The sequence below is a fragment of the Prauserella rugosa genome (assembly GCF_000719975.1).
GTDB classification, from domain to species: Bacteria; Actinomycetota; Actinomycetes; order Mycobacteriales; family Pseudonocardiaceae; genus Prauserella; species Prauserella rugosa.
The window spans coordinates 229880-286750 of record NZ_JOIJ01000003.1 but is presented as its reverse complement, the minus strand read 5'-3'; the positions used below and the strand labels follow the sequence as shown (position 1 = coordinate 286750).

General features: G+C 70.8%; 51 protein-coding genes, 2 tRNA genes and 1 riboswitch (2 of these 54 only partly in view). Of the genes, 22 read left to right on the top strand and 31 right to left on the bottom strand.

What is annotated here, in order from left to right; genetic code table 11:
• The 3 genes in view from IF64_RS0106330 to IF64_RS27445 are tightly spaced (each overlapping or abutting the next) and all read left to right on the top strand, a layout consistent with a single transcriptional unit that may run on beyond the window.
• Positions 1–787: the 3' portion of a histidinol-phosphate transaminase gene (locus IF64_RS0106330; protein WP_030531068.1), read on the top strand. 323 nt of this gene lie to the left of the window's left edge; 787 of the gene's 1110 nt are visible here — the last part of the coding sequence; its start codon lies off the left edge, out of view; its stop codon occupies positions 785–787.
• On the top strand, positions 784–1383 hold the full coding sequence (gene hisB / locus IF64_RS0106325) for an imidazoleglycerol-phosphate dehydratase HisB (RefSeq protein WP_030531067.1): 600 nt from the start codon (positions 784–786) through the stop codon (positions 1381–1383). Before IF64_RS0106330 ends, hisB begins: the two co-directional genes overlap by 4 nt.
• On the top strand, positions 1384–1542 hold the full coding sequence (locus IF64_RS27445; RefSeq protein WP_048808035.1) for a hypothetical protein: 159 nt from the start codon (positions 1384–1386) through the stop codon (positions 1540–1542). It abuts the gene before it with no gap.
• Here IF64_RS27445 and IF64_RS0106315 read toward each other — a convergent pair.
• The 5 genes from IF64_RS0106315 to IF64_RS0106295 form a co-directional block, all read right to left on the bottom strand.
• Positions 1535–1879: a winged helix-turn-helix domain-containing protein gene (locus IF64_RS0106315; protein ID WP_048808036.1), complete on the bottom strand. Its 345-nt coding sequence runs from the start codon at positions 1877–1879 to the stop codon at positions 1535–1537. The two genes, IF64_RS27445 and IF64_RS0106315, sit on opposite strands and share 8 nt — an antisense overlap.
• Positions 1876–2343: a hypothetical protein gene (locus tag IF64_RS0106310; protein ID WP_030531065.1), complete on the bottom strand. Its 468-nt coding sequence runs from the start codon at positions 2341–2343 to the stop codon at positions 1876–1878. Before IF64_RS0106310 ends, IF64_RS0106315 begins: the two co-directional genes overlap by 4 nt.
• Before the next feature lie 129 nt (positions 2344–2472).
• Positions 2473–3276, bottom strand: a complete 804-nt coding sequence (locus IF64_RS0106305) for an ABC transporter ATP-binding protein (RefSeq protein WP_030531064.1) — start codon at positions 3274–3276, stop codon at positions 2473–2475.
• Positions 3273–4340 (bottom strand): FecCD family ABC transporter permease, encoded by a 1068-nt coding sequence (locus tag IF64_RS0106300; RefSeq protein WP_051757516.1) that lies wholly within the window; start codon positions 4338–4340, stop codon positions 3273–3275. The genes IF64_RS0106305 and IF64_RS0106300 overlap by 4 nt, the downstream gene beginning before the upstream one ends.
• Positions 4340–5260 carry an ABC transporter substrate-binding protein gene (locus IF64_RS0106295; protein ID WP_030531062.1) on the bottom strand — a complete coding sequence of 307 codons (921 nt, stop codon included), beginning with the start codon at positions 5258–5260 and terminating at the stop codon, positions 4340–4342. The genes IF64_RS0106300 and IF64_RS0106295 overlap by 1 nt, the downstream gene beginning before the upstream one ends.
• A gap of 107 nt (positions 5261–5367) precedes the next feature.
• Positions 5368–5511: riboswitch (adenosylcobalamin (AdoCbl) riboswitch) on the bottom strand.
• A 270-nt stretch (positions 5512–5781) separates the two neighbouring features.
• Between IF64_RS0106295 and gltB the strand changes: the two genes are divergently transcribed.
• From gltB to IF64_RS0106280, 3 genes are all read left to right on the top strand, one after another.
• On the top strand, positions 5782–10353 hold the full coding sequence (gene gltB / locus IF64_RS0106290) for a glutamate synthase large subunit (protein ID WP_030531061.1): 4572 nt from the start codon (positions 5782–5784) through the stop codon (positions 10351–10353).
• A gap of 77 nt (positions 10354–10430) precedes the next feature.
• A complete protein-coding gene (locus IF64_RS0106285; protein WP_030531060.1) occupies positions 10431–11939 on the top strand; it encodes a glutamate synthase subunit beta in 1509 nt (502 codons plus the stop codon).
• 170 nt (positions 11940–12109) lie between these two features.
• On the top strand, positions 12110–13069 hold the full coding sequence (locus tag IF64_RS0106280; protein ID WP_030531059.1) for a trypsin-like serine peptidase: 960 nt from the start codon (positions 12110–12112) through the stop codon (positions 13067–13069).
• A 7-nt stretch (positions 13070–13076) separates the two neighbouring features.
• On the opposite strand, the gene IF64_RS0106275 is transcribed toward IF64_RS0106280, so the two are convergent.
• From IF64_RS0106275 to IF64_RS0106260, 4 genes are read right to left on the bottom strand one after another with little or no spacing between them, the layout of a single operon-like run.
• On the bottom strand, positions 13077–14129 hold the full coding sequence (locus IF64_RS0106275; protein ID WP_030531058.1) for a hypothetical protein: 1053 nt from the start codon (positions 14127–14129) through the stop codon (positions 13077–13079).
• 1 nt (position 14130) lies between these two features.
• Positions 14131–14775, bottom strand: a complete 645-nt coding sequence (locus IF64_RS27025) for a hypothetical protein (RefSeq protein WP_157575501.1) — start codon at positions 14773–14775, stop codon at positions 14131–14133.
• Positions 14776–14777: 2 nt separating this feature from the next.
• Positions 14778–16070, bottom strand: coding sequence for a hypothetical protein (locus IF64_RS0106265; RefSeq protein WP_030531056.1), 1293 nt, complete (start codon positions 16068–16070; stop codon positions 14778–14780).
• Positions 16067–16396, bottom strand: a complete 330-nt coding sequence (locus IF64_RS0106260) for a WXG100 family type VII secretion target (protein ID WP_030531055.1) — start codon at positions 16394–16396, stop codon at positions 16067–16069. The genes IF64_RS0106265 and IF64_RS0106260 overlap by 4 nt, the downstream gene beginning before the upstream one ends.
• Before the next feature lie 114 nt (positions 16397–16510).
• On the opposite strand from IF64_RS0106260, the gene IF64_RS0106255 reads away from it, so the two are divergent.
• Positions 16511–17914 carry a class II 3-deoxy-7-phosphoheptulonate synthase gene (locus IF64_RS0106255; RefSeq protein WP_030531054.1) on the top strand — a complete coding sequence of 468 codons (1404 nt, stop codon included), beginning with the start codon at positions 16511–16513 and terminating at the stop codon, positions 17912–17914.
• Between the two features lie 49 nt (positions 17915–17963).
• Here IF64_RS0106255 and IF64_RS0106250 read toward each other — a convergent pair whose 3' ends face one another.
• Together IF64_RS0106250 and IF64_RS0106245 are read right to left on the bottom strand one after the other, a co-directional pair.
• Positions 17964–19298 (bottom strand): wax ester/triacylglycerol synthase family O-acyltransferase, encoded by a 1335-nt coding sequence (locus IF64_RS0106250; RefSeq protein ID WP_030531053.1) that lies wholly within the window; start codon positions 19296–19298, stop codon positions 17964–17966.
• Positions 19299–19614: 316 nt separating this feature from the next.
• Complete coding sequence (locus tag IF64_RS0106245; RefSeq protein ID WP_030531052.1) at positions 19615–21627, bottom strand: Stk1 family PASTA domain-containing Ser/Thr kinase; 2013 nt, start codon at positions 21625–21627, stop codon at positions 19615–19617.
• 106 nt (positions 21628–21733) lie between these two features.
• On the opposite strand from IF64_RS0106245, the gene IF64_RS27630 reads away from it, so the two are divergent.
• Positions 21734–22102, top strand: a complete 369-nt coding sequence (locus IF64_RS27630) for an Rv2175c family DNA-binding protein (protein WP_030531051.1) — start codon at positions 21734–21736, stop codon at positions 22100–22102.
• Positions 22103–22163: 61 nt separating this feature from the next.
• On the opposite strand, the gene IF64_RS0106235 is transcribed toward IF64_RS27630, so the two are convergent.
• The gene (locus tag IF64_RS0106235; protein WP_246134745.1) at positions 22164–23360 is read right to left on the bottom strand and encodes an MFS transporter; all 1197 of its coding nucleotides are present in this window, start codon (positions 23358–23360) and stop codon (positions 22164–22166) included.
• 83 nt (positions 23361–23443) lie between these two features.
• Between IF64_RS0106235 and IF64_RS0106230 the strand changes: the two genes are divergently transcribed.
• Complete coding sequence (locus IF64_RS0106230; RefSeq protein ID WP_246134744.1) at positions 23444–23977, top strand: CGNR zinc finger domain-containing protein; 534 nt, start codon at positions 23444–23446, stop codon at positions 23975–23977.
• Between the two features lie 73 nt (positions 23978–24050).
• On the opposite strand, the gene IF64_RS0106225 is transcribed toward IF64_RS0106230, so the two are convergent.
• The 4 genes from IF64_RS0106225 to IF64_RS0106210 are packed head-to-tail and all read right to left on the bottom strand — an operon-like array spanning position 24051 to position 28288.
• Complete coding sequence (locus IF64_RS0106225) at positions 24051–24830, bottom strand: LLM class F420-dependent oxidoreductase (RefSeq protein ID WP_030531048.1); 780 nt, start codon at positions 24828–24830, stop codon at positions 24051–24053.
• Positions 24827–25687: a phytoene/squalene synthase family protein gene (locus IF64_RS0106220; RefSeq protein ID WP_051757514.1), complete on the bottom strand. Its 861-nt coding sequence runs from the start codon at positions 25685–25687 to the stop codon at positions 24827–24829. Before IF64_RS0106220 ends, IF64_RS0106225 begins: the two co-directional genes overlap by 4 nt.
• Positions 25684–27189, bottom strand: a complete 1506-nt coding sequence (gene crtI / locus IF64_RS0106215; protein WP_030531047.1) for a phytoene desaturase family protein — start codon at positions 27187–27189, stop codon at positions 25684–25686. The genes IF64_RS0106220 and crtI overlap by 4 nt, the downstream gene beginning before the upstream one ends.
• A 13-nt stretch (positions 27190–27202) precedes the next feature.
• Positions 27203–28288 (bottom strand): polyprenyl synthetase family protein, encoded by a 1086-nt coding sequence (locus IF64_RS0106210; protein ID WP_030531046.1) that lies wholly within the window; start codon positions 28286–28288, stop codon positions 27203–27205.
• A gap of 160 nt (positions 28289–28448) precedes the next feature.
• On the opposite strand from IF64_RS0106210, the gene IF64_RS0106205 reads away from it, so the two are divergent.
• A complete protein-coding gene (locus IF64_RS0106205; RefSeq protein ID WP_030531045.1) occupies positions 28449–30134 on the top strand; it encodes a DUF885 domain-containing protein in 1686 nt (561 codons plus the stop codon).
• Positions 30135–30658: 524 nt separating this feature from the next.
• The gene (locus IF64_RS0106200) at positions 30659–31561 is read left to right on the top strand and encodes a DMT family transporter (RefSeq protein WP_030531044.1); all 903 of its coding nucleotides are present in this window, start codon (positions 30659–30661) and stop codon (positions 31559–31561) included.
• A gap of 16 nt (positions 31562–31577) precedes the next feature.
• On the opposite strand, the gene IF64_RS0106195 is transcribed toward IF64_RS0106200, so the two are convergent.
• The gene (locus IF64_RS0106195; RefSeq protein ID WP_030531043.1) at positions 31578–32141 is read right to left on the bottom strand and encodes a GNAT family N-acetyltransferase; all 564 of its coding nucleotides are present in this window, start codon (positions 32139–32141) and stop codon (positions 31578–31580) included.
• Entirely contained in the window at positions 32138–32659 is a 522-nt protein-coding gene (locus IF64_RS0106190; protein ID WP_030531042.1) for a YbaK/EbsC family protein, read from the bottom strand. Before IF64_RS0106190 ends, IF64_RS0106195 begins: the two co-directional genes overlap by 4 nt.
• A gap of 214 nt (positions 32660–32873) precedes the next feature.
• On the opposite strand from IF64_RS0106190, the gene IF64_RS0106185 reads away from it, so the two are divergent.
• The 4 genes from IF64_RS0106185 to IF64_RS0106170 all read left to right on the top strand — a co-directional run bounded on the left by IF64_RS0106185 (position 32874) and on the right by IF64_RS0106170 (position 36233).
• The gene (locus IF64_RS0106185; protein ID WP_048808044.1) at positions 32874–33410 is read left to right on the top strand and encodes an SAV_6107 family HEPN domain-containing protein; all 537 of its coding nucleotides are present in this window, start codon (positions 32874–32876) and stop codon (positions 33408–33410) included.
• A complete protein-coding gene (locus tag IF64_RS0106180) occupies positions 33410–34177 on the top strand; it encodes a maleylpyruvate isomerase family mycothiol-dependent enzyme (RefSeq protein WP_030531040.1) in 768 nt (255 codons plus the stop codon). The genes IF64_RS0106185 and IF64_RS0106180 overlap by 1 nt, the downstream gene beginning before the upstream one ends.
• 64 nt (positions 34178–34241) lie before the next feature.
• Positions 34242–34961, top strand: a complete 720-nt coding sequence (locus IF64_RS0106175) for a VOC family protein (protein WP_030531039.1) — start codon at positions 34242–34244, stop codon at positions 34959–34961.
• A gap of 99 nt (positions 34962–35060) precedes the next feature.
• Complete coding sequence (locus IF64_RS0106170) at positions 35061–36233, top strand: ACT domain-containing protein (protein WP_246134743.1); 1173 nt, start codon at positions 35061–35063, stop codon at positions 36231–36233.
• On the opposite strand, the gene IF64_RS0106165 is transcribed toward IF64_RS0106170, so the two are convergent.
• From IF64_RS0106165 to IF64_RS0106155, 3 genes are all read right to left on the bottom strand, one after another.
• Positions 36223–37047: a VldE C-terminal domain-containing protein gene (locus tag IF64_RS0106165; RefSeq protein ID WP_342779920.1), complete on the bottom strand. Its 825-nt coding sequence runs from the start codon at positions 37045–37047 to the stop codon at positions 36223–36225. The two genes, IF64_RS0106170 and IF64_RS0106165, sit on opposite strands and share 11 nt — an antisense overlap.
• A 210-nt stretch (positions 37048–37257) precedes the next feature.
• Entirely contained in the window at positions 37258–37773 is a 516-nt protein-coding gene (gene def / locus IF64_RS0106160) for a peptide deformylase (RefSeq protein ID WP_030531036.1), read from the bottom strand.
• 88 nt (positions 37774–37861) lie between these two features.
• Positions 37862–42448, bottom strand: coding sequence for an ATP-dependent helicase (locus IF64_RS0106155; RefSeq protein ID WP_030531035.1), 4587 nt, complete (start codon positions 42446–42448; stop codon positions 37862–37864).
• Positions 42449–42684: 236 nt separating this feature from the next.
• Here IF64_RS0106155 and IF64_RS0106145 point away from each other — a divergent pair, with 236 nt between their 5' ends.
• From IF64_RS0106145 to IF64_RS0106135, 3 genes are all read left to right on the top strand, one after another.
• Positions 42685–42879: a DUF3046 domain-containing protein gene (locus IF64_RS0106145; protein WP_030531034.1), complete on the top strand. Its 195-nt coding sequence runs from the start codon at positions 42685–42687 to the stop codon at positions 42877–42879.
• A 303-nt stretch (positions 42880–43182) separates the two neighbouring features.
• Complete coding sequence (gene recA, locus IF64_RS0106140; protein ID WP_030531033.1) at positions 43183–44244, top strand: recombinase RecA; 1062 nt, start codon at positions 43183–43185, stop codon at positions 44242–44244.
• A 107-nt stretch (positions 44245–44351) separates the two neighbouring features.
• Positions 44352–44864: a regulatory protein RecX gene (locus IF64_RS0106135; protein WP_030531032.1), complete on the top strand. Its 513-nt coding sequence runs from the start codon at positions 44352–44354 to the stop codon at positions 44862–44864.
• Positions 44865–44901: 37 nt separating this feature from the next.
• Here the strand turns inward: IF64_RS0106135 and IF64_RS0106130 are convergent, their stop codons facing one another.
• Complete coding sequence (locus IF64_RS0106130; protein WP_030531031.1) at positions 44902–45702, bottom strand: hypothetical protein; 801 nt, start codon at positions 45700–45702, stop codon at positions 44902–44904.
• Between the two features lie 120 nt (positions 45703–45822).
• Positions 45823–46608, bottom strand: a complete 786-nt coding sequence (locus tag IF64_RS28110) for a C40 family peptidase (RefSeq protein WP_342779919.1) — start codon at positions 46606–46608, stop codon at positions 45823–45825.
• 244 nt (positions 46609–46852) lie between these two features.
• On the opposite strand from IF64_RS28110, the gene IF64_RS0106120 reads away from it, so the two are divergent.
• The 3 genes from IF64_RS0106120 (at position 46853) to IF64_RS0106110 (ending at position 49360) form a co-directional block, all read left to right on the top strand.
• Positions 46853–47722, top strand: a complete 870-nt coding sequence (locus IF64_RS0106120) for a TIGR03619 family F420-dependent LLM class oxidoreductase (RefSeq protein WP_030531029.1) — start codon at positions 46853–46855, stop codon at positions 47720–47722.
• 22 nt (positions 47723–47744) lie between these two features.
• Complete coding sequence (locus tag IF64_RS0106115; protein WP_030531028.1) at positions 47745–48188, top strand: nuclear transport factor 2 family protein; 444 nt, start codon at positions 47745–47747, stop codon at positions 48186–48188.
• Positions 48189–48373: 185 nt separating this feature from the next.
• Positions 48374–49360, top strand: a complete 987-nt coding sequence (locus IF64_RS0106110; RefSeq protein ID WP_211252534.1) for a ParB/Srx family N-terminal domain-containing protein — start codon at positions 48374–48376, stop codon at positions 49358–49360.
• A 145-nt stretch (positions 49361–49505) separates the two neighbouring features.
• Here IF64_RS0106110 and IF64_RS0106105 read toward each other — a convergent pair.
• Positions 49506–49579 (bottom strand) — tRNA-Pro (locus IF64_RS0106105).
• Positions 49580–49656: 77 nt separating this feature from the next.
• On the opposite strand from IF64_RS0106105, the gene IF64_RS0106100 reads away from it, so the two are divergent.
• Positions 49657–49730: transfer RNA gene (locus IF64_RS0106100), tRNA-Gly, on the top strand.
• Positions 49731–49915: 185 nt separating this feature from the next.
• Here the strand turns inward: IF64_RS0106100 and IF64_RS0106095 are convergent.
• The 7 genes from IF64_RS0106095 to IF64_RS0106065 form a co-directional block, all read right to left on the bottom strand.
• On the bottom strand, positions 49916–50362 hold the full coding sequence (locus IF64_RS0106095) for a lamin tail domain-containing protein (RefSeq protein ID WP_030531026.1): 447 nt from the start codon (positions 50360–50362) through the stop codon (positions 49916–49918).
• 158 nt (positions 50363–50520) lie between these two features.
• Positions 50521–51729: a cysteine desulfurase-like protein gene (locus IF64_RS0106090; protein ID WP_030531025.1), complete on the bottom strand. Its 1209-nt coding sequence runs from the start codon at positions 51727–51729 to the stop codon at positions 50521–50523.
• 78 nt (positions 51730–51807) lie between these two features.
• Complete coding sequence (locus IF64_RS0106085) at positions 51808–53418, bottom strand: solute symporter family protein (protein ID WP_030531024.1); 1611 nt, start codon at positions 53416–53418, stop codon at positions 51808–51810.
• On the bottom strand, positions 53415–53756 hold the full coding sequence (locus tag IF64_RS0106080) for a DUF485 domain-containing protein (protein ID WP_030531023.1): 342 nt from the start codon (positions 53754–53756) through the stop codon (positions 53415–53417). Before IF64_RS0106080 ends, IF64_RS0106085 begins: the two co-directional genes overlap by 4 nt.
• A 112-nt stretch (positions 53757–53868) precedes the next feature.
• The gene (locus IF64_RS0106075; RefSeq protein WP_030531022.1) at positions 53869–55680 is read right to left on the bottom strand and encodes a sodium/solute symporter; all 1812 of its coding nucleotides are present in this window, start codon (positions 55678–55680) and stop codon (positions 53869–53871) included.
• Complete coding sequence (locus IF64_RS0106070; protein WP_036875817.1) at positions 55677–56111, bottom strand: hypothetical protein; 435 nt, start codon at positions 56109–56111, stop codon at positions 55677–55679. The genes IF64_RS0106075 and IF64_RS0106070 overlap by 4 nt, the downstream gene beginning before the upstream one ends.
• Positions 56108–56871 carry the 3' portion of a LytR/AlgR family response regulator transcription factor gene (locus IF64_RS0106065; protein ID WP_036875816.1) on the bottom strand. Its footprint extends 67 nt past the window's final position, so the window shows 764 of its 831 coding nt (coding positions 68–831); its start codon lies beyond the right edge, outside the window; the stop codon is at positions 56108–56110. Before IF64_RS0106065 ends, IF64_RS0106070 begins: the two co-directional genes overlap by 4 nt.

Here is a 56871-nt window from a genome sequence, read left to right as displayed (position 1 = left end):
CCAGCAGATCCTGCAGGCATTCGGCGGACCGGGGCGGAGCGCGCTCGGTTTCGAACCCTCGTACTCGATGCACCCGATCATTTCGGCGGGCACCCGAACCGAATGGCTTCCTGCACCGCGACGCGACGACTTCACCCTCGACGCGGCAGAGGCAGCACGCATCGTGGCCGAGCGTCGGCCGGACATCGTCTTCGTGACGAGCCCGAACAACCCCACGGGCGGTTCGATCCCGCTGCCCGAGCTCGAAGCGGTACTCGAGGCAGCCCCGGGGATCGTCGTCGTGGACGAGGCGTATGCCGAGTTCTCGTCCCAACCCAGTGCGCTGCACCTGCTGGATCGGTACCCGGCGAAGTTGATCGTGTCGCGGACCATGAGCAAGGCGTTCGCCTTCGCCGGGGGAAGGCTCGGTTACCTCGCTGCCTCGGCTGCGGTGGTCGATGCCCTGCAGCTGGTTCGGCTGCCGTACCACCTGTCGCTGCTGACGCAGGCTGCCGCACGGGCAGCGCTGCGACACGCCGACGCGACACTCGCATCGGTGGCGAAGCTTGCCGCGGAGCGGGACCGCGTGGCCGATGCGTTGCAGGGCCTCGGATTCCGCCCGGTGCCGAGTGACGCGAACTTCATCCTCTTCGGCCGGTTCGCCAACCCGGGTGCGAGTTGGAAGTCCTATGTGGAGCAAGGAGTGCTGATTCGGGACACCGGTATCGAGGGGCACCTGCGGGTGACCGTCGGAACCCCCGAGGAGAACGACGCCTTCCTGGAGGCGAGCAAGGAGGTCGGCCGGTGAGCCGGATTGGCAAGGTCGAACGCACCACAAAGGAATCGTCGATCCGTGTCGAGGTCGACCTCGACGGCACCGGCCAGGTCGACGTGTCGACCGGTGTGCCGTTCTACGACCACATGCTGAACTCGTTCGGCACCCACGGCTCGTTGGATCTGAAGATCGACGCAACCGGTGACGTGCACATCGACGCACACCACACCGTCGAAGACACCGCCATCGTGCTCGGGCAGGCGATCCGCGAAGCGCTCGGGGACAAGAAGGGCATCCGTCGTTTCGGTGACTGCTGGATCCCGATGGACGAAACGCTCGCCCACGCCGCGATCGATGTCTCCGGCAGGCCGTACTGCGTGCACGTGGGCGAGCCCGAGGAGTTCAACACGTTCACGATCGGCGGAAACTATCCGTTCGTGCTGACCAGGCACGTGTTCGAGTCGCTGTCGTTCCACGCTCAGTTGGCGCTGCACGTACGGGTGGTACACGGTCGCGATCCGCACCACATCGCGGAGGCCCAGTACAAGGCCGTGGCGCGGGCGTTGCGCGCGGCGACGGAAAACGATCCGCGCGCCGGTGGCGTGCCGTCGACGAAGGGTGTGCTGTAGGTGGACCAGGAATGGGTCGCCATTCTGTTGCTCGGAGTGGCGGGTTTCCTCGTCGGTGGGGTGTACAGCACATGGCGTAACGACTCGCGTGGCCTGGCCGTGGGGTTCGGTATCGCCGCGCTGGTCGCGATCGGCGGGGCCGTCGCCTGGCTCATGTGACGGCGTCGTCGTAATCGGTGCCGCCCGCCGTGTTCCCGGCGTGCGGTGCATCGTCGAGGGCGTGCCGCAGGTGTGCGAGCCAGTCGAGGTGTCCTCGCAGAGCCGACTGACCGGCGGCGGTGAGCCGGAACCAGGTTCTGGGGCGGCGGCCGACCGAGCCCTTTCGTACCTCGAGGTAGCCGGCTTCCTCCAGGGTGCGGCTGTGCTTCGAGACGACCGAATCGCTGACGCCGAGCATGTCACGGGTCGTGGCGAACTCGACCCATTCCGCACCTTGCAGCAGCGCGCACAACGCCAGCCGCGGGCCGGTTTCGAAAAGCGGGTCGCGACCAGTCACGGCCGGACCCTGCCTTCCTGGAGGTCGCGCTCCATGGCCGACCGGGTCTTGAGCTGGAGCGCGAACACGGCGATGGCCACGACCGGCAGAACGCCGTACGCGACGGGCCGCAGGTCCTGTGCGACCAGGGTGAAGATCGCCCCGAAGCCGGCGAGGGTGAGGGCGAGGCCGGCGAGCCACCATGGGCGCGCACTGGGGTAGGCGCCGATACGTTTCGGCAGGTGAACCCCGGTCCGGCGGCGTCGGTTCCACGAGTATCCGGCCGATGCGATACCGAGCGCGGCGACACCCCACGACACGAGCGGGTGGTCGGCCGCGCCGAGCCAGCTCGTCCAGAGGGGCAGGCCGGCCAGTGCCACGAGTGCCACGCCGTAGAACACCCAGTATCCGAGCGGCAGCCGGGCGTGGGCTGCGAGTCGGCGGCGCGCGTAGGCCACCTGGTCGAGTTCCGGAACTTCGGACATGCTCGATCTCCCGTCTCCGGCTGGCGGAAGGAAACTGCTTTCCATATGGAAAGCATAAGTCGATCCGACAGTGCGGCGCCAGGGTTGTTCTCGAAGAGTTCCGAGCGCGCCCCCGCTCTGGTGCGCCGTTCAGGCGTGTCGAGGACGCACGGGAGCGACCACCGGGCGGCCATCGGTGGTCGTCAACACCTCGACCTCGGCGGCGTAGTGCTCGCGGAGCCGTTCCGCGGTGAGGACCTCGGACGGTTTACCCGCCGCGACGATGCCGCCGCGGTCGACGAGCACGAGCTCGTCGGCGTACTGCGCGGCCAACGTCAGGTCGTGCAGTGTCGTCACGACCGTGGCGTTATCCTCGGCGCGCAGCTGGTCGAGGCGTTCGAGCAGGGTCTGGGCGTGGCCGATGTCGAGGCCGGTGGTGGGTTCGTCGAGCAGCAACAGGCCCGTCCGCTGTGCGAGCACGCGGGCCAGTACCGCGCGCTGCGCCTCGCCGCCGGACAGGGTGCCGAGCCGACGCCCCATCAGTCCGCGTAGATCGACGCGGTCCAGCACATCCTCCACAATGGAAAGATCGGCGGCGGTCTCGCGTGCGAGGAATCCGAGGTGCGGGGTCCGCCCGAGGAGGACGTAGTCCGTGACGGTGAGCCGCTCCGGTAGTGCCGGATTCTGTGGCGCATAACCAATCCGCCGTGCACGGTCCGAAGGGGACAGTCGGTCGATGCGGGTACTGTCGAGTGTCACCGATCCCCGGTACTCGACGAGGCCGGCGATGGCCTTGAGCAGGGTCGACTTGCCCGCGCCGTTCGGTCCGACGATGGCCAGCCACTGGCCGCGTCCGACGGCGAGGGACACGTCACTGACCACCGGTGCCGCGCCGTAGGCGATGGTCACCTCGTGCAGCGTCAACGCGGGGTCCGGTCCGGTTGCCTCCGTCATGACAGTCGCTCCCGGTTCGTGCGCAGGACCAGTGCGAAGAACGGCGCGCCCGCGAAGGCGGTCACGACACCGAGGGGCAGCTCACCCGGCATGATCGTGCGGGCGACGACGTCGGCGAGCACGAGGAACACCGCTCCGCCGACGAGTGACAGCGGCACGATCACGCGGTAGCTCGCGCCTGCGAGCAATCGCACCAGGTGCGGCACCACGATCCCGACGAAGCCGATCAGTCCGCTCACCGAGACCGCGGCCGCGGTGGCCAGCGACGCGGCGGCGAGCAGGACGAGGCGGATCCGGCCGGGACGCAGGCCGAGCGAGGCGGCCTCGGCATCGCCGAGCGTGAGGACGTCCAGCAGACGTGCGGCAGCGACCAGCACCACGGCCGCGAGCGCGATGTACGGCAGCGCCACCAGCACGTCGGTCCACCCGCTGATGTTCAGCCCGCCGAGCGTCCAGGTGTACACCTGCTTGATCGTGTCGGTGTTGAGCTGCTGCACGAACGTCTGCACGGCGGTGAGGAATGCCGTCACGGCTACCCCGGCCAGCAACAGCCCGGCGGTGCCCGATCCGCCCGCGGAGCGGCCGAGCACCCAGCTCAACCCCACGCCCAGGAGCGCCCCCGCGAACGCCGCGGCAGGCAGCGGGCCGACGACCCATGTCGTCACGGCAGGCGCGAACACGACGACCATCGTGGCGGCCATGCCGGCGCCCGCGGCCGCGCCGAGCAGGTACGGCTCGGCCAGCGGATTGCGGAACACGCCCTGGAACGCCGCGCCCGCGCCCGCGAGCGCGGCGCCGACGAGGCCGGCCAGCAGCACGCGGGGCATGCGCAGCTCCCACACGATCGCGGCCTCACGTTCCGACAGCGGGGAGAGCCCGCCGGTGAGCTGGGCCCAGATCTCGCCGAGAACCCGTTGCCAGCCCAGTTCCCCCGAACCTGCCAACAGGGAGAACACGACGGCCGCCAGCAGCACGGCCAACGACACGGCGAGCACGCCGGGGCGCAGCCGGGCCGTGTGCTCGGCGGCCTCGGGTCGTGGAGCGGACCGGCGGGTGAGGGTCATCAGGCCTTCGCCACCGCGTTGGAGATGCTGCGGACGAACTCGACGAGCCGCGGACTCCACCGCGAAGCGAGGTCGTCGTCGAGCGCGAACACCCGATCCTGCTTGACGGCGGTCATCGTGTCCCAGCCCGGGCGCTCGGCGACGGTCTTCGCGTTCTGCCCACAGCACTTCGTGTCGGCGAGGAACACCAGGTCGGGATCGGCTTCGACGATCTTCTCCGCGGTCAGCTGCGGATATCCGCCCATCGCGTTCGGATCTCCCTGGTCGGCGATGTTGCGCAGGCCGAACAGCTGGTAGATCTCGCCGAGGAACGTCGCCGACGTCACGGTGTAGTAGCTCGGGTCGACCTCGTGGTAGTAGCTCAGCTTGCGGTCGGGCGTGTTCTCCGCCAGCTCGGTGATCTCGGACTCGACCCGGTCGGCCAACCGCTCGCCCTCGTCGGCGTGCCCTGTCGCCTTCCCGACGAGCGCGAACTGGTCGTAGGCGGCCTCCAACGTGGTCGGTGCGGGCAGCACGAGCGTGGGCACGCCGGTCTTGTCCAGCGCGTCGGCGAGCGTGCCCTCGGCGTCGGCGTTGACGATCACGAGGTCGGGGTTGTGCCCCGCGATCGCCTGCGGGTCCGGGTCCAGGCCCGACAGTTCGGTGCGGGGCGCCTGTCGAGGGTGGGTCGACATCTCGTCGACTGCGACCACCTGGTCGCCTGCGCCCACCTCGTAGAGCGTCTCGGTGACGGAGGGGACGAGCGAGACGATGCGCTCGGGCTTGTCCTCGAGGGTCACCTCGGGGGCGCCCTCGGGGCGCAGTTCGACGGGGAAACCGGCCTGGCCGCCCGCGCCTGCCTCCGACGTGTCCTCGCGCTGGGCGCACCCGGCGAGGGCCAGTACGGCGAGCAGGGGCAGCACGAGCACGAGCCGGGACACTCGCGACCGGTGGGACGGGGTGGGCCGGGACCAGGGGAACACTGCGACCTCGGATGGTCAGGCCGGCACCGAGGGCGGGAGCGCCCGAGTCGGCGTCGAGACCGTCCCTGACACCCCACCTCTGCGCCGGAGGTGGACAAGGCGTCGACACGGGCGAAGGCGACCTGACTCGCCCCGGAGGGCATCACAGTTGCGGCACAGCGCCGGATTCGCACCGGACTTCGCTACCGCCCGCGTCGAGACGACGTTACCAGCCCCACGCTGATGCGCCCCGTATGTCGCAATGAGGCCACGTACACTCGATGTGAAGGACGCTCGGCGCTGAGCCTCTTGCCGCGACCGAACCGCCCATCAGAAACTAGGTCGTCCGGGGTCGCTGGATTGTTACGGTTCGAGCGAAAATTGGCCGTCTGATCTGGCGCTGGGACGTTTCCCGGATGTTAAGGTCGCGATAATAAGCGGGCCATCGTCGTCCCGTGCCCCGAAGGTACCGAGCACGAAGACGACGCAGGAGGTCTCAGTTGATCTTCTCCGCGATTCCGTCTCGGCAGGGTCTCTACGATCCCGCGACGGAACAGGATTCCTGCGGTGTCGCCATGGTCTCGCACGTCCGTGGTGTCCGCTCCCACAGCATCGTCACCGACGGTCTGACCGCGCTGACGAATCTCGACCACCGTGGTGCCGCAGGCGCCGAACCGACCAGCGGCGACGGTGCCGGAATCCTGGTGCAGCTCCCCGACGAGCTGCTGCGTGCGGAGGCTGATTTCGACCTGCCTCGTCCGGACGCGTTCGGCAGGCACCACTACGCGGCGGGCATCGCGTTCCTGCCCGCGGACGACGAGCAGCGCCGCAAGGCCGTGACGATCATCGAACGCATTGCGGCCGAGGAGGGTCTGCGGGTCGCGGGCTGGCGGGACGTCCCGGTCGACGCCGACGCCGCCGATGTCGGGCCCACGGCTCGTTCGGTCATGCCGCACTTCTCGTACCTGCACGTCACGGGTGAGCCCGACGCCGACGGTGAACTGCCGTCCGGTATCGACCTCGACCGCCTGACCTTCTGCCTGCGCAAGCGCGCCGAGCACGAGACGGAGGACGCGGGCTGCGGGGTGTACTTCCCGTCGCTGTCGGCACGCACCTTCGTCTACAAGGGCATGCTCACCCCCGAGCAGCTGCCGTTGTTCTTCCCCGACCTGCGGGACGAGCGCATGGTGAGCGCGATCGCGTTGGTGCACTCGCGGTTCTCGACGAACACCTTCCCGTCGTGGCCGTTGGCGCACCCGTTCCGGTTCGTCGCGCACAACGGTGAGATCAACACCGTCCGCGGCAACCGCAACCGGATGCGCGCTCGCGAGGCGCTGCTGCAGACCGACCTGATCCCGGGCGACCTGTCGCGCCTGTACCCGGTGTGTTCGCCCGACGCGTCCGACTCGGCCTCCTTCGACGAGGTCCTGGAGCTGTTGCACCTCGGCGGGCGAAGCCTGCCGCACGCGGTGCTGATGATGGTTCCGGAGGCGTGGGAGAACCACACCGAGATGGACGAGCAGCGCCGCGCGTTCTACCGGTTCCACGCCAGCCTGATGGAGCCGTGGGACGGCCCCGCCTGCGTGACGTTCACCGACGGCTCCGTCGTCGGCGGTGTGCTGGACCGCAACGGCCTGCGGCCCGCGCGCTGGTGGCGCACGGCCGACGACCGTGTGGTCCTGGCGAGCGAGGCGGGCGTGCTCGACATCGAGCCCGACAACGTCATCGCGAAGGGCAGGCTGAAGCCCGGCCGCATGTTCCTCGTGGACACCGAGGCAGGCCGGATCGTCAGCGACGACGAGATCAAGGACGGCCTGGCGGGCGAGGCGCCCTACGACGAGTGGCTGCACGCCGGGCTCCTGAGCCTGTCCGAGCTGCCCGACCGCGACCACATCACGCAGACGCATGCGTCCGTGCTGCGCCGTCAGCTGTCGTTCGGCTACACCGAGGAGGAGCTGAAGATCCTGCTCGGGCCGATGGCCTCCACCGGCGCCGAACCGCTGGGCTCGATGGGCACCGACACCCCGACCGCGATGACCTCGCAGCGGTCCCGCCTGCTCTACGACTACTTCAAGCAAGGATTCGCCCAGGTCACCAATCCGCCGCTGGATGCGATCCGCGAGGAGATGGTGACGTCGATGAGCCGCATCATGGGGCCGGAGCAGAACCTGCTGGCTCCGGGGCCCGCGTCGTGCCGGCACATCGAGCTGTCGTATCCGGTGATCGACAACGACGAGCTGGCCAAGCTCATCCACATCAACGACGACGGCGATCTGCCCGGGTTCGCCTGCGCCGTCCTTTCGGGACTGTACGAAGTGGATGGTGGCGGTCCGGCGCTGGCCGAGGCGATCGAGCGGGTCCGCAGGGAGGCCTCCGAGGCGATCGCCGCGGGTGCGCGGACGCTCGTACTGTCCGACCGCGACTCGGACCACCGCATGGCGCCGATCCCGTCGTTGCTGCTCGTCTCGGCGGTGCACCACCACCTGGTGCGCACCAAGGAGCGGCTCAAGGTCGCCCTGGTCGTCGAGACCGGTGACGCCCGCGAGGTGCACCACATCGCCCTGCTGCTCGGATACGGCGCGGCGGCGGTGAACCCGTACCTGGCGTTCGAGACGATCGAGGACATGATCGCCCAGGGTGCGATCACCGGGATCGAGCCGGCGAAGGCGGTCCGCAACTATGTGACCGCCCTGGTCAAGGGCGTTCTGAAGATCATGTCGAAGATGGGTATCTCGACGGTCGGCGCCTACACGGCGGCACAGGTCTTCGAGGCACTCGGACTGTCGCAGGACCTGCTCGACGAGTACTTCACCGGTACCTCGTCGAAGCTCGGCGGCGTGGGGCTCGACGTGCTCGCCGAGGAGGTCGCCATGCGGCACCGGCGCGCCTACCCGGAGAACCCCACCGAACGCGCGCACCGCGGTCTCGAGACCGGCGGCGAGTACGCCTACCGGCGCGAGGGCGAGTTGCACCTGTTCACGCCCGAGACGGTGTTCCTGCTCCAGCACGCCAGCAAGACGCGCAGGCAGGAGACCTACCGCGCCTACACGGAGAAGGTGAACGAGCTCAACCGCCAGGGCGGTGCGCTGCGCGGCATGTTCCGGTTCCGCTCCGAGGGGCGTGCGCCGGTGCCGATCGACGAGGTCGAGTCCGTCGAGTCGATCTGCAAGCGGTTCAACACCGGTGCCATGTCGTACGGTTCGATCTCGGCCGAGGCGCACGAGACGCTCGCGATCGCGATGAACCGCATCGGTGGCCGGTCGAACACCGGTGAGGGTGGCGAGGACGTCGAACGGCTCTACGACCCCGAGCGGCGCAGCGCGATCAAGCAGGTCGCGAGTGGACGGTTCGGCGTGACGAGTGAATACCTGGTCAACGCCGACGACATCCAGATCAAGATGGCCCAGGGCGCCAAGCCGGGCGAGGGTGGTCAGCTTCCGCCGAACAAGGTGTATCCGTGGATCGGCAAGACCCGGCACTCCACGCCGGGGGTCGGGCTGATCTCGCCGCCTCCGCACCACGACATCTATTCGATCGAGGACCTGGCCCAGCTGATCCACGATCTGAAGAACGCCAACGACCGCGCGCGTGTACACGTCAAGCTCGTCAGTTCGCTGGGCGTCGGCACGGTCGCCGCGGGGGTGTCGAAGGCGCACGCCGATGTGGTGCTGATCTCCGGCCACGACGGCGGCACGGGCGCCTCGCCGTTGAACTCCCTGAAGCACGCAGGCACGCCGTGGGAGATCGGGCTGGCCGAGACGCAGCAGACGCTGATGCTCAACGGCCTGCGTGACCGGATCACGGTGCAGGTCGACGGGGCGATGAAGACTGGAAGGGACGTCGTCGTCGCCGCGCTGCTCGGCGCGGAGGAGTACGGGTTCGCGACCGCGCCGCTCATCGTGGCCGGCTGCATCATGATGCGCGTGTGCCACCTGGACACGTGCCCGGTGGGCGTCGCGACGCAGAACCCGGACCTGCGCAAGCGCTACACCGGACAGGCCGAGCACGTCGTCAACTACTTCCACTTCGTCGCCCAGGAGGTGCGGGAACTGCTCGCCGAGTTGGGCTTCCGCTCGCTCGACGAGGCCATCGGCCGGGTGGACGCGCTCGACGTCGACGAGGCCGTGGAGCACTGGAAGGCCGACGGGCTGGACCTGTCGCCGATCTTCGCGGCTCCGGAGGAGACTCCCTACGGCGAGGCCACGCGCAAGGTCCGCGAGCAGGACCACGGGCTCGAGCACGCGCTCGACCACACGTTGATCCAGCTGGCCGAGGCCGCGTTGGAGGACGCGCATCCGGTGCGGCTCGAACTGCCGATCCGCAACGTCAACCGCACCGTGGGCACACTCCTCGGCGCGGAGATCACCCGGCGGTACGGCAGCGCCGGACTGCCGGACGAGACGATCCGCGTGGCGTTGACGGGATCGGCGGGCCAGTCGCTGGGTGCGTTCCTGCCGCCCGGTGTCACGCTCGACCTCGTCGGCGACGCCAACGACTACGTCGGCAAGGGACTGTCGGGTGGGCGCATCGTGGTGCGCCCCCACGAGGACGCGCTGTTCGCGGCCGAGGGTCAGGTGATCGCGGGCAACACGATCGCCTACGGCGCCACGAGCGGGGAGATCTTCCTGCGCGGCCAGGTCGGGGAGCGGTTCGGCGTGCGCAACTCCGGTGCGCTCATCGTGTGTGAGGGCGTCGGTGACCACGCGTTCGAGTACATGACCGGCGGCCAGGCCGTGGTGCTCGGTTCGTCCGGGCGCAACCTGGCGGCGGGCATGTCCGGTGGCGAGGCGTACGTCCTCGACCTGGACGTGCGGAAGGTGAACCGCGGGATGGTCGAGCTGGAGCAGCCGTCCAGTGGTGAGTTGGCGTGGCTGAGGGACATCGTCGTCCGGCACGCGGAGCTGACGGGGTCGGCTGTGGCCGCCTCGCTGCTCGGTGACTGGCCCCGCAGGTCCGCGGCGTTCACGAAGGTGATGCCGCGCGACTACAAGCGGGTGCTCGAGGCGACCAAGGCCGCGCGTGCCGAGGGTCGCGATGTCGACGAGGCGATCATGGAGGCTGCCCGTGGCTGAGGATTGCGGAGCTTGCGGAGCGGTGGCCATGGGTGCCGACCGGGTGTGGGTGCCCCACAGGACACAGGAGGCTGCCCGTGGCTGATCCGACGGGTTTTCTCAAGTACGAACGTGTCGAGCCGCCGAAGCGGCCGAAGGCCGAGCGGGTGCACGACTGGCGTGAGGTGTATGCCGAGCAGCCGCAGGACGTGCGCAACGCGGAGGTCGCCACGCAGGCGAGCCGCTGTATGGACTGCGGTATCCCGTTCTGCCACAACGAGCGGTCGGGTTGCCCGCTGGGCAATCTGATTCCCGAGTGGAACGATCTGGTGCGCCGCGGCGACTGGGCCGAGGCCAGTGAGCGGCTCCACGCGACGAACAACTTCCCCGAGTTCACGGGCAAGTTGTGTCCCGCGCCGTGCGAGGCGGGGTGCACCCTGTCGATCTCGCCGTTGTCCGGTGGGCCGGTCGCGATCAAGCGGGTCGAGGAGACGATCTCGGCGCAGGCGTGGGAGGCCGGTTACGTCGAGCCGCGCACGGCGGAGGAGTCGACGGGCAGGCAGGTCGCGGTCGTCGGTTCGGGTCCGGCCGGGCTGGCGGCGGCGCAGCAGTTGACGCGTGCGGGCCACGAGGTGACGGTCTTCGAGCGCGACGATCGGCTCGGAGGGCTGCTGCGGTACGGCATCCCCGAGTTCAAGATGGAGAAGAAGGTCCTCGACCGAAGGTTGGCGCAGCTGCGCAACGAGGGCACGACGTTCGTCACCGGCTGCGAGGTGGGTGTCGACATCACCGTCGAGGATCTGCGGGAGCGTTACGACGCCGTGGTGCTCGCCGTGGGCGCGTTGCGCGGCAGGGACGACACGACGACGCCCGGTCGCGACCTGGCCGGTATCCACCTCGCGATGGAGCACCTGGTGCCGGCGAACCGGCACTGTGAGGGTGACGGTCCGCCGGAGATCACCGCCGAGGGCAAGCACGTCGTGATCATCGGCGGCGGTGACACGGGCGCCGACTGTTACGGCACGGCGATCCGCCAGGGCGCGTTGTCGGTGACGCAGCTCGACCAGTATCCGGAGCCGCCGGAGAGCCGGGACGACGAGCGGTCGCCGTGGCCGACGTGGCCGTACATCCTGCGCACCTATCCGGTGCACGAGGAGACGGGGGAGCGGCTGTTCGCGGTGGCGGTGAAGCGTTTCGTCGGCGACGACGAGGGCCGCGTCCGCGCGGTGGAGCTGCACACGGTGCGGGTCGAGAAGGACCCGGAGACCGGCCGCCGCGAGGTCGTCCCGACCAGTGACGAGGTGCAGGAGCTGCCCGCGGATCTGGTGTTGTTGGCGATCGGTTTCGAGGGTGTCGAGCACATGCGGCTCGTCGACGACCTGGGCCTGTCGCTGAACCGTCGCGGCACGGTCTCGTGCGGGTCCGACTGGCAGACCGACGCACCGGGCGTGTTCGTCTGCGGTGATGCCCACCGTGGGGCGTCGCTGGTGGTGTGGGCGATCGCCGAGGGCAGGTCGGTGGCCGCGTCGGTGGACGCCTACCTGACGGGCGGATCGGACCTCCCGTCGCCGGTGCACCCCACCGCGCTCCCGCTGGCCGTGGTCTGAGCCAGGGGAGTCTGAGCCAAGGGAGTCCGAGCCGGGGGACCCGCGCCTGCTCACCCGTGTGGGTGCGTCCGTCGTGGTGATCGGTTCTTGGGCTGCGTGGCGGTACCTGGACTAGTGCATTCCCGCGAGCCTTGCCGGAGTTTCTGTGAATCTCCGGCAAGGAGGCTGGTATGCGGATCCGAGGAACACGCGGGCTGCGGCGAGCGGGTGCGGTGCTCGCCGCGGCGGCCGTGGTGACGACAGCTGTGGCTGCCCCCGCCGCGGCGGGCGATGCGCCGCGCGGTAGCGGTTCGGACGTGGCCGTGCACGACGTCCGGGCCGGCGACGCCACGGACTGGACGCCTCAGCGGATGCGCTCGGCGATTCCCCTCGACAAGGTGCTGTCGCTGTCCACCGAGCTCGTCGGCGGGCTGCTGAACGCGTTGCCGGAGCTGCTGCCGTCGCCGGAGGGCGCATCGACGGGGGATCCGTGGACCGGCGGTGGTGAGGTCACGAAGACCACGGGCCGGGTGTTCTTCTCGATGGGTGGCCAGGACGCCTCGTGCAGCGGCAACGTGGTCGACAGTGCCAACGGCAGCGTCGTGGTCACCGCCGGGCACTGTGTGAAGTACCAGGGTGGATGGCACAGCGACTGGGTCTTCGTGCCCGGTTACGACGACGGTGCCGCGCCGCACGGTGAGTGGGCGGCCGAACAGACGATGACCACCCCGCAGTGGGAGGCCGACGAGGACATGAACCACGACGTCGGCATGGCGGTCGTGGAGACGAAGAACGGCCGCACAGTGGCGGACACGGTCGGTGCCCAGCGGATCGCGTTCAACGGTGAGCGTGGTCAGGAGATGCACTCGTTCGGATACCCGGCCGCCGACCCGTACGACGGGAGCACGTTGACCTACTGCGCCGGGGGCACGTTCACCGATCCGCTGCTGACCGACGATCACGGCATGAACTGCGACATGACCGGTGGTTCCAGTGGCGGGCCGTGGTTCAGCTCGTTCGATCCGGCGACGGGAACGGGTGTGCAGGAGTCGGTGAACAGCTTCGGGTACACGTTCCTGCCGAACGTGATGTTCGGCCCGTACTTCGGTGACTCGGCCAAGGCCCTTTACGACAAGGCGTCCGCGGCCTGACGCGGGTTCAGTGCGCGTCGTCCGCGGCGGACCGGTCGCTGATGCCGTGTCCGCCGTGGACGGCGGCGTGTGCGACCTTCTCGTACGCCTGTTTGTAGGGAGCGAGGTTGGCCTTGCGGCGACGGTGGGCGTGCGTCAGGCCGACGACGCCGAGCGTCGCCAGCGCGGCGAGGCCGACCCAGATGCCGACGACCACGGCCGCGGTGGTGCCACCGTCGCCCAGCAGTCGCCCGGTGGCCAAGGCGACGACGATCAGCGTCAGGAACGGCAGGGTGAACACAGCAGCCCAGCGGTTGGTGCGCCGGCTGTCGGCCTTGTAGCGGGCTGCCGCCTCGTTGTAGGCGAGCGGGGACAGGGGGTTGACGCCGAATTCGGCTTCCGCCTCAGTGGCTACCCGTTGGGCGACCGGGTCGCGGCTCAGCTCGTCGATTCCGGGGCCCTTGATGAAGTACTCGTCGTTGGTGGTGACGGTCTCGGTGCCGTGGCGTGTGGCGAGGAAGCCGGCCCTGCCGTCGCGCCGGTCGGGGTGCACGTAGGTCCACCCGTGCGCGTCGGCGAGCCGTACGAGTTCCTTGTGTTGCCGCGGGTGGAAGTCTCCGAGGTCGACACGTGCGGTGCCGCTGCTGTCCGTCGTCAGCGAGGCGAGCTGGGCGAGGAATGCCGAGTGATCGGGGGCGCCTCCGGGTGTCGTCGACGTCGCGGTCGATGTGGTTCGCGCAGCGCCGGTCGGCGAATCGCCGGACGTCGATCGCGCACCGCCGGGCAGCGGCCGGTGGAAGTTGAGCTGACGACTGTGGATGTTGGAGTCGCCGTCGTAGACGAAACCCAGCTCCTCTGCTATTTCCCGGACCTTGTCGGCTTTCACCCCGACCCGTGGCGTCGCACTGATCTGGACGACCCCGGTCGGTGACTCGCGCTTGAGGAGCTCCTTGCGCACCTGCTCGTAGCGCTTGTCCAAGGGAGTCAGCAGCTGGCTGATCACAGCCCAAGCGATGAGGACGAGGCACCCACCGCCGATCACCATCGCGATCGCGGCGAACGTCCAAGCTACCGTGTTCATCTCAGCCTCCGTCCAGCACGCTGCCGATGCCGCTCGACCCTTCGCGGCTGACCCACCGTATCGACTTGCATATGTTCGCCATGATTGCCTGGTAGTCCTCCCAGTCGTCGACGAACTGGGTGGCCATTGCGAAGCAAGCTATTTTCCCGAGGCCTCCCATCGGGTGGATCAACTGGATCTGACGCACCGTGTACCTTTTTTCCGACGGCTCCGGCGTTGCGGACAGTATGTCGTCTTCTATCGTGGCCACGCACCGTCCGATCGGCAGGTCGACCAATGCGCACTTGGCGTTTCTTCGGTGTTGGCGAAGGATGTTCACGATTTCTTCCGGCTGCCTGGCGCTTCGGCTTTCGGCTGGATGAACTGCGACGGTGAAGTTGGCCATCGTGGCTGAGTTCGGCACCCGTTCGGACCTGCCGAGAAACGTAGCTGCGTATATCACCCCGTTGGCGAGCATTGTCTCCACCGCGACTGCCGCCGCCGCTGTCGCTTCGAGGTGCTGTTCGTCGGACCATGACGGTACGACGGCACGTAATCGATTATATGTTGATTGTATTCGTTCGTCAGTGGTGGCTGCGAGATTGATCGGATGGAATCCCTCTGGGAGCTGGAACCTGAAAGGGAAAAGTGAATCGGTGTCTGTCATCGTCAACCAAGGGCGCGGGTGAAGGAGGAAAGTGATGATCCGAGACCTTTGATGCTGTTTCCGGTGGTCTCCCATTCGCGGAGGCTCGTGTTCGCGGCTGTCGCAGCTGCTGCGTACCCGGAACCGTCCTTGAGCGCGCCCGTCGAGCCTTCCCCGGCGAATGCCTCGATCGTCGAAGGCGTTTGGAATGCCACGTTCAAGGTCCCTTCGAGGGACTTGGCGATGGTGTCGGCGTTGCCGCCCACGAGGCCGGAGACCTTGTCGCCTGCCCAGGCAGCAGCGGTGGAGGCTTTGGGCACTTCCTGGATGGTGTCCATGGCAAGGCGTGCTCCGCCTGCGACGGAGTCGCTGACGTTCAGGCCCTGCATGAGATCCACGGTCAAGCCTCCGCCCTTGGCGGCGGCTCCCACTCCGGGCAGGACCCCGAGCATGTCCGCACCGAGTCCGACCCATGCTGACGGCTCGTCCCACTTGCCTTCCTTGACCATCTCGCCGCCGTGTGCGGCGAGGGCGACGCCGCCGGCTGCCAGCGCGATCGGCCCCGTGAACGGGGCGAGCACCGGGATGAACGACAGGGCGCCGGCGACCGCGGAGATCATGCCTGCGACGTCGCCGATCTCGCCGAGGTGGTCCATGACCCAGTCGCCTGCGCCTGCGAGTGCGTCGCCGATCGACTCGAAGAACCCCTTGTCCGGGGCGAGTTCGGCGGCCCGGTTCAGCTGTTCGGCACACGCGGCGCCGTCCTGGTTCCACGTCTCCATCAGTTGCTGGGCCTGCCTGCGGATCCCGTCGACCCGGTCCCATGCCGCACCTGCGGCGCGGTTGGCCGCGGAGGCCGCCTGCGCCTTCTCGTCGACCTGCGACTGGGCTGCCTGAACGGCTCCCGGACTGCCGTCGTGCATCACCGGCGTGTTGGCCTCGGCATTCGCCTTCTGGGCCGCCGCGTCGGCCTGTTCGGCCTCGGCGATCGCCTTCTTCGCGGCCTCCTCGAGTTCACCGGCGCGTTTCTGGTGCTGTTCGAGCTGGTCGCCCCACGTGCTCAGGGCCTTTCCGGCCTTCTTCAACGAGGAATGCGCGCTGTCGAGATATCCGGGCAGATCGCCCAGTTTGTCGGCGAACGCCCGCGAGGCGGGGCCCTTCCACACGTCCTGCTTGTCCTGTACCGACACCAGCACCTCGTGCGCCTCTCCGGCGTAGGTCGCCGTGTCGGACATCTGCGAGGCGAGATTGCGCACCGTGGCCACGTTGCCGCGGGCCGGATCGAAGCCCAGTGCCGGGTACTTCTCGTCGCTCATCGCGTGCCCGCCCCGGCGCTTTCGAGGTCACCCTCCATCTTCTTGAGGCTTTCGCGAAGCTGGTTCTCGACCTCGCTGTAGTTCTGCTTGGCCTTGTCGACACCCTCCCGGATCTCGCCGATGGCCTCACGCAGCTTCTCGAGCCCCTCCTCCCAGTCGTCACGGAACGTGCCGCAGGCCTCGTCGAGTACATCGGGGCCGATTTTGTCCGGTCCGACGTTTTCGAGCCGTTTTGTCGCGTTCTCGATGTTCTCCGCTGTTCGATCGAGATTCTTTCCGAGCGCGTCGAGGCCGCCGATATCCACCTCGAAGTCCGAATCAGCCATGTTTTCCCCTCTATGGCACAGGTGTGCGGACACCATAATGATTCGGCCGCCGAATGCGCGGAAGGGTGCCCACGTGCGCCGCGGGGCGGGGCCGTCCCGCCATGTGGCCTTCGTATGCTGGGTGTCGTGAACTGGACTGTGGACGTCCCCCTCGACGCCTTGCCCTCGCTGCCCCCGCTGCCCTCCGAGCTGCGCGGACAGCTCGACGACGCGCTCGCCCGGCCCGCCGCCCAGCAGCCGGAGTGGCCCGACGCCGACAACGTCACGGCCGTGCGGTCGCTGCTGGAGAGCGTGCCGCCGATCACGATGCCCGCCGAGGTCGACCGGCTGCGCGAGCGGCTCGCCATGGTGGCCCGCGGTGAGGCGTTCCTGCTGCAGGGCGGCGACTGCGCGGAGACGTTCGAGTCCAACACCGAGCCGCACATCCGGGCCAACCTGCGCACGCTCCTGCAGATGGCCGTGGTGCTGACCTACGGGGCCAGCCTCCCGGTGGTGAAGGTCGGCCGGATCGCCGGGCAGTACGCCAAGCCGCGTTCGAAGTCCACCGACGCGCTCGGCCTTCCCGTCTACCGCGGCGACATCGTCAACTCGCTGGCCGCCGAGCCCGAGCTGCGGGTGCCGGACCCCGGCCGCATGATCCGCGCCTACGCCAATGCGGGCGCGGCGATGAACCTCGTGCGCGCGCTCACCGGCGCGGGCATGGCCGATCTGGCCCAGGTGCACGACTGGAACAAGGACTTCGTGCGCACCTCGCCCGCGGGCGAGCGGTACGAGGCGCTGGCCGCCGAGATCGACCGCGGCCTGCGGTTCATGTCCGCGTGCGGGGTGCAGGACAGCTCGCTGCACAGCACCGAGATCTTCGCCAGCCACGAGGCGCTGCTGCTGGACTACGAGCGCGCCATGCTGCGCCTCGACAAGCCGGGTTCGGCGGACGCGCAGCTGTACAACCTGTCGGCGCACTTCCTGTGGATCGGCGAGCGGACCCGCCAGCTCGACGGCGCGCACATCGCGTTCGCCGAGCTGCTGTCCAACCCCATCGGGCTGAAGATCGGCCCGACCACCACGCCGGAACAGGCCGTCGAGTACGTCGAGCGGCTCGACCCGCGCAACGAACCGGGCAGGCTCACGCTCATCTCGCGCATGGGCAACAGCAAGGTCCGCGAGGTGCTGCCCGCGATCGTGGAGAAGGTCGAAAGCTCGGGGCACAAGGTCATCTGGCAGTGCGACCCGATGCACGGCAACACCCACGAGACCTCGAACGGCTACAAGACCCGCCACTTCGACCGCGTCGTCGACGAGGTGCAGGGCTTCTTCGAGGTGCACAACCGGCTCGGAAGCTACCCGGGCGGCATCCACATCGAGCTGACCGGCGAGGACGTCACCGAGTGTCTGGGCGGCGCGCAGGACATCTCCGACCTCGACCTGTCCGGCCGCTACGAGACCGCCTGCGACCCGCGCCTGAACACCCAGCAGTCGCTCGAACTGGCGTTCCTCGTCGCGGAGATGCTCAAGTCCTGACCTCCGCCGGTGGCGGCCGCCCCACGGAACGGCCGCTACCGGCGGGAGCTCACACCTGCTGTTGCAGCAGCGCCATGGACTTGCCGACACCGTCGGCGAGCGATCCCACGTCGGCGACCGCGTGCCCGTTGGCCTGCAACCCGATGTGCACCCCGTCGCGATAGGTCGCCACGGCGATCCCCACCGACTGGTGCGGGGCCAACGGGACGAACGGATACACCTCGCGCAGCCGCGCCCCGTCGAGGGACAACGGGATGCTCGGCACCGGCACGGTGGTGATGACCGTGTCGAACAGCAGCGGCGCGGCATGGCCTGCGGCCTTCGCCGCCAGTCGATGCACACCGGACGGCAGCCGGTTCGCCAGCACCGGCAACGCGCCCGCGCCGCGGGTCGGTCCCGCCTCCTTGTTGCGCTGCATCGCCGCGCGCACCAGTCGCAGCCGCTCGAGCGGGTCGTCGACCTCCACCGGCAGGTCGCACAGATAACCCGACAGGCTGTTGCCCGCCTGCCGGCGCTCGCGGCCACGTAGGCTCACGGGGATCAGCGCGCGCAGCGCACGTGCGTCGGCACGCTGGCCCCGGTTCACCATCCACTCCCGCAATGCCCCCGTCAGCACGGCGAGCACCACGTCGTGGGTGGTGCCGCCGTGGGCCGACCGGATCGCGCGGATGTCCGACGCCGACAGGCGCACCAGGCCCGCGTGGCGGCTCGGCGAGTTGACCGTGGCCGTCGGCGACAACGGGTACGGCCGTGCGGAGGTCACGATCGACCCCGCGATGCCAGCCGACTCGACCGCCTGGCCGAGCAGTGCCGCCGCCGAATCCGCGGCCGCGGCCAACGGTGACCTCGGCGCGCCCTGCTCCTCGTCGTCCGCCTCGGCAGGCCGGCGCGGGGCCGGGGGAACGGGCAGGGTGATGTCGTCCAGCAGCGCCAGCGCCAGTTCGACCGCGCCCATCCCGTCGGCGAGCGCGTGATGGAACTTCACCAGCAGGGCGAAATCCCCGTCGGGAAGCCCCGTGACGACCTGAACGCTCCACAGTGGACGCTTCAGGTCGAGCGGCTCGGCGATCCAGTGCTGCGCGAACGCCGCGAGAGGGTCGGGTGCGTACCGGTCGTAGAGGCTGCTCACCGCCACGTGCCGGTGCGGGTCGAACAGCGGGTCGTCCTCCCAGTGGGCGCCGCTGAACGGAAGTGGGCCGGTCCGTACGCGGCGGCGCAGTCGCGGCATCCGCGCGGCCCGTTCGGCGAGCAGGTCCGCGACCCGGTCGGCGTTCCAGCCGCGCCGCGGACGGAACGTCGCGACCGCGCCCATGTGCATCGGTGTCGCGTCGCCTTCCAGGCAGAGGAAGGCCATGTCGAGTGCGCTGAGCCGTTCCGGTGCCATAGGAGTCTCCCGGGCAATGGTGGTCGCGTGCATGCGGTGCACGTCGTGAGGTGTACTCGGGTGCCGTCGCTCCGGTGGTGCTGAAAAAGCCGTGCCGCCAGTGCACCAGATGTGCATGACACGGGTGTGGTCGTCGTGTTACCGACCCGGAAACGCCAGGCAGGGAAGGTTCTACCGCCCCGTGGTCGTTGTCGGCATCCCGACGCCGCGACTTGAGCCGATGCGTGCCGGATCACACACCGCACCGACCACGGGCGGCGCGGAGCGCGGCCGTGCCGACCACCGGCAGAGCGCTCAGGGCCGGGTCAGGGCCGGGTCAGGGCAGGGTGTTGAGGGCGACCTCGCTGCCCTTCTCGACCCGGGTCCCCGGTTCCGGGCTCTGGCCGACGACGAACACGAACCGGTCGCCGTCCCAGCCTCCTCCACCGTCTCCGCCATCGCCACCGTCTCCGCCGTCGTCGGATTCGCCCGCGACGCGCAGTCCGGCGTCCGAGAGCAGCTGCCGTGCGTCGGGCAGTGGACGGCCCTTCACGTCGGGCACGTCGACGGCGTTCGAGACGTACACGCCGATCCGCTGACCCTGCTCGACCGTCTCCTCGGCCGCGGGGTCGGTGCGCACGACGTGGCCGCCCGCGACGTCGGCGGAGAACTCCTCACCCGCGTCGTACGGTTCGAAGCCCGCCTGCTGCAGCGTGGTGAACGCCTGGTCGCGCGGCATTCCCGCCACCGAGGGCACCGGCGTCGGCTCCGGCCCCTTCGACACCACGATCGTCACGTCGGCGCCGATGTTGACCTGGGTGCCCGGCTGGGGCGTCACCGAGATGACCGAGCCCTCCTCGACGTCGGTGCTGTACTGGTCGGTGCTCTCGTCGTGCTTCGGGTTGAGCTGGGCCTGCTCGACCGCCTGTCTGGCCTGCTCCAACGACATGCCCGACTGGATGTCAGGCACCACCGGCTTGCCCAGGGACACCATCACCGTCACCTGGGCGCCCTGCAGCGCACGTGCCCCCGCGGGCGGGTCGGTGCGGATGCTCGTGCCTGCGGGCACGGTGTTGTGGCGTTCCTCGCCGAAGGTCGGGGTCAGCTCGGCCTGGCGCAACGCCTCGGCCGCCTGTTGGCGGTCCATGCCCGCGATGTCGGGGACGTCGACGTAGCGTCCGGATAGGAACCACCATCCGCCCGCACCGACGCCGCCCACGAACAACAGGGCGACCACCAGCCACAACGCGAGCCACGGGCCACGTCGCCTGCTGGGGCCGTCGGCGCCGTCCTCGGGTGCGGGTTCGGGCGCACCCTGGGCGGAGGAGGACCGGGGCAACGCCTGCGTCCCGGTGGGGCCTCCCGCCGTCGGGACCGTCACGGCCTGCAGGGACGGCACGGTGCGTTCGGCATCGGGGATCTCCGGTTCCGGTGGGGCCGGGACCGGGACCGCGGTGGTGACGATGCCCAGGTCCTCGCGGATCCGCCGTAGCTCGGCCAGGAACGCACCGGCGTTGGCCGGCCGCGCCTCCGGATCACGCCGGGTGGCGCGCTGCACGAGCTCGTCGAGTGCGGGAGGCAGGTCGGCACGCGACGCGCTCGGCGGCGGGACATCGTCGTTGACGTGGCGATACGCCACGGAGATCGGGGTGTCGGCGGTGTAGGGCACCTGTCCGGTGAGCATCTCGTACAGCAGGACGCCCGCGGAGTACACGTCGCCCGCCTCGCCTGCCGAACCGGTCGTGACCTGCTCGGGAGACAGGTAGGCCACCGTGCCGAGGATGACGCTGCCGGTCGTGTTGCCGGTCGCGGCGACCGCGCGCACCAGGCCGAAATCGCCCACCTTCACGACACCGCCACCCGCCGCGCCACCTCGGCCGATGAGCACGTTCTCGGGTTTGACGTCGCGGTGCACCAGGCCCGCGTCGTGGGCGGCGCCGAGCGCGGACAGGACGTTCTCGGCGATCGTCAACGCCAACGGCAGGGCGAGCGCGCCGCGCTGGTCGAGCAGGTCGCGCAGGGTGCCGCCGTCGACCAGTTCCATCACGAGGAACGCCCGTCGCTGTTGGTCGGCGGGTGCGCCGGGGGAGAGGTCGAAGCCCTGGTCGTGCACGGCGACGACGTGCGGGTGGTGCAGTTTCGCCGCGGAACGGGCTTCCCGTTCGAAGCGCTCGACGAAGCTGCGGTCGTCGGCGAACCGCGAGTCCATGATCTTGATCGCCACGGGGCGGTCGAGGCGGGTGTCGAGCCCGCGGTACACCGACGACATACCGCCGCGGGCGAGGAGCCCGTCGACCCGGTATCGCCGGTCGAGCAGTGCGCCCACGAGGGTGTCGTCCGTCCGTGTCACACCCCGAGATCCTACGGACGGGCGAAACTCACCCGTCCGGTGTCCCCGGTCGGCCGTTCGCCCGGTTGGAGCTCGACCGGGGGCGGCATATGGCAAGGTGGTGCATGTGAGTGCGATCCCCCTGGCTGACGATGTGCTCGACGCCGATGTGGCGGTTCTCCCCGTGGCCGAGGTAGCGACGAGGTTGAACGTCGCGCAGAACAAGGTGCGGCAGATGCTCAGGGACGGTCAGCTGATCGCCGTCCGCCGTGACGGCGACCTGGTGATCCCCGAGGTCTTCTTCCGGGAAAGCGCGGTGGTCAAGGGCCTGGCGGGCACGATCACCGTCCTCTCCGACGCCGGGTTCACCCGCACGGAGATGCTGCGCTGGCTGTTCACCGAGGACGAATCGCTTCCCGGCATCACCCCCATCAACGCGCTGCGCACCAACCACGGCACCGAGGTCAAACGCCGCGCCCAGGCGATGGCGTTCTAGGACTCGGCGGCGTTCTAGGTGTTCTGGGCGTTCTGGCGTTCGTGGCGTACTGACCGCGCCGTCACAGGCGGCGCGGCCGCAGGAGGCCGAACAGGGCTGCCGCGCCGAGCTGTACCGCGGCCGCGGTGAGCAGGCACAGCGGCACCGATTGCGTGGCGAGGACGCCCGCCAACGCGGTTCCGGCCGCCATCGCGGTGATCTTCAGGCTCGCGCCCAGCGTGAAGACGCGAGCCCGTAGATGCTCCGGTGCGTCCCGGTGGCGAATACGGATCAGCGCCGTCAGCTGTGGCCCCTCGCCGAGCCCTGCGAGCAGTGCGGCGCCCACGACCCAGCCCGCACCGGGCAGCGCCGCGACCGCCGTGGCGACGGCGAGCAGGATCGTCGTGGTCAGCAACAGGGTGTCCGCGCGGATCAGCGTCGGCCTGCGCGCGAGTACGGCGTTGGCGGCCAGCCCGGTCGCGGCGACCCCGGCGAGCAGGAGCGCGCCGCGACTCGCATCGCCCAGCCGGAGCGCACCCAGCAGTGGGCAGGCGACGACGAGCATGCCCACGCCGGCGAACGACACCATCGACGTGGCCGTCGCCCGCAGCAGTGACCGGGTCGCGACGATCGTGGTCAGCCCCTCCACCAGGGCGGAACGCAGCTGTTCGGCGGGGCCGGGCACGCGCGAGGGCAGGCGCCACGCGGCCGGCACGGCGGCGACGACGAGGGCGATCGTGATCGACACGGCCGTGGTGGCTCCGACCGCGTCGGCGAGGATGCCGACCAGAGCAGGGCCGGCGAGCGCGGCACCACTGAACGTCATGGCGTCGAGCCCCGTCGCGCGAGACAGCCCGGCCGGGTCGACGACGTCGGGCAGCTGCGCCGTCCATCCGCCAGAGACCGCGGGGGCGAACAGCCCCGCCGCCACGGCCAACACCACGAGTGCCGGGGTGGGGACCCGGCCCAACAGCGCGACGACGAGCACGAGGCCCGCGCCGTAACAGGCGAGTGCCGTGCCGAGAACACGGCCGGGACGCGGGCTCCGGTCGAGCAGGACGCCGAGAAGCGGTCCGCCGATCGCCGCCGACGACGTGAGTCCGGTCAGCAGGGCCGACGCGGTGCCGACCGAGCCGGACGCCGTGAGGCCGGCCAGGAGGATCGCGGGCCCGGACATCTCGTCGCCGGTACGGGCACTCGTCGCGCCGAGCAGGTAGCCGGGCAGTGCACGCCGCGGCGGGGCGCCGGACTCGGCGCCCGCTGTCACGCCTGATGCCACGCCCGATGCCGCACCTGACGCCATACCCGCTGCCGCACCCGAAGCGTAACGGCTTCGCATCAACAAGACGTTACTATGTGGGCGTGGGTCCGTTCAACGTCATCGGGCGAGCCGCCGATCTGATCGTGGTGTTGCAGGAAGCGCCGACCGTCGAGGACGTGACGGCGGTGCTCGTCGAACACGGCGAACGCGAGCCGTTCCGCCTCACCGCCGCCGACGTCGAGGCGCTGCGCGAGGCGGCGCCGCAGCTGCGGGAGGTCTTCGCCGCGGCCTCCGTGGACGAGGCGGTCACGCGGATCAATGCGCTGCTGGCGCGATACGCGTCGCCGCCGCGGCTGACCTCGCACGGCGGTGTGCACCCGTGGCACCTGCACGCCGACCGCGACGACGACGGTCCGCTGGTCGACTGGTTCATGTCGTCGACGGGGCTGGCCATGGCGTTCGCGCTCGCCGAGCGGCAACGCCCGCCCGGCGGGATCTGCGCCTCGGAGTCCTGCCGGCGACCGTTCGCCGACCCGGGAGGTGGTAGCCCCCGGCGCTACTGCTCCCCGCGGTGCGCCACCCGGGAACGCGTCGCGGCCCATCGGCGGGCGCCCAGGGACGCCCGGCGACCGTGAGAGAGCACTCGCGGTGCCGCGCACCGCACGGGCGGACCCGTGTGCGCGCGGCACCGCGAACGCGCGTGGCGGATCAGCCGTTCTGGGCGTCGCGCCAGTCGATCCACTTTTTGAGCGTCGACAGGTCGTAGTCGGGCCCGCCCGCGCCCACCGTGAACATCGTGATGCCCAGGTCGAGCAGCGCCTGACCGGAGTCCTCCGGGGCGCCTTCGACGCCGACGGAGCGTTCGATCTCGGCCGGGTCGCGGCCCACGTCGGCGCAGTGCTGGTCGAGGATCGACAGCTTCCGCTTGGCCACCTCGACGTCGCCGAAGCCGTGCCACACGTCGGCGTGCTGGGCCACCAGGCGCAGCGTCTTCTTCTCGCCGCCGCCACCGATCAGCACGGGGATGTCGCGCGTCGGCGCCGGGTTGAGCTTGCCGAGTCGGCTCTCGATCCGCGGCAGCGCGTCGGCCAGGTCGGCGATCCGGCTGCCCGCGGTGCCGAACTCGTAGCCGTACTCGTCGTAGTCCTTCTGGAACCAGCCCGCACCGATGCCGAGGATCAGCCGCCCACCCGAGATGTGGTCGACGGTGCGGGCCATGTCGGCCAGCAGTTCGGGATTGCGGTAGCTGTTGCACGTCACCAGCGCGCCGATCTCGACGTTCGAGGTCTGCTCGGCCCACGCGCCCAGCATCGTCCAGCACTCGAAGTGCATGCCGTCGGGATCGCCGTAGAGCGGATAGAAGTGGTCCCAGTTGAACAGGATGTCCACGCCGAGCTCCTCCGCCTCGGCGGCGGTCCGGCGCATCGTGTCGTAGTCGGCGTGCTGTGGCTGCAGCTGCAGTCCAATTCGGACGTTCCTGGAGGTCATGACACCAGCCTAGTCGCCAACGCCCGTGCGGCAACGCCGCTGCGGCGGGCTTTCCCCACGACCACCCTTCTGTTCAAGATGTCGTAATCGGCGCCCGCGATCTCGTCGAGAATCCCGCGGTAGAGCGTCAGTGCCGTCCGCACGCACGGCCTCGATTCCGGCCGTAGCAACGCGACGCCCGGCAGGGCGCGCCGGTAGACGGCGTGGTTGCGGGCCACGAACCAGCGCAGTGCGCGGCGGATGCGGGCGTCGGTGCGGCCGGTCGCGGCGGACCACTCCAACAGGGGACGGTCCACACCGAACGCGGCGAGCGCGTCGGCGGGCAGGTAGATCCGTCCGCGGCGCAGATCCTCCCCGACGTCGCGCAGGAAGTTCGTCATCTGGAACGCCTCGCCGAGCGCCTCGGCGTACGGCTCGGCCTCCTCCTGCGGGGCGACCGTGCCGAGCACGGGCAGCATCTGCAGTCCGATCACGCCTGCCGACCCGTGGACGTACTCGCCGAGCGCGGCGAAGTCCGGATAGTCCCGAACGTGCAGATCCATGCGCATCGAGCGCAGGAAGGCCTCGAACCACGTGCGGCGCAGGCGGTAACGGCGCACCGTGTCGGCGAACGCGGCGGCCACCGGACCGTCGACGTCGCGCCCGGCGTAGACGTCGTCGAGCAGCCGGGCACAGCCGGCCAGCGCGGTGTGCGGGTCGCCGCCAGGGAGGTCGACGGCGTCGTCCACGCGGCGGGCGAAGCCGTACAGGGCGTAGGTCGCGGGACGGGCGTGGCGTGGCAGCAGCAACGTCGCGAGGAAGTACGTGCGGCCGTGCCGGGCCGCGATCCTGCGGCAGGCGCGGTACTCGGATCTCATGGCAGGGCGAGCGGTTCGGCGACGATGCGTTCGGCGGCGAGGCGTCCCGAGATCAGCACCGGTGGAATGCCGACACCGGGACGGGTGCCCGAACCGGCCAGCACGACGTTGTCCGCACCACGCACGAGGTTCGCGGGCCGGAACGGTCCGGTCTGGGGCAGCGTGTGGGCGAGGGAGAACGGGGTGCCCGCCTCCATCCCGCGTTCGGCCCAGTCCAGCGGCGTGTCCATGCGGTGGAGGCGGAACTCGCCCGCGAACCCGTCCAGTCCGCGACGCTCGAGTTCGTCCAGCAGCTCGTCGCGGTACGCCGGGGCGATGCGGGTCCAGTCGAGCGGTCCGGTGTGGAGGTTCGGCACGGGCGTGAGGACGCTCACCAGTTCGCGGCCGCCGGCCGCCAGCGCCGGGTCGGTGGCCGTGGGCCTGGTGACCAGCAGGGAGGGGTCGCTCATGAGCCTGCCGTCGCGCGCGATCTCGCGGAACGTCTCGTGCCATGCGTGGCCGAAGAAGATCGTGTGGTGGTCGAGCCGGTCGGCCCATCCGCGTTCGGCGTCCCCGTGCAGCACCACCGCCGACGGGGCGTAGCGCGGGACGAGCGGCCTGCGCGGGTGGATACCCAGCAGGCGGTAGGCGGTCGTCAACTCGGTCGCGAGCACCACGGCGTCGCACGGGATGCGCTCGCCGTCGGCCGTGCGCACCGCGCGGACACGGCTGCCGACGCGTTCGAGCCACGCCGCCTGCGTGGCCGTCCGCACCGTGGCGCCCGCCTCCTCGGCGGCATCGGCCATGGCGCCGGCGATACCGCCCATGCCGCCGTGCGGGTAGAACACCCCGCCCACGGTGTCCATGAACGGGATCGCGCCGTACGCCCCGAGTGCGCGGCGCGGTTCGAGACCCGCGTACAGCGCCTGGAACGAGAACAGCCGTCGCACCCGGTCGTCGGTGACGAACCGGGCGACCTTCGGCCACAGCCTGCCGAACCCTCCCAGCCGCACGAGCCGGGCCAGCTGCGGAAGCGCTTCGGGGCGGACGAGATCGAGCGGGCCGTCGAAGTTGCCGCCGATGAACCGCTCGGCCTCGGCGGCGTACAACTCGGTGAGCCATCGCCGCAGCCGGAGGTAGCCCTGGGCCTCCCGGGGACCGGCGACGGCTCGCAGCTCGGCCGCCATCGCCTCCGGATCGCTGTGCAGGGCGATCGACGAGCCGTCGGCGAAGTGCGCGCGATACGCCGGATCCAGCTGGGTGAGCGTGAGCCGTTCGGAGGTCTTCTCGCCGACCGCGGCGAAGGCCTCGTCGAGCAGCTCCGGCATCGTCAGCACCGTGGCACCGGTGTCGACGGCGTGGCCGCCGAGCGTCTCGGTGTCCACCCGGCCGCCCGGCCGCGGTGCGCGCTCGAGCACCGTGACCTGCCTGCCCGCGCCGGTCAGGTGCAGTGCGGCCGACAGGCCCGCCAGGCCCGCGCCGACGACGACCACCCGGTCGGTGGCCCCGGAAACCGTCCGCATCGCCCGCCGCTCCTCAGTACGTGCGCTGCGTGGCCTTGACGGCCAGCTCCGTGAGGCGTTTCGGGGCGGGGTCGGCCAGCTTCGCGTCCTCGAGTGCGGACAGGGCCGAGTCGGTGAGCGTCTCGATCCGCCGCTCCACCTCGGCGACGGCGCCGACGTCGGTGAGCAGCTCGCGCACCCGGTCGACCTGCGCGTCCGACAGATCGGCGGCGCCCAGCGCCGAGTCGAGCACGCTCGTGTCCGCGCCGCGTTCGCGCGCGTGGTGCAGTCCGAGGGCGACCAGCAGGGTGCGCTTGCCCTCGCGCAGGTCGTCACCCGCGGGCTTGCCGGTGATCGACGGGTCGCCGAACACCCCGAGCAGGTCGTCGCGCAGCTGGAACGCCACTCCGATGTCGCCGCCGAACGACAGCAGCGGCTCGATCACCTCGGCACCGGCGCCCGCCAGTGCTGCGCCCAGGTGCAACGGCCGCTGCACCGTGTACGCGGCGGTCTTGAGCAGGTCGATGCGCAGTGCGGCGTCGACGGATTCGTCTCCCGTGGCCTGCGTCCGCACGTCGAGGTACTGGCCTGCCAGCACCTCGGACCGCATCGCACGCCACGCCGGCCTGGCCCTGCGCAGCACCTCGGTGGGCAGCTCGGCGTCGGCGAACATGTCGTCGGCCCAGGCCAGTGCGAGGTCGCCGATGAGGACCGCGGCCGCCAGCCCGTACTGCTCCGGCGATCCCAGCCATCCGTTGCGGGCGTGCTCGCCCGCGAACGCGACGTGCACGGTCGGCGACCCGCGCCGGGAGTCGGAGGAGTCGAGCACGTCGTCGTGGATCAGCGCGCAGGCCTGGATCAGTTCGAGGCTCGAGACGGCCTGGAGCACACCCCGCGTGTCCGCGCCCGCGGGGTCGCCGCCCGCGCCGCGCCACGCCCACCACGCGAACGTGGGACGCAGTCGTTTGCCCCCGCCGAGCACGAACGCGCGCAACGCGTCGGTGGCGCCGGTGAACGCCGGTTCGGTCCGCCCGATCGTCGCGGACGCGCCGTCGAGGAAGTCGGTCAGCGCCTCGCCGATGCGCGCGGGCAGGTCGGCGTCGAAATCGGGCTGGCTCATGACCCCATCGTTCCAGGCGTTCGCCGGAGGCCGTGCGGCCTGACCGGTAACTGTGGCGCGCGCCCCCTCACGGCTGCCGTACGGACGCTCGGCCGGGGTGCTCCGCCGGAGGCGCAAAAGGGCCGCGGCCGGCCGCGCGGGCCGGGTAGCGTTCCGGCCTATGAGCGTGCACGACATTGAGAACCGATTCGTCGACGACTACGCGGCGGCCGACCCCATCGAGGCGACCGCGCTGGGCGTCGTCGGGTACGACGACCAGCTCACCGACTACTCGCCCGAGGGGCACGCCAACCGTGCGGCGCTGACCCGCCGCGCCGTACGCGACGTCGAGGCGACCGAACCGGCCGACGAGGCCGAACGCGTGGCGAAGGCCGTCTTCGTCGAACGCGGCACCATCGACCTGGAGATCCACGACGCCGGTCTGGACCTGGCCTCGCTGAACGTCATCGCCAGTCCCGTGCAGGACATCCGCCAGGTGTTCGACCTGATGCCGCAGGAGACACCCGAGCAGTGGGAGACGATCGCCAAGCGGATGACGGGCGTGCCCGGCGCGCTCGACGGCGTCCGCGCGTCGCTGCTCGCCGCCGCCGAGGCGGGCCGGGTTCCCGCGATCCGCCAGATCAGCAAGGTGGCCGAGCAGGCCGAGACGTGGGCAGGCATGAGCGGCGACGGCTTCTTCGACACCATGATCTCCGGTGCTGGGATCTCCGGTGCCGGCAGTTCGGGCGCCGACCTGCCGCAGTCCCTGCGCGGCGAACTCGAGCAGGCGGCGGCCACCGCACAGGAGGCGTACGCCGAGTTCGCCGGGTTCCTCCGCGCCGAACTGGCACCGCAGGCTCCCGAGAAGGACGCGGTCGGCGAGGACGTCTATCGCACGTGGTCGCGGTACTTCACCGGTGCCGACCTGGACCTGCGCGAGGCCTACGAGTGGGGCTGGGAGGAGTTCACGCGCGTCGAGCGGGAGGCCAAGGAGGTCGCCGAGCGGATCAAACCGGGCGCCACCCTGTCGGAGGCAGCAGCGGCACTCGACGCCGACCCCCGATACCGCGTCACCGGCCAGGCCGCGTTGCGCGAGTGGATGCAGGGACTGTCCGACGAGGCGCTCCGCTCCCTGCGCGGCACCCACTTCGACCTGCCCGACGAACTGATGGCTCTCGAATGCCGCATCGCCCCGCCCGGCGGTGGGGTCGGCGCGTACTACCACGGGCCGAGCGAGGACTTCTCCCGTCCGGGCACCATGTGGTGGTCGGTGCCGGCCGACAAGGAGGACTTCTCGACCTGGCGCGAGGTCACCACCGTCTATCACGAGGGCGTTCCCGGCCACCATCTGCAGATCGCGACGTCGGTGTACGAACGCTCGCTGAACCGGTTCCAGCGGCTCATGGCCTTCACGTCGGGGCACGCCGAGGGGTGGGCCCTCTACGCCGAGCGGCTCATGCGCGACCTCGGTTACCTCGACGACGACGGCAACCTGCTCGGCATGCTCGACGCGCACCTGTTCCGCGCCGCACGCGTGATCATCGACATCGGCATGCACCTCGAACTCGAGATCCCCGCGGGCACGGGATTCCACGAGGGGCAGCGGTGGACTCCGGACCTGGGACTGGAGTTCATGCTGACCCGCACGATCACCGACCCCGACCACGTGCGGGACGAGATCGACCGCTACCTCGGCTGGCCGGGTCAGGCCCCTTCGTACAAGCTCGGCGAGAAGCTGTGGCTCGAAGCCCGTGCCGAGGCGCAGCGCAGGGAGGGCGAGGCGTTCGACATGGCCGCTTTCCACCGCAGGGCCCTGCGCATGGGCGGGATGGGCCTCGGCACCCTCCGCGAGCTCCTCGTGGGCTGAGCCCTCGCGAACGCACGCGCAGCACCGTGACGTCCGCACCCGGACGATCACCTGGTCTGCACCGGAGCATCCGCACCGGATCGCCGTGGGCTGTGGGGTGCGGCAAAACCCGTACCCCACAGCCACACCGCTTCGCTACGATCCCGGCATGCATCGGCTCTTTCCGATCACTCCACCGCCACGCCCCCTTCGCGGGGTGTAGGCGACGAAAGCCACGCCGCGCGTCCGGCCCCGATCACGGGCGGCCGCGCGGCCGATCACGCGTGCCGCTTGTCCCGGCACGCGTCCCGGTGTGCCCGTGACGGCGACACCGCCCACGGCACCCGGTACGGCGCCGCCCCAGCGGCTGCCGTACCCGGCGCCGGAATGGTCCTGCCTGCCCGTTCCGTTCCACGGGACGGGCCGCAGCCGTGCCCGCCGCGCTGTCGGTGCCTGCTCCTTCTCGTCCGCCCCGCGTCGATGACGTCTGTTCGCACTCCTCGGACCGGTTCGCCGGTCCGTTCCTCGACGCTGGAGCGTTTCTCATGTCTGTTTCCCTGCCGGTGCCCGCACGTTCCCGTGTGGACACGGCGAGTCTGCTGGTGGCCGGAATACTGTGGGGCACCGGAGGAATCGCCGGTTCGGTGCTCGGTTCCGCGGCCGGCCTGTCATCGCCTGCGGTGGCGGCCTGCCGTCTGTTGCTGGGCGGTGTGTTCACCGTGGCGGCGCTCGCCGCCACGCGCCGGCTGCGCGGGATGCCGCGCACGCGTCCCGCGTTGCGCCGCGTGGTCGTCACGGGTGGACTGCTGGCACTGTTCCAGGCCTGCTACTTCGCAGCCGTGTCGCTGACCTCGGTCAGCCTGGCCACGATGGCCACGATCGGCAGCGTGCCGGTCTTCGTCACCGCGGCGACCGCCGTGGGGCAGCGGCGCCTGCCGGATGCCGGGACGACGCTGTGCACCGCGGGTGCCGTGGCCGGACTGGTGTTGCTCACGTGGTCGCCGGAGGACACGTCCGACCGGTGGCTGTTCGGCGCGGGGCTTGCGGCGGCGCTCGTGGCCGGAGCGGGGTTCGCGACCCTCACGCTCGTGACGCGGTCCCGCGTACCCGGTCTCGACCCGGTTCGCACCACCGCCTTCGGCTGTCTGCTCGGCGGGGTGCTGCTCGCACCGGCGATGGTCGTGTCCTCGCCGGAACTGCCGGTGCCGTGGCAGGCGTGGGCGGCCGCCGCCTATCTCGGTGCGGTACCGACCGCACTGGCCTACGCGGCGTACTTCCGTGGCCTGTCCACCGCACGGCCTGCGCTCGCGGCGTTGGCGGCACTGCTGGAGCCACTGACGGCGACGGTGCTGTCGGTACTGCTGCTCGGCGACCGTCTGGGTACCGCGGGCTGGTGCGGTGCGGCACTGTTGTTGTCGGCGGTCGCGGTCGGTTACCTGCGCCGCTGAGCCGGGCCGCCGGTCGTCACTCCAACGGAAGGGCGCGACCGAGCACCGCGAACGGCCGCGGGTCGCCGGTGAAGCGGTACTGCCGCAGCACGTCGTCGAAACCGACCCTGCGGTAGAGCTTCCACGCGCGACTGTCACCCTCCGGAGTGGACAGCAGGACCCGGGAGTCGGGGACCCCGTCGAGGAGCATGCGCAGCAGGTCCTCGCCGGTTCCCCGGCCCTGGGCGCCGGGGCGTACGTGGATCTCGGTCAGCTCGAAGTAGTCGTCGAGCCACGTCGCGGCCGTCTGCTCGCCTTCGCGCTCCACCACTCCGCGGCGCACCTGCTCGTGCCACCACTGGCCCGGTTTGCCGCGGTACCCGTAGGCGATGCCGACCAGCCTGCCCTCGTCGTCGAGCGCGGCGACACTGCGCCAGCCCTCCCTGAGCACGTGGGTCAGCCACATCGGCGCGCGCTGCTCGGCCGTACCGGGCGGGTACCGCATCGCCTCGACGTAGATGTCCAGCGCCTCGCGGAGACGGCTGCGGAACTCCTCACCGGAGAGCCGGACGTAGTGCTGGGCGCTGGGCATCGCCGTCATCGCGACCGTCCCGGCGCAGCGGCGACGTCGGCGGGCGTGCCCGACGTGGCGGCCAGTAGATCGTCGAACGTGGTGGGGTAGACCGACTTCGGGTGCCCCGCGGCGGCCCACACCACGGGATGGCCGGCCAGCGCGGTGTCGACGAGCGTGTCGATGGGCTGCGGGTGGCCGACGGGGGCGACCCCGCCGATCGCCTGGCCCGTCCACGTCTTGACGAACTCCGGGTCGGCCCTGCCGACCTTCTCGGCGCCGGCGAGCTCGGCAAGGGTGGCGGTGTCGGCCCGGTGCGCCCCGGACGTCAGCGCGAGCAGCGGGCGCTCGGTGCCGTCGGCGAAGACGGCGCGGAACACGAGGCTGTTGGCGATCGCGCCGACCTCGACGCCGAGTGCCGCTGCGGCGAGCTCGGCGGTGCGGGCGTCCGCGGGAAGGATGCGAATCCCCTGCGCGGCGGCGTCCTGATCGGCCTCGGAGAGCGCGGCGGCGACCTTCGCGACCGACGGATGGTCGAGGGTGCTCATGGCCTTATGAGATCACGCCGGGCCCCGCGGGTGCGACGCAGATCGCTCGCACAGGGCGCTTGCCCACACCGGCGCCGCGCGCTAACGTGAGTGGTGTCGAACTGATGTTCGATCACGGGAATTCCGGTCGCCTGCACGCGTGGATGAGGGGAAGCATCCGGCGCGCAGATGACGGTTCTCCCGGAATGCGGCCGAGGGGTGAAGGAGGCGGGACATGTCCGTCACAGCGACGACGCCGGAGACGTCGGCACCGGGAACGGTGCGGGCGGCACGGACCTCCGGTGGACGGACCGACCAGCGGGCACTGCCGTTCGAGGCGGGGCCACCCGTCACCCCGGCAGCCGCAGCCCTCGTGGCGCAGGCGCGGCGCGGGGTCGCCGCGGCGCGCGCGGAGTCCGACGTCGTGGAGCGGTTCACGGGTGCGTATCTGTCGGCTCTGCGTGCCGCCGCGGCGGTGCTCACCGCACGGGGCAGGCCGCATCGCGGTCGTGCCAAGCCCGAGAGCGTGTGGTCGCTGCTCGAGGCCACGGCGCCGGAACTGTCCGGATGGGCGGTGTACTTCGCGGCCCACTCCGCGCAGCACTCCGCGGCGCAGTCGGGCTCGTCGCGGGGTGTCGACGCGCCGGCCGCCGAAGAGCTGCTGGAGCGGGCAGGGCAGTTCCTGGCCGTCGTGGACGTGTTCGTGGCCGAAACGGGAGCGGGCTCTCGGTGCGGATCGGGGGCGCGCAGGCCCCGTGCACGGAGACGGTGATGTCGGCACAGGTGACGATCGATCACGGTCGAATCGCGCGTGCGTTCGGGGACGAGGTCGAATTATTGATCGACGCGGCACGCTGTGTTCCACCCGAGACGTCGGTTCCCACGTGCCCCGGGTGGACCGTGGGGGACACGGTGCGGCACGTGGGCAGCGTGTACCGCGTGGCGCAGGCGTGGCTGATCGACGGGCAGCGTCCCGGTGACTGGCAGCGGGAACCGGCGCCGGGCCAGAGTCGCGAAAGCTACGTGCGGCAGGGGCACGCCGACCTGACGGAGATCTTCGAGTTCCACGACCCGGAGGAGTGCGCGGCGACGTGGTGGCCGAGGGATCGGACGTACGGCTTCTGGCAGCGGCGCATGGCCCACGACACGGTGATCCACCGCGTCGACGTCGAAGCCGCGGGCGGCGCGGAGCCGTCGGACATCGCCGACGACGTGGCACTCGACGGGATCGACGAGGCACTGATGCTGTGGTTCGGCCACCGGCTGCCACGGCTCGGGCTCCGCGGCACGAGAGCGGGCACCGTCGGCGTGTGCACCGGCGGATGCGGATGGATCACGATCGCCGGTCCGGACGAGACGGCGGTGCGGCGATGCGGTAACGCCGAGGCGCGGGCCGCCGACGTGGTGGTGTCGGGTGATCCCGCCGAGGTCTACCTCTGGTTGTGGGGCAGGCGCGGGCCGAGCGCGGTCGACGTCGACGGTGCCGACGACGATGCGGTGGGGCAGCTGTGGGCGCTGATGCGGTTGGCGACGCGGTGACGGCGGAACGGATGGCACGGCGGATCAGCACGGTGGACGCGCACGGCGGGAACGGAGTGGCGGCATGAGCGGATTGGCGGGTGTGGCGCTCGAATCCGAGCGGCCACGGGACACGGCGGCGTTCTGGTCGGCGCTGCTCGGTGGCACGCGCAGCAGATCGCGCAACGGCGACGAACTCGTCCACCTCGACAGCGGCCTGTCCCTGTGGCTGCTGCCCTCGAGTGCGCCCAAGACGGCGAAGAACCGGATCCACCTCGACCTCGCGGGCGGCGCCGATGCCCGGGACCAGGCGGCCGTCGTGGACAGAGCGGTGCGGCTCGGTGCGGTCCACGCCGACATCGGGCAGAACGACGGCCCCCGCCCGGTGCCGTGGGTCGTGCTCGCCGATCCGGCCGGCAACGAGTTCTGCGTGCTCGAACCACGCTCCGAGTACGCCGACACCGGCTCGTTGGCCGCCGTCGTGATCGATGTCGCCGATCCGCACGGTCTGGGCCGGTTCTGGTCGGCGGCCATCGGATGGCCCGTCGTGCGCGAACATCCCGAGTACGTCAGCCTCCGCCGTCCTGACGGCCGAGGGGAGTGGCTCGAACTGCTCCGCGCAGCCGAACCCGACGACCCGGCACGGCCGTCCCCGCGGTGCCGTCTCGAGCTGGCCGTGCCGGACGGGCCCGCGGGGCTGACCGACGAGGCGGAACGGCTCACGGGCCTCGGCGCGGTCCGGCGGGGCGCAGGCAGGCTGACCGATCCCGAGGGCGGATTGATCGAGCTGGTCAGCACGTCCTGAGCGGGTGTTTCCACCGCGTTGCCGGCGCGTGCGAGCTCCTGACCGGCGCGAAACACCGGCGCAGCCGTCGAGCAACACCGCTCCGGAACCGTCGGCGGCATGAACATTCGCCGCAGACCCGCCTCTGGCCGGCCGGACGTCCCGCCGGCACGGCACACCGCCGCCCGTGCGAAGCACGGCGCTCGTGCCGGCCGCGCCGACACCGATGCCACGGACACCGACACCGACACCGAGGCAGCCGCCGGTGCTCGGGTGCGGCCCGTCTGGCGGCTGCGCGTGCGGATGGACGACCGGCCGGGGACTCTCGCCAGGGTCGCGATCCGCCTGGCCGAGCTCGAATGCAACGTCCTCGGCGTGACCGTCCTGCCCGTGCCGGGTGGCGTGCTCGACGAGATCGTCGTGCGTCCCGGCCCCGGCGTCACGCGCGCCGACGTCCTCGCCGCCGTCGACCGTGAGGACTGCGAAGGCGTGGGCGTGTGCGACGCCGACGTGCACGACCTCGTCGACCCGGCGACGGCGAGCCTCGCCGCGGCGAGGCTCGCCGTCACCACCCCCGACGATCTCGCCGATGCGGTCCGGGAGCTCCTCGGTGCCGAGGTGGTGACCGTCGTGCCCGAGGACGAATCCAATCCCGGACGGGACGAGGCAGGACATCGCGCCGCGTTCGCCGTGGGCGACGGACGTGCGCTCGTCGCACGCAGGCGGTGGGCGCCGTTCCTGCACCAGGAACTGGCCCGCGTCGACACGCTGCTCGCCCTGCGCGCGGAGGTCTCCACCAACCTCGCCGGACCGGCCGTGGCGACGTGCGCCGACGGCGCCGAACTCGTGCTGCGGGACGCGACGGCAGGCGACACCGACGCGGTGATCCTGCTCCACGAGCACTGTTCGCCCTCCACGCTCGCCCGCCGGTACCGCGGCTCGACCGGCGTGCTGTCCCCGAGGCGGGCTCGTGAGCTGCTCAGCCCGGCGCACGGGACGAGTGTCGTGGTCGTCTGCGGACGCGAGGTCGTCGCGCTCGGGCAGTTGATCGCCGCAGCGGGAACTCCGCCCGAGGTGCGGCTGCTCGTCGAGGACGGCTGGCAACGCAACGGCGTGGGCACGGCCCTGCTGCGCAGACTGTCCGCGCTCGCGGCCTCCCGTGGCCACGACGAACTCGTCGTCGCCACGGGAGGTGATGCCGCGGTCGCGGGCCGGACGGCGACGCGCGCCGGACTCGAGGTGGTCGAACCGGCGGCCGCCGACGGCTACCTGCGGGTCGCGCTCAGCAGGTGACGTCCACGTCGGCGTACGACTCGAACGAGACGTGCACGTGGTCGTAGTGGTTCGCGGTGTCGCTGCCGCGATCCTCCATCATCGACCAGCCGCTGCCGTCGTTGTACCGCTGCTCCCAGATCACGTACGTGACACCGAACTCCTCCTGGTTGGCCAGGATGTAGTCGGCGATCTGGTCACCGTTCGCACCGGTCGTCATGAAGTCCAGTGCCAGCCCGCTCGGGTGGTCGCTCGCGCCCGACCGGCTCGCGACCCCGCCGACCGAATCGACGTCGAACTTCGTCAGCACGTGATTGCCGACCTGGGCCACGTGCGGCTGGGTGCCCTCCAGTTCCGTCGAGCACGGTTCGGGTTCCGGCGTCGGCGGTGGGGGAGGGGGCTGCTCCTCCGTCGTCGGCGGCGCGGAGGTCGTCGACGGGCGGGAGGTGGTGCTGCTCGGGGTGGGACGTGTCGTGGTGGACGGCCGTTCGGTGGTCGACTCGGGTGTCGACGTGGCCTGCGACGAGGTCCGCTCGGTGGGCGCGCTCATGGCCAACGCCGCACGTTGCGGTTCGTCACCGCCGGTCAGGCCTTCGGTGATCCACACGGTGAAGCCCAGCAACGCGGCGGCGGCCAGGCCCAGTGCGACCGGCATCCGCCACGCGTGTCGGGATTCGCGCGCGGCGGCCGCCGATCCGGGGGTGTCGGCGTCGGGGCCGGAGGAGTTCGGGATCTCCTCGGCGTCCGCACCGGCATCGGCTCCGGCTGGAAGGAACTCGGGTCTTCGGGACTTGCGGCGCGCGCGGGGCTTGTCCGCGCGATGTCGACCTGCCATGGGGATGGTCCTCGGGGTTTCGCTCGGGGTTCGGGCTGTCGGGGTGCGGACAGATTACGAACCGGCAACGAGCGCGTCACGTCCGAGTGGCGATGCGCACAACTGGTGAGGACCATTCGCGGCGGATCGCCTGGTCAGAGCCGCGGTGTGGATCCCGTGCCGGCTCCCGCGCGGGCCCGCCGAGGCCCGATCGGTGGTGATCGGCCCCGTTCAGGCGCTGCGGAACCAAGCGCTGCGGAACCAGTCCTGGCCACGCATGTCACGGAAGGCGGTACGCCGCTGATCGGTGGCCAGCCGGTCGAGATACAGCGTGCCGTCCAGGTGGTCCACCTCGTGCTGCAGACACTGCGCCAGCACACCGTCGCCCTCCACGGTGACCGGCTCGCCGCGCAGGTCCACACCACGCACCACGGCGTGGACCGCACGTCGCACCGGGTACCGCAGCTCCGGCACCGACAGGCACCCCTCGTCGATGTCGTGGGTCTCCTCCGACAACGCGACGATCTCGGGATTCAGCACGTAACCGAGCTCGCCGTCGACGTGGTAGCTGAACGCGCGCAGCCCGATGCCGATCTGGGGTGCCGCCAGCCCGGCGCGCCCCGGCATGTTCACCGTGTCGAGCAGGTCGTCGACGAGCGCCGCGGTCGTGTCGTCGAACCGCGTCACCGGATCGGCCACGCTCTTCAACACCGGGTCGCCGAAGTACCGCAGCTCACGGACAGCCATCCTGCGCCTCCCCCTGGTCACCATCGCCGGTGGACGCCGAACACCGGGTCCGGCGTCGCACATCGGCTGGACAGATTAGCCGGGCCGGTCACGCCCGCAGGCGCAGCCCCTTGGGCGTCGCGCGGAAGCCCGCCTCGCGCAGGACGTCGGCCAGCTGCGACGTGAGGGCCTGCTCGCCGTCGGCGCGCTGCACCTGCAACTGGCCAAGCCAGCCGTCCCGCACCGCGGTCGACAACGCCTCGGCAGCCGCGCGCAACGTGTCCTCGTGCTCGGTGAACGACAACAGCGAGCGGCCGCCGCGTTCCACGTACAGCACCGGTGCGCCGTCGACGAGCACGACGAGCGCCCCCGCCTTCCTGGCAGGCCGGTGTTTGGTGCTGCCGAGCGGTTGCGGCCAGGGCAGGGCGGCACCGTACGGCTGGGCGGGGTCACTGGCGGCCAGCACCACTGCTCCCTGCGCATCGCGCGCCGCCGACGTGTCGGACACCGCGCGCAGCCGATCCACCGCCCCACGTGCGGCGAACTGCGCGGCGCCGAGCCCGTCGACGACGTACCCGCGGATCACCTGCCCCGAGTCCTCCATGCTGCGCAGCACCTTGTAGATGCCGGAGAAACCGCCCGCGACCCGTTCGGTGTCCAGCGCGCCCTTGGTCAGCACGCCGTGTCGTTCGAGGAACGACTCGGTGCGCGCATGCGTGCGGCGCGTGGGATCCGGCTCCCGCGGCGGGGTCGGCCCCCACCGTCCCGCCACCGTGGGTGGTCCGGTCCGCGACGGCATCGCCGGTCTGCCCGCACGCAGGCGTGCATAACGTCCACGGGGAGCCGATCTGCGCGGCCGGTGCGTCGCGCCGCGCCCGGAGACCTGCGCACGCAGCGGCGCGAGCGTGTCGCCGGAGACCAGACCGGCCCACACCAGGTCCCACAGCGCCGCCACGACGGCGGCGTCGTCCGGCGGGGAGTCGAGCTGGGGAGTCACCCGATCGACCAGTTGGCGGAAGAAGAGCGCCCCGTGCCGGACGGCCGACACCAGTTCGGTGTGCAGCGGGGACGTCTCCGCGGCCGTCTCGTCGGCGTCCGGCAGCACCAGGTCGGCGACGTCGCCGGGAGCGAGGGCGATCCATCCGTCGCCGCCTGCGAGCGCGCCGCATCCGGACCACACCACCTCGCCTGCCGTCGTGAGTTCGTCCAGCAGCGCCGGGTGATATCCGGGCAGCCGGTTCGGCAGGATCAGCGACTCCAGTGCGCTCGCGGGCAGCGGCGCACCGGCGAGCTGGTCCACCACCGACAGGACGTCGTCCGCGGTCGGTGCCGACCGCATCCGGGCACCGACCCCGTGCCAGGCAGGCAGGAACCGGCCCAGCGCAGCCTGCTCGACGGGCTCGACCTCCTCCCGCAGCCGGGCCAACGACGCACGGCGGAGCCGCCGCAGCACCGCCGCGTCGCAGTACTCCACACCGCCGGGTTCGTACGGCTGCGGGCGCAGTTCCCCGCGGACCAGGCGGCCTTCCGAGGTGAGCCGGTCGAGCACGCCCGTGGCGACGGAGACACCGAGTCCGAACCGTTCGGCCACCTGGGCGGCGGCGAACGGGCCACGGCTGCGCGCGTACCGGATGACGAGGTCGCCGAGGGGGTCGTCGACCGGTTCGGTGAACGCCTCGGGAACCCCGATGGGCAGTGCCGCCCCCACCGCGTCCCGCACCCGACCCGCGTCCTCGATCGCCAGGTAGCGGTCCTGCCCTGCGATGCGCACCACGATGGCCCTGCGCTCGTCGACCAGTGCCGTCAGCCATTCCGGGCGGACACCGCGGGCCCCGGCCTCCTCGACGGTGAGGTCGCCGAGGAACCGCAGCAGATCCGCCGTGTCCTCGACGCCGCGGGCGTGCCGGTCCTCGTCGAGCCGCTGCAACGACCGTTCCACCGAGTCCACGACGTCGGGATCGAGCAACTCACGGATCGCCTCGGTGCCGAGCAGTTCGGCCAACAGCGTCGAGTCGAGGGACAGGGCCGCCGCCCTGCGTTCGGCGAGGGGAGCGTCCGTCTCGTACAGGAACATGCCCACGTAGCCGAACAGCAGACTGCGTGCGAACGGCGACGCCGCCTGGGTCTCCACCTCGACGAGGGCCACCGTCCGGTTGGCCACGTCGGACATCAGCTCCCGCAGTCCGCCCACGTCGTAGACGTCCTGCAGGCATTCGCGCATCGCCTCGAGCACCACGGGGAACCGTTCGTACTTCGCCGCGACGCCGAGCAGCTGTGCTGCCCGCTGCCGCTGTTGCCACAGCGGGGACCTGCGGCCGGGATTGCGCCGCGGCAACAGCAGCGACCGCGCGGCACACTCGCGGAACCGCGCGGCGAACAGGGCCGAGCCGCCAACCTCCGAGACGATGAGCGACTCGACCTCGTCGGGGTCGAGCAGCACGTCCTCGCCGGTGAGGGTGATCTCCTGGCCGTCGGCGTCGAGGGCGTCCGGTAGGCGCAGCACGATGCCGTCGTCGGAGTGGGCGACCTGCGCGTCGACGCCGCGTGTCTCCCGTAGCCGGGCGGCGATCGCCAGTGCCCACGGTGCGTTGACCTGCGCACCGAACGGGGAATGCACCACCACGCGCCAGTCGCCGAGTTCGTCGCGGAACCGTTCGAGCAGCAACGTCCGATCGGTCGGCACGTGCCGCGTCGCCTCGCGCTGCTCGCGCAGATAGGCGACGAGGTTCCCCGCGGCGCGTTCGTCCAGGCCTGCCTCCGCGGCGCGGCGCAACGCCGTCTCCTCCCGCGCGCCGGACACCTCCCGCAGGAACGCCCCGAGCGCCCGGCCCAGTTCGAGGGGGCGGCCCGGCGCATCGCCCTTCCAGAACGGCATGCGGGCGGGCACCCCGGGGGCGGGAACGACGACGACCCGGTCGTGCGTGATGTCGGTGATGCGCCACGACGAGGTGCCGAGGAGGATCGTGTCCCCCACCCGGGACTCGTAGACCATCTCCTCGTCGAGTTCGCCCACCCGGCTGCCCGGCTTGCCGTCGTCGCCGGGCGTCATCACGGTGAACAGCCCGCGGTCGGGGATCGTGCCGCCCGAGGTCACGGCCAGTCGCTGCGCGCCGGGTCTGCCGCGCAGTTCGCCGGTCACCCGGTCCCAGGTGATGCGGGCGCGCAGTTCGCCGAACTCCTCGCTCGGATATCGCCCGGCCAGCATGTCGAGCACCGCGTGCAACGCGTCGTCGGGCAGTGACGAGAACGGGGCGGCCCTGCGCACCGTCGTGGCGAGGTCGTCGACCGTGCGGGGTTCGAGCGCGACCATGGCCACGATCTGCTGGGCGAGCACGTCGAGCGGATTGCGGGGATACCGTGTCCGCTCGATCGCCCCCGACGTCATGCGTTCGGCGGTGACCGCGCACGAGACGAGGTCGCCGCGGAACTTCGGGAACATCACCCCGCTCGACGGGGCGCCGACGTGGTGGCCCGCGCGCCCCACGCGTTGCAGCCCGGAGGCCACCGTCGGGGGTGCCTCGATCTGCACCACGAGGTCGACCGCGCCCATGTCGATGCCCAGTTCCAGCGACGACGTCGCCACGACACAGGGCAGCGTGCCGGACTTCAGTTCCTCCTCGACCCTGGTGCGCTGCTCCCGCGACATCGACCCGTGATGCGCCTTCGCCACGGTCGCGTCGGCGCCCGTGGTCAGCCCGGACTCGCCGATGGCCTCGGCGGGGAACTCGTCGCCGGGCACCAGCTCGGTGCGCTCGGCGGACAGTTCGTTGAGACGCGCGGTGAGCCGTTCGGCCAGCCGCCGCGAGTTGGCGAACACGATCGTCGAGCGGTGCTCGCGGACCAGGTCCAACACCCGCTGTTCCACCGAAGGCCAGATGGACGGTTTCGGCGCCGCGGCCCCCGGCACCTCGTCCTCCAGCGACCCGGGTTCGGCAGGCTGGGCAGGCCCGTCCAGCGCGGCCATGTCGTCGACCGGCACCTCGACCCGCACCTCGAGCGTCTTCGGCGTCTCCGGTTGGACCACGGTCACCGGCCTGCCGCCCGCGAGCAGCGAACTCACCTCGTCGACGGGGCGGACGGTCGCCGACAGGCCGATGCGCTGGGCCGGTTTCGGCAACAGCTCGTCGAGACGTTCCAGCGACAGTGCCAGATGCGCACCCCGCTTGCCGCCCGTGACGGCGTGCACCTCGTCGACGATGACCGTCTCGACGCCCCGCAGCGACTCCCGCGAGGACGAGGTGAGCAGCAGGAACAACGACTCCGGTGTCGTCACCAGCACGTCCGGCGGGGTGCGCAGGAACGATCGGCGCTCGGCCGACGTCGTGTCGCCCGTGCGCATGCCCACCGTGATGTCCGGGACGGGCAGGTCCAGCCGCCGCGAAGCCTGGGCGATTCCCGTGAGCGGCGAACGCAGGTTGCGTTGGACGTCCACGGCGAGCGCCTTGAGCGGGGAGACGTACAGGACCCGGCAGCGGCGCTTCGCCTCGTCGGGAGGTGGTGCGGTGGCGAGGCGGTCGAGTGCCCACAGGAACGCGGCGAGGGTCTTGCCGGAGCCGGTGGGTGCGATGACCAGCGCGTGCTCACCCGCGTGCGCGGCACGCCACGCGCCCTCCTGGGCGGGCGTGGGCGCGGCGAACGCCCCCGTGAACCAGTCCCTGGTCGCGGGGGAGAACAGTTCGGTGGCGGACTCGGTCACGTGTCCATGATGCGTCCGACCCCCGACAGTCCGGACCCGTGACCCGGACCCGTGCCCGGACCCCGTGGGCCGCCCCGCGTCACTTCCTGCGGTTCCTCCGGATCTGCACGAGCAGGACCACCAGGGTCGCGGTGACGGCGGCGATGGAGGCCAAGGTCAGCGCGGTCGAGCCCAGACCGGATTCGAGTTGCATGGTGCCCACGGTACGGGGACGGCACGCGGCTAGGCTGGGTTCGATGCGGATCACGGTGTTCCGTCGGCTGATGGCCGACGAGTTCGGCGCCACCAGGGCCGAGATGCTGGCCAAGGACCACGTGCTGAGCGGCCTCGGCGGGCGGACCGTCGACGAGGCGCTTGAGGCGGGCATGTCCGCCAAGGACGTCTGGCGGCAGGTCTGCGCCGAGTTCGAGGTGCCTGCCGAACGCCGGTGACGGGCCGGTGCGCCCTAGTCGACATCCCACGTGTCGGTGTGTCAGTTTCGTCGTCGAACAAATGTTCTCTAGGATGTTGTCCACATCGGGGTTCGCCGTCCACAGATCCGGCGAGAGTCCTGGAACTGTCGGACCCCGCCCGTACCGTCGGGTCCGGACGAGGAAGCGTCCGTCTGACGGAAGCGTCAACCAGTGACGTCAGCCGACGTCAGCCGACGTCAGACACAGCCAGCAACACCGGACACACAACGCCGGAAACACAAGACCGGACACACAACCGCGAAGGCCAACGAGGTGGGTTCCATGGCAGCAGCATCGGACAAGGGTGCACCGGACAAGGGCAAGGCGCTCGACCTTGCCCTGGCCCAGATCGACAAGCAGTTCGGCAAGGGCTCGGTGATGCGGCTGGGCGAGGACACGCGCCCGCCGGTCGAGGTCATCCCCACCGGAGCCATCGCGCTGGACGTCGCACTCGGCATCGGGGGCCTGCCCAGGGGCAGGGTCATCGAGGTCTACGGCCCCGAGTCGTCCGGTAAGACGACCGTCGCGCTCCACGCCGTGGCCAACGCGCAGAAGAACGGCGGCATCGCCGCGTTCATCGACGCCGAGCACGCGCTCGACCCCGAGTACGCCAAGATCCTCGGTGTCGACACCGACGCCCTGCTGGTCTCCCAGCCGGACACCGGTGAGCAGGCCCTCGAGATCGCCGACATGCTGATCCGCTCGGGCGCGCTCGACATCGTCGTGATCGACTCGGTCGCCGCGCTCGTGCCGCGGGCCGAGATCGAGGGCGAGATGGGCGACTCCCACGTCGGCCTGCAGGCCCGGCTGATGAGCCAGGCGCTGCGGAAGATCACCGGTGCGCTGCACAACTCCGGCACCACCGCCATCTTCATCAACCAGCTGCGCGAGAAGGTCGGCGTCATGTTCGGCTCCCCGGAGACCACGACCGGTGGTAAGGCGCTGAAGTTCTACGCGTCGGTCCGGCTCGACGTGCGCCGCATCGAGACGCTGAAGGACGGCGGCGAGCCGGTCGGCAACCGCACCCGCGTGAAGGTCGTGAAGAACAAGGTCGCCCCGCCGTTCAAGCAGGCCGAGTTCGACATCCTCTACGGTCACGGTGTCTCGCGCGAGGGATCGCTCATCGACCTGGGCGTCGATCAGGGAATCCTGCGCAAGTCGGGCGCCTGGTACACCTACGAGGGCGACCAGCTCGGCCAGGGCAAGGAGAACTCGCGGCGGTTCCTCAAGGACAACCCGGACATCGCCAACGAGATCGAGAAGAAGATCCTCGAGAAGCTCGGCGTCGGTGCCAAGGTCGACGCCGAGGAGGCCGCGGCCGAGCCGGCTCCCGTCGAGTTCTGAGGCGGGGACCGGTGAGTGAACCGGATACCGCCGGCGCGACCGAGCCCTCGGAGCAGCGGAGTGCCCGGGGCGGGCGCCGTTCGCGTGCCCGCACCCCGGGGTCCGAACTGCCTCCCGACGAGGCGAGGCGGAAGGCCAAGGAGATCTGCTTCGATCTCCTGGCCGCCCGACCTCGCACGAAGGAGGAGTTGCGGTCGGCGCTGGCGCGGAAAGGCTTCGACCCGGACGTGATCGGCGAGCTGCTGCGCAAGCTCGACGACGCGGGACTGATCGACGACGCGGCGTTCGCCGAGACGTGGGTCCGGTCCCGGCACAACAACCAGGGCCTGGCCAAGCGCGCGCTGGTCGCCGAACTCCGCCGCAAGGGCGTGGACGGCGACGTGGCCGCCGAGGCGGCGGGCGAGATCGACGCCTCGGCCGAGGAGGATCGCGCGCGGGAACTGGTCAGGAAGAAGCTGCGCACCATGACCGGGGTGGACGAGCAGAAGGCCACACGCCGACTGCTCGGGATGCTCGCGCGCAAGGGCTACCCGCAGGGCTTGTCCTACGCCGTCGTGCGGGACGAGTTACGCAGCGCCGGGGCCGAGTCGACCCCGCTGGACGACGCCACGGCCGACTGAGCGGCTCCGCCGACGATTTCGGCGGAGCCGGCTCGGCTCAGAAGCCGAAGTCGAAACCACCGCCCATGTCGCCACCCATGTCACCGCCGAAGTCGCCGCCCCCGAAGTCGCTGTCGCCCATGTCGCCACCGTCTCCGCCATCGCCACCGGCGTCTCCGCCGTCACCGCCGCCTTCGGACATGGCGTCCTCCTGGCCGGCGTCGTAGCCGTCGGCCCACGCCTCGCCGCTGGGGATACCGGCCATGCCGGAGAACATCGCGCTGAACAGCATCATCGAGCCCAGGCCCCAGGCGCCGGCCACGAGCGCCGGCTTCCACCACGGCTCGCTGTACCAGCCCTGCGGAACCGGCCTGCCCGCCACACGGCCGCCCGGGTAGTAGTGCGGCGTGTCGGCGCTCGGCTGCGGCGAGGCCTCGTAGTGCTGCCCTTCGACGTCCACGGAGCGGTGTTCGGTGACCTTGCCCGCCGCCTGCCGTTCGCGGTCCTCCGGCAGCGCGGGGCCCGGGTCCATGCCCATCGCCTCGCGCGCGGCACGCACGTAGTACAGCCCTTCGAGCGCCGTCTCCTTCACGAGCTTGGCCTGCTCCTCGGTCTCGGCCTGCTCCATCTGCGAGCCTGCGGCCGTGTAGCGCTCGCTGGCGTCGGCCAGCGCCTGCTGCGACGCCGTGTCGGTCCCGGTCAGGTTGAGTACCTGACCGCCGAGGCGCTCCAGCCACCGCCGGGCCTCGGCCTTGGCGTCGTCGACCCGCTTGCGTTTGGTCTCCTGCTGCGAACGCATCAGGTAGTACCCGCCGCCGACGATGATCAGCAGCAGGACGACGATGAGGACCAGATCCATGGGGAACTCCCGGGGACGTGCGCGTGGGACGTTCGAGCGCGCCCGGCGTCGGACACACTCCTTCGAACCGGACAACGCAGGCGCCGCCCCGGGAGTTCCCGCGCGGTTCACCGCATCGGCCTACCAGGCGCGGCCGACGTAGTAGGAGCTCGTGTAGATGCTCTGTTTGCGCACGACGTCGCCCGTCTCGGGAGCCGCCCAGATGCGGTTGCCGCCCGCGTAGATGCCGACGTGGTAAACGCGTCCGCCGTCGTGGAAGAACACGAGATCGCCGGGCACCTTCGCGTGTCGGGGCACCGCGCGCACGGCTCGGTGCTGTTCACCCGACGTGCGCGGCAGCTGGATGCCCGCCTTGCGGTGTACGAACTGGGCGAACCCCGAGCAGTCGAACCGCGTGGGCCCGCTCGCGCCGTACGCGTACGGCGACCCCGCGTGGGCGGCGGCGATGTTCACGATGCGCTGGCCGATCGGCGCGGCGGGACGCGGGGGATCCGGCCGCGGTGGAGGCGGTGGTGGCGGCGGGGTACGCACCTGCACCCTGGCCACGTCGGAGGTGGTCGGGTCGTGGAACGTGTCGCCGCCGTAGGTGATCCGCCAGTCCGCGGACGCGGCGGGCGTGCGGCGGAAGGTGACCCGCCCGTCGCCGCCCGTCTCGGCCGTGGCGACGGACGTCCACTCGCCGCCCGTCCGCCGTTGGAGTGTGACCTGCTCGCCGGTCAGCGGGCGGTCACGCATCCCCGTCAGCGTGCCGGACAGGGTCACGCTCGAGCCCTTCTCGATGCTGTCGGGAACGTCGTCGAGTGACTGTGTCGTGGGCGTGATCGCCGAGGCGTTGCTCGTGAACGCCACCAGCGCCGTGCCCGAGACCAGTCCGATCACTGCTGTGCGCTTCCACGGTGTGGACACGCGAATCCTCCTGAAAGGATCGTGCACGTACGGCCCCCCGACCACGCCGAGGCTCTCGTGGCATCGGCGCCGTGCCCGGCCGCCCGGGTCGCCCCGCACGGCCGCGACGACCGTAAACACGGGCCGGGTGGGGTCCGCGACTCGAGAGTCACCCACACCGGTGATTCCGCGTGGCGGGTGCGTGCGGCGCCGGTGCGCGCCCACCCCTGGCGCCAGAAACTAGAACACATTACTGTTTTGCCGCATGAGGTTCACACTGTCGGTGGCCCTGAGCCCGCTCGACCAGCTGACCGAACTGGCCGTCACCGCGGAGGAGTGCGGATTCTCCTCGATCGCGCTCCCGGACTCGCTTTTCTATTCCGAGCAGGTGTCGGCGGACTATCCCTACACGCCGGACGGGAGCCGTTTCTGGGATCGGAACACGCCGTGGGTCGACCCGCTGATCGCCGCCGCGTCGATGGGGGCGGCGACGAGCAGGATCACGTTCTACACGTCGGTGCTCAAGCTCGGTTCGCGCAATCCCGTGCTGCTGGCCCGCCAGGTTGGGTCCGTCGCGAACCTCACGGGCGACCGGTTCGGTCTCGGACTCGGGGTCGGCTGGGCGCCGGAGGAGTTCGAGTGGTGCGGCGTGCCGTACCGCCGACGGGGCAGGCGTGTCGACGAGGCGATCGACGTTCTCCGGCTGATCCTCGGCGGCGGGATGGTCGAGTACCACGGTGAGTTCTTCGACTTCGACAAGCTGTGCATGAGTCCGGCACCGGCGCGGCACGTGCCGTTCTACATCGGCGGCCACAGCGAACCCGCGCTGCGCAGGGCCGCGCGCGTCGGCGACGGCTGGTCGTCGGCGATGATGAAGCTCGACGACCTGCGCGAGACGATCACGCGGTTGACCACGCTGCGCGCCGAGTACGGCCGCGCCGACGAGCCCTTCGAGTTCCAGGCCGTGTGCATCGACCGGTTCGGTCTCGACGGATACCGCGAACAGGCCGAGGTCGGCGTCACCGACGTGATCACCGTGCCGTGGGCGTTCGACGGCCTCGGATTCGACGCCCCGATCGACCGGAAGAAGGACTCCATCAAGAAGTTCGCCGACGAGATCATCGAGCGGTTCTGACGGGCCGCGGAAAGGCGGGAGCATGGCTGTCACGGTGTGCTGGGACGTCGACGCGCAGCAGCCGCCCGCGCGGCTGGCCGCGCTGCGGTCGATGGAGGCCGTCACGGCGGGGGACAAGCAGCGTTGGCTCGCCCTCTTCGACCCCGCGGCGGTCGTGGAGGATCCGGTGGGCCCGTCCGGGTTCGACGAGGAGGGCAAGGGCCACCACGGGCGGGACGGGATCTCGGCGTTCTGGGACATGACGATCGCGAACGTCGAGCGGTTCGACTTCGTGATCCGCGACTCCCACGCGGGTGGTGACGAGGTGGCCAACGTCGGCACCATCACCACGTTCTTCCCCGGCGGCTACCGGATCGACACCGACGGGGTCTTCGTCTACAAGGTGGGTCCGGACGGGCGGATCCTGTCGGTGCGTGCGTTCTGGGAGCCCGATCGGGCCGCCGCGACGGCGCGCCAGGTGGAGTAGACCGCCCGGCATCGTTCACCCCGGGTTCCCCGGCCGCTCGCGCGCCGCTCTCCGCGGTGTCACACGACTACTCGAACGTGTGATTCCGACATAACGGAGAGGTGTGAGACGTGGTACGGAGTCGAATCCGACAGTGGGCGGCCGCCGGTGTTCCGGTCGTGGCCGGGATGGTGTTGGCAGCCGGCATGCCTGCGACGGCGGCGCCGGGCGCGCCGGGGGAGCGGCCGGCACTGTGCGGGCACGATCAGCGCAGCGGGTCCGCGGCGGTGTACGCCTGTGCCGAGGAGGGCGACCTGCTCGAGGTGCGCCTCGGCGATCTGCATCCCACGCAGCCGGCGATCGGCTACGACCAGATCTACTACAAGCTCGGGCGGTACACGCTCGGCAAGGACGACGTGAACAAGCGGTTCGACGACTGGTGCGAGGCCAACGGGCAGGGCGGGGTCGAGGACGCCGAGCCGGACGCGACGCTCGCCGATCCGTCGACGTTCGACTGCGAGGTCGAGATCGGTGACGAGACCGATGCCGAACTGGACGCGATGAAGACGCTCGTCGTGGGCCCCGGCGGCGTGCCGTACCTGACCGACGGGCACCACACGTTCACGTCGCTGCTCGAGGTTGCGGGGCCGGACGTGCGCGTCCGGGTGCGGGTGCAGGACAACCTCAGCACGCTGCCCACGAGCCGGTTCTGGGAGCGGATGGAGGCCGACGACCGCGTCTGGCTGCGGGACGCCGACGGATCGACCGTCGAGCCGACCGACCTGCCGGGTCGCCTCGGTCTGGACACGATGAACGACGACGAGCTGCGCGGGCTCGTGTACTTCACCAAGGACATCGGCTACGCCTCGCCCGAGGCGCTCTACGCGCAGTTCCGCTGGGGGAACTGGATCACCGGTAACCCGGAGATCGATCTGTCCGAGTGGGACCGCGGGGACGTCGAGTCCTACCTCGCCGCGGTCCGCGCGGTGTCGGAGGCGCAGACGGCGTTGGACGCCGACGACGTGGTCGACGGCGGATACACGGCGGCCGAGCTCGGGGCGCTGGAGGAGTGGAACGACGGCGACGCGGCCGACGACGGGGAGTTCGCGAAGCTCGCCCGGCCGTACTCGGACGACAAGCCGGGCAAGCTCGCCTACGCGATGGAGTACAAGAAGGAGCACGGCCTGGAGTGACGGCACCCATGCACCGGTGAGCGTCCGCCGCCGGCACTGAGCGCCGGCGGTGAGCAGCGAGCCGGTCGACGTGGTCCGTGCACGAAGCCCCGGCATGCACGAGGCCCCTGTCCACATCACGCGTGGACAGGGGCCTCGTGTTCGGTCGGGGTGACAGGATTTGAACCTGCGACCCTTCGCTCCCAAAGCGAATGCGCTACCAAGCTGCGCCACACCCCGCCGCGCCACCCGAGGGTGGTGTGCAGACACCATAGCGGGTACCGGTAGACTGCTCGCGCAGCCGGTCACCGGCCGCTGCGGGCGTAGCTCAATGGTAGAGCCCCAGTCTTCCAAACTGGTGGTGCGGGTTCGATTCCCGTCGCCCGCTCCAGGTTCATATGAGCGCGGGGCGTCGCAGGTCAGCGATGATCGGCGAACGTTCGTGGACGGTACGTCGGACAGCGGCTCGAGCCGGATCGACTCGAGCCGCTTGTCATGTCACCGGGTCCGTCGACTCATGTCATCGGGGCCGCCGACTCGCACGGCCCGCGGTCGAGGAGCTCCCGCGCGCCGAGGTCAGCACCTGATGAAGCCGCGGCCGTTGCCCCAGCCGCATCCGTCCAGCCACCGGCCGTGCGTGTCGCGCAGCGTGGCGCCGTCCCCGCTGTTGTTCCAGACGTACGACTTCCGTCCCCAGTAGCGGTGCCACGGATTGTTCTTGCCCTTGCCGGTGTGCACCGTGATCTCCTTGCCGGGCATCACCGTCGTCTGCGGGAACCGATACGTGTGCCCCTGCCTGTCGTGCAGGCGGAACCGCGTGATGTTGACCGGAACCCGGGAGGTGTTCCTGAGTTTGACCCACTCGGCGTTGAGGCTGGCGTTGCCGCCCCGGTCGCGGCCCGGCGAGTCGTACTGGACCGAGGCGATCTGCATCCGCGCCGCCGCCTCCGCGGGAAGGGCCGTGAGCAGGCTGAACGACAACATGCCGACCGCGAGCAGCGCTGTGGCAATGGATCTTCGCATGGCGAACCTTTCGGGAACAGGCCCGGACAGCCGGGACCTGCCAACAGATGTGCCTTGACGTCGGACGAAGGGGCACAGTCGTTACAGGTCGCGCCGAGATTTGCGAACCCGCCCGGCAGGCGGCCGCTGCGGTCGGTGCGTGAGTCGCTCGCCGGTGATCAGGCCGCCGCGATGTCGGCGACCGCGGCGACGAGCGTGTCCACCTCCGCGGCGGTGGTGTACGGCGCGATGCCGGCACGCACCGCGCCGGTGTCCCCGAGGCCGAGCCTGCGCGAGCACTCGAGGGCGTAGAACGTGCCCGCGGGGGCGTTCACCCCACGGTCGGCGAGCCGCGCGTACACCTCCCCGGGCGCATGTCCGTCCACAGTGAACAGCACCGTCGGGGTTCGCTCGCGGTCCCGAGCACCGAACAGCCGCACGCCCGCAACGGTGGTCAAGCCGTCCTCGAGTCGCGCCACGAGGGCGTCCTCGTGCCGGGCCACGGCGGCGAGCGAGGTCTCCAGCCGTTGCCGCCGGTCGCCGTCGGAGGCCGCCATACCGGCGATGACGTCGACGGCAGCGGTCGTGCCCGCGAGGAGCTCGTAGGGCAGGGTGCCGAGCTCGAACCGTTCGGGGACCGCGTCGGTCGACGGCGCCAGCTTGTCGGGCGTGAGTGTCTCCCACCGAGCCGGATCGGCCGCCACGACACCGAGATGCGGGCCGAAGAACTTGTACGGCGAGCACGCGTAGAAGTCCGCACCCAGAGCCGTGATGTCGACCGCGGTGTGCGGTGTCAGATGGACGCCATCCACATAGGACAGCGCACCGGCGGCACGCGCCGCCTCCGTGATCGCCGCGACGTCCGGGCGGGTACCGAGCAGGTTCGACGCCGCGGTCACGGCCACCATGCGGGTGCGCTCCGAGACCAACCGTCGCACCGCCGCGACGTCCAGTTCCCCCGTCACCGGGTCGAAATCCGCCCACCGCACGGTGGCGCCGCGCGCCTCGGCGGCCTGCACCCACGGGCGGATGTTCGCGTCGTGGTCCAGGGTCGTCACCACGACCTCGTCGCCGGGACCCCAGTCCTTGGCCAGTGTGCGCGCGACGTCGTAGGTCAGCTGCGTCATGCTGCGCCCGAACACGATGCCCCGCGGGTCGGCGGCCAGCAGGTCGGCCATCGCGCGCCGCGCGTCGCCCACGATGCGGTCGGCGCGCCGTTCGGCCGCCGTGTGCACGCCCCGGTTCGCGACCGCGCTGCGGAGCGTGTCGGCGACCGCCGCAGCGACCGCCTCGGGCACCTGGGATCCGCCGGGGCCGTCGAAATGCGCCGCCCCCTCGGCCAGCGCGGGGAAACACGTGCGGAGTCGGGTGACGTCGAAGTCGGCCATGTGCCGAGTATGGACCAGTCCACGCGAAGGGCCGCCCGGCGCGACACGCCGGACGGCCCTTCACGGGTGACGCGTTTCCTAGTGCACGGTCGCCTTCTCGGCGCCGGCGCCGGTGAGGGAGCGGACCTCCATCTCCTTGTGCTTGCCTTCCAGGTGCTCCTTCGACGTCATCGTGCCGATGATGCCGAGCAGGAACGACAACGGGATCGAGACGATGCCCGGGTTCGACAGCGGGAACCACGCGAAGTCCGCGCCCGGGATCATCGCGTCGTCACTGCCCGACACGGCAGGGGAGAACACGATGAGCACGAGCGTGGTCGTCAGACCGCCGTAGATCGACCACAGCGCGCCGCGGGTGTTGAACCGCTTCCAGAACAGCGAGTACAGGATCGTCGGCAGGTTCGCCGAGGCCGCGACGGCGAACGCGAGCGCCACGAGGAACGCCACGTTCTGGTCCTTGGCCAGGATGCCGCCGACGATGGCGACCGCGCCGATCACACACGCGGTGATGCGGGCGACCTTCACCTCGGTGGTCTTGCTGTCGACCTTGCCCTTCTTGATCACGTTGGCGTAGACGTCGTGGGCGAACGACGCCGACGCGGTGATCGTCAGACCCGCCACGACCGCGAGGATCGTCGCGAACGCCACGGCCGCGATGAAGCCGAGCAGCACCGGCCCGCCGAGTTCGAGCGCCAGCAGCGGAGCCGCCGCGTTCTCGCCACCCGGTGCGTTCGTGATCGTGTCCGTACCCACCAGCGCCGCGGCGCCGTAGCCGAGCACGAGCGTGAACAGGTAGAACAGGCCGATCCAGGCGATGGCCCACACCACGCTGCGCCGCGCCTCCTTCGACGTCGGCACGGTGTAGAAGCGCATCAGCACGTGCGGCAGGCCCGCCGTACCGAGCACCAGCGCGATACCGAGCGAGAGGAAGTCCAGCTGCGTGGTGCCGCTCTCGCCGTACTGCTCACCCGGGTTCAGCAGTGCGTCACCGCCGCCCGCCGCCTGGGACGCCGAGCCCAGCAGTTCCGACAGGTTCAGGCCGTACTTGCCGAGCACCCACACCGTCATCACGGCCGTACCGGCGATCAGCAGGCCGGCCTTGATGATCTGCACCCAGGTCGTGCCCTTCATGCCGCCGACCAGCACGTAGATGATCATGACGATGCCGACGACGGCGATGACGACACCCTGTCCGACGTCGCCCTCGACCCCGAGCAGCAGCGACACCAGGCCGCCCGCACCGGCCATCTGGGCCAGCAGGTAGAAGAACGACACGGCCAGCGTCGAGGTGGCGGCGGCCGCACGTACCGGACGCTGCCGCATCCGGAACGCCAGTACGTCGCCCATCGTGAACTTGCCCGTGTTGCGCAGCAGCTCGGCGACGAGCAGCAGCGCCACCAGCCAGGCGACGAGGAAGCCGATCGAGTACAGGAAGCCGTCGTAGCCGTAGACGGCGATGGCGCCTGCGATACCGAGGAACGACGCCGCCGACAGGTAGTCACCGGCGATCGCGGTGCCGTTCTGCGGCCCGGAGAACGACCGGCCCGCCGCGTAGTAGTCGGAGGCGGTCTTCGTGTTGCGCGACGCGCGGAACACGATCACCAGCGTCACGACGACGAACGCGCCGAAGATGCCGATGTTGACCAGCGGGTTGCCGCCTTCGACGCTGCCCTGAGCGAGTGTGCTCACTGCTTGTCACCACCTTCGACCTCGTCCCGGATGTTCTCGGCGATCGGGTCCAGCTTGCGGTTCGCGTACCGCACGTAGAGCCCGGTGATCACGAACGTGGAGACGAACTGCAACAGGCCCAGGATCAGGCCCAGGTTGATGTTGCCGACGACCTTGGTCGACATGAAGTCGTGTGCGTAGTCGGCCAGCAGCACGTACGTCAGGTACCAGACCAGAAAGAGCGCGGTCATGGGGAAGACGAAGTTCCGCAGCCGCTTGCGCAGCCGCTGGAAGTCTTCGCTCGCGTGGACTCGCGCCCACGTGTCGGCCTCAGGGGGCTGAGGCTCGGTGGAATTCACGGTGACCTCCTTGTCACGGTGCACGCCTCGTCACGGTGCACGCCTCGGAAAAAGGCACGGGGAGTGTGTGCTGGGCGACACCGTAAGGCCGGGTGGGTGGCCGGTGAACTGGTCAGCGGCCCAAGCGGCGGGTCATGCGACGAACGGCCGACGAACGGCGCGCGGGCCACGACGAGTGGCCCAGGTCACGTGCCGCGGTGTCGCTCTGGTGGCGCGCGGGGAACGGCGACTGGCGGTGTTCGTGCAGGTGGAGTCGCAGCATCGCGGCCGTCGCCCACGGCGCCGGTCTGCCCATGCGCGACACGACGACCATGGTCAGGAACGCGACGGGCACCGACCACGGCGCGGGCTGGGCGACGAGGATCGCGACCCAGCCGTGCAGCTCGGGTCCCGCGACGCTGACGAGGAACGACCCGACGGTGGACACCAGTCCCGCCGCCACTCCGGCGAGTGCGCCTGCCGCGGTCAGCCGCCGCCACCAGATGCCCAGGACGAGCAGCGGGCAGAACGTCGACGCGGCGACGGTGAAGCCCCACGTGACGAGCGTGCCCGCGTCGAACCCGGCCGCGGGCAGCGCCAGCAGCACGACCACCGCCGCGGCACCGAGCACGGCGAAGCGCAGTTGGCGCAGTCCACCGGGGACGAGGTCGTGGGAGATCGCGCCGGACACCACCAGCAGCAGTCCGAGCGAGGTGGCCAGGAACGCGGCGAACGCTCCGGCCGTCAACAGCCCGGTGAAGACGGTGCCGGTCGTGCCGTCGTCGACCTGGGCGGGCAGGGCGACGACGGCGCTGTCGGTCGCGCCGGTGAGATACAGATGCGGGACGAGGACTCTGCCCAGTACGCCGTAGATGCCGGGAAAGAGGTAGAACACGCTCAGCAGCGCGACCGTGAACGCGGCCGTGCGGCGTGCGGCGCGGCCGTCCGGGCTGGTGTGGAACCGCATGATCACGTGCGGCAGGCCCATCGTGCCGAGCATCGTCGCGATCAGCACGGCCCACGTGCCGAGCAGTGGGAACCCGGCGTCGTGGAAGTCCAGCAGGGGACGCTGCCAGCCGTCGGCACCGGGTACGGCCTCACCACGCACCTCGGGGACGCGCGTGCCCTCGGCGAAGGTGACGGTCGTGCCGGGCGGCACCTCCCACGCGCCGGGGTCGAGTTCGCGCACACCGTGGCCGGCACCGCCCTCCGGACGTGCGGAGCCGTCCTCGAGGATCTCGGTGCCGTGGGGGACGTCGAGCGTCGCCCCGACCCGGAACGTCACGGTCGTGTCGTCGCGGAAGTGCGTGAACTCGGCAGGCTGGACGGCCTCGCTGCGCACCTGCGGGCCGACCTGGATGAGCAGCCACACGGCCGGAATGATGAACAGTACGAGCTTGAACACGAACTGGAACGCCTGCACGTACGTCGCGGCGCGCATGCCGCCGAGAGCGAGCGTGGCGCTGACGACGACCCCGGCCAGTACGACACCCACCCAGTAGGGCGTCTCGGTGACCACGCTCAGCACGAGTCCGGCGGTGCGGAACTGCGGTACGAGATACAGCGCGCCGATCACGAGCACGACCACCGCGGCGAGCCTGCGCAGCGCCGCCGAACCCAGCCGTGCCTCGGCGAAGTCGGGCACGGTGAGGGCGCCCGACCGGCGCATCGGCGCAGCCACCAGCACCAGCATCGCGATGTAGCCGGCGGTGAAGCCGACCGGATACCAGAGCGAGCCGATGCCGTCCTTGACGACCAGGCCCGCGACGCCGAGGAACGAGGCGGCCGACAGGTACTCGCCGGACACCGCCGCGGAGTTCAGCAGCGGGGACACGCGGCGGGAGGCGACGAGGAAGTCCGACGTCGTGCGCATGGCGGCGACCCCGCGCAGCCCGATCAGCATCGTCACCAGCACGACCGGCGCGACGGCGAACGCGACGATCACCCGCGGCCCCCGTCCCCGGCATCACGGGTGCCACCCGCCGCGCCGGACGTCCCCGATTCCTCGGCGCTGTCGGGAGGCTCGCGGTACAGCTGCTGTTCGATCCGCTCGGCGCGCCGCAGATGCCAGAACGCGAGCACGACCATGGCGGGGAACGGCACGAGCACGATCGCCGCCCACGACACCGGCACGCCCGCGACCCGCACGTCGTCGAGTCCAGGCAGCAGCCGCAGCGCCAGCGGCAGTCCCAGGATCAGCGTGCCCAGGGCCGCGAGCGCCGTGACGGCGCGACGGCGGCCCGCCCGGTAGAGCGCGATCGCACGCGGCATCTCGGCCGGATCCAGCGTCGTCGGCCGCCACGGTCCGCGATAGCGCCTGCGTGCGTGCGCGAGCCGCGTCTGCGGGCTGGTGACGGCGACCCGGCGTCCCGTCATGTCGGTCGCTCGAGCTCACCCTGCTGTGCGGCCTCCAGCAGGCGTTGGCGCAGCTGCCGCGCGTGCCTGCGGCTCACCGGCACGTCGCCGACGTCGGTGTGGGCCAGCAGCCCGCCGACCGAGTCGCTGCGCAGTTCGCGCACCGCCGACAACGCGACGAGGAACCCGCGGTGGGTCCGCACGAAGCCGGCACCCTCCCAGTACTCCTCGAGCCGCGAGATCGGCATCCGCACCAGATGCACCCCCGACGGGGCGTGCAACCGGACGTAGTCTCCGTGCGCCTCGACGAACCGCACCTCGCCGCGTTGCACGTAGCGCGTGCGGCCACCGACCTCGACGGGCAGCGCGGCCATCGAGTTGGACACCCGGGCATCGGGGACCTGCGCCTCGGCCGACGGTCGTCCGGAGGGCTCGTCGGCGTGTGCCATGCGCGCCACGCGCCCCAGCGTCTCGGCGAGCCGTTCGGCACGCACCGGTTTGAGCAGGTAGTCCACCGCGCCGATACCGAAGGCGGCCACGGCGTGTTCGTCGTAGGCCGTCACGAACACGATGACCGGGGGAGAGGCGAGCTTACGCAGCAGCTCGCCCAGCTCGAGCCCGTCCAGGCCGGGCATGGCGATGTCGAGGAACACCGCGTCGTACTCGCCGCCGCGGATGGACTTCAGCGCGGCCAGCGGATCGCCCGCGGCGGTGACGGAACCGACCTCGGGCGCTTCCCGCAGCAGACTGCACAGGTCGTCCAGCGCGGCCGGCACGTCGT

What these genes read in the sequence shown, in the direction of transcription:
- IF64_RS0106220 (WP_051757514.1), bottom strand. Translation starts at nt 25,687, where the DNA reads ATGAGATCCGAGTACCGCGCCTGCCGCAGGATCGCGGCCCGGCACGGC.
- IF64_RS0106185 (WP_048808044.1), top strand. Translation starts at nt 32,874, where the DNA reads ATGTCCGTCACAGCGACGACGCCGGAGACGTCGGCACCGGGAACGGTG.
- IF64_RS0106115 (WP_030531028.1), top strand. Translation starts at nt 47,745, where the DNA reads ATGGCTGTCACGGTGTGCTGGGACGTCGACGCGCAGCAGCCGCCCGCG.
- IF64_RS0106090 (WP_030531025.1), bottom strand. Translation starts at nt 51,729, where the DNA reads ATGGCCGACTTCGACGTCACCCGACTCCGCACGTGTTTCCCCGCGCTG.
- IF64_RS0106225 (WP_030531048.1), bottom strand. Translation starts at nt 24,830, where the DNA reads ATGACCTCCAGGAACGTCCGAATTGGACTGCAGCTGCAGCCACAGCAC.
- IF64_RS0106250 (WP_030531053.1), bottom strand. Translation starts at nt 19,298, where the DNA reads ATGGCACCGGAACGGCTCAGCGCACTCGACATGGCCTTCCTCTGCCTG.
- IF64_RS0106190 (WP_030531042.1), bottom strand. Translation starts at nt 32,659, where the DNA reads ATGAGCACCCTCGACCATCCGTCGGTCGCGAAGGTCGCCGCCGCGCTC.
- IF64_RS0106255 (WP_030531054.1), top strand. Translation starts at nt 16,511, where the DNA reads ATGCTGGGTGTCGTGAACTGGACTGTGGACGTCCCCCTCGACGCCTTG.
- crtI (WP_030531047.1), bottom strand. Translation starts at nt 27,189, where the DNA reads ATGCGGACGGTTTCCGGGGCCACCGACCGGGTGGTCGTCGTCGGCGCG.
- IF64_RS0106265 (WP_030531056.1), bottom strand. Translation starts at nt 16,070, where the DNA reads ATGAGCGACGAGAAGTACCCGGCACTGGGCTTCGATCCGGCCCGCGGC.
- def (WP_030531036.1), bottom strand. Translation starts at nt 37,773, where the DNA reads ATGGCTGTCCGTGAGCTGCGGTACTTCGGCGACCCGGTGTTGAAGAGC.
- IF64_RS0106280 (WP_030531059.1), top strand. Translation starts at nt 12,110, where the DNA reads ATGCGGATCCGAGGAACACGCGGGCTGCGGCGAGCGGGTGCGGTGCTC.
- IF64_RS0106145 (WP_030531034.1), top strand. Translation starts at nt 42,685, where the DNA reads ATGCGGATCACGGTGTTCCGTCGGCTGATGGCCGACGAGTTCGGCGCC.
- recA (WP_030531033.1), top strand. Translation starts at nt 43,183, where the DNA reads ATGGCAGCAGCATCGGACAAGGGTGCACCGGACAAGGGCAAGGCGCTC.
- IF64_RS0106175 (WP_030531039.1), top strand. Translation starts at nt 34,242, where the DNA reads ATGAGCGGATTGGCGGGTGTGGCGCTCGAATCCGAGCGGCCACGGGAC.
- IF64_RS0106120 (WP_030531029.1), top strand. Translation starts at nt 46,853, where the DNA reads ATGAGGTTCACACTGTCGGTGGCCCTGAGCCCGCTCGACCAGCTGACC.
- IF64_RS0106210 (WP_030531046.1), bottom strand. Translation starts at nt 28,288, where the DNA reads ATGAGCCAGCCCGATTTCGACGCCGACCTGCCCGCGCGCATCGGCGAG.
- IF64_RS27025 (WP_157575501.1), bottom strand. Translation starts at nt 14,775, where the DNA reads ATGACAGACACCGATTCACTTTTCCCTTTCAGGTTCCAGCTCCCAGAG.
- IF64_RS0106305 (WP_030531064.1), bottom strand. Translation starts at nt 3,276, where the DNA reads ATGACGGAGGCAACCGGACCGGACCCCGCGTTGACGCTGCACGAGGTG.
- IF64_RS0106130 (WP_030531031.1), bottom strand. Translation starts at nt 45,702, where the DNA reads ATGGATCTGGTCCTCATCGTCGTCCTGCTGCTGATCATCGTCGGCGGC.
- IF64_RS0106310 (WP_030531065.1), bottom strand. Translation starts at nt 2,343, where the DNA reads ATGTCCGAAGTTCCGGAACTCGACCAGGTGGCCTACGCGCGCCGCCGA.
- IF64_RS0106260 (WP_030531055.1), bottom strand. Translation starts at nt 16,396, where the DNA reads ATGGCTGATTCGGACTTCGAGGTGGATATCGGCGGCCTCGACGCGCTC.
- IF64_RS0106070 (WP_036875817.1), bottom strand. Translation starts at nt 56,111, where the DNA reads ATGACGGGACGCCGGGTCGCCGTCACCAGCCCGCAGACGCGGCTCGCG.
- IF64_RS0106200 (WP_030531044.1), top strand. Translation starts at nt 30,659, where the DNA reads ATGTCTGTTTCCCTGCCGGTGCCCGCACGTTCCCGTGTGGACACGGCG.
- IF64_RS0106110 (WP_211252534.1), top strand. Translation starts at nt 48,374, where the DNA reads ATGCCTGCGACGGCGGCGCCGGGCGCGCCGGGGGAGCGGCCGGCACTG.
- IF64_RS0106300 (WP_051757516.1), bottom strand. Translation starts at nt 4,340, where the DNA reads ATGACCCTCACCCGCCGGTCCGCTCCACGACCCGAGGCCGCCGAGCAC.
- IF64_RS0106205 (WP_030531045.1), top strand. Translation starts at nt 28,449, where the DNA reads ATGAGCGTGCACGACATTGAGAACCGATTCGTCGACGACTACGCGGCG.
- IF64_RS0106170 (WP_246134743.1), top strand. Translation starts at nt 35,061, where the DNA reads ATGAACATTCGCCGCAGACCCGCCTCTGGCCGGCCGGACGTCCCGCCG.
- IF64_RS0106195 (WP_030531043.1), bottom strand. Translation starts at nt 32,141, where the DNA reads ATGACGGCGATGCCCAGCGCCCAGCACTACGTCCGGCTCTCCGGTGAG.
- IF64_RS0106180 (WP_030531040.1), top strand. Translation starts at nt 33,410, where the DNA reads ATGTCGGCACAGGTGACGATCGATCACGGTCGAATCGCGCGTGCGTTC.
- IF64_RS0106095 (WP_030531026.1), bottom strand. Translation starts at nt 50,362, where the DNA reads ATGCGAAGATCCATTGCCACAGCGCTGCTCGCGGTCGGCATGTTGTCG.
- IF64_RS0106275 (WP_030531058.1), bottom strand. Translation starts at nt 14,129, where the DNA reads ATGAACACGGTAGCTTGGACGTTCGCCGCGATCGCGATGGTGATCGGC.
- IF64_RS0106165 (WP_342779920.1), bottom strand. Translation starts at nt 37,047, where the DNA reads ATGGCAGGTCGACATCGCGCGGACAAGCCCCGCGCGCGCCGCAAGTCC.